This window comes from Burkholderia sp. AU30198 (genome assembly GCF_020419825.1).
Lineage (GTDB): Bacteria > Pseudomonadota > Gammaproteobacteria > Burkholderiales > Burkholderiaceae > Burkholderia.
In genome coordinates, this window is the sequence record NZ_JAIZSA010000004.1 from 337,876 (window position 1) to 395,546 (window position 57,671).

38 protein-coding genes (2 of these 38 only partly in view) are annotated in these 57,671 nt (G+C 68.6%); 7 read left to right on the top strand and 31 right to left on the bottom strand.

All coding sequences use genetic code 11. The annotated features are described in order from the left end of the window. Window positions 1-438, bottom strand: partial view of a M20 aminoacylase family protein gene (locus LGN19_RS12570; RefSeq protein WP_175984877.1) — the 5' end (the start) only. Its footprint begins 726 nt before the window's first position; 438 of the gene's 1,164 nt are visible here — the first part of the coding sequence; the start codon lies at window positions 436-438; its stop codon lies beyond the left edge, outside the window. A gap of 341 nt (window positions 439-779) precedes the next feature. Between LGN19_RS12570 and LGN19_RS12575 the strand changes: the two genes are divergently transcribed. After that, window positions 780-1,850 carry a type IV toxin-antitoxin system AbiEi family antitoxin gene (locus LGN19_RS12575; RefSeq protein ID WP_226215080.1) on the top strand — a complete coding sequence of 357 codons (1,071 nt, stop codon included), beginning with the start codon at window positions 780-782 and terminating at the stop codon, window positions 1,848-1,850. Then, complete coding sequence (locus LGN19_RS12580; RefSeq protein WP_226214961.1) at window positions 1,819-2,724, top strand: nucleotidyl transferase AbiEii/AbiGii toxin family protein; 906 nt, start codon at window positions 1,819-1,821, stop codon at window positions 2,722-2,724. Before LGN19_RS12575 ends, LGN19_RS12580 begins: the two co-directional genes overlap by 32 nt. Window positions 2,725-2,772: 48 nt before the next feature. Here LGN19_RS12580 and LGN19_RS12585 read toward each other — a convergent pair whose 3' ends face one another. The 9 genes from LGN19_RS12585 to LGN19_RS12625 all read right to left on the bottom strand — a co-directional run bounded on the left by LGN19_RS12585 (window position 2,773) and on the right by LGN19_RS12625 (window position 25,020). Next, complete coding sequence (locus LGN19_RS12585; protein ID WP_089456196.1) at window positions 2,773-3,189, bottom strand: PIN domain-containing protein; 417 nt, start codon at window positions 3,187-3,189, stop codon at window positions 2,773-2,775. Further along, window positions 3,186-3,449 (bottom strand): type II toxin-antitoxin system VapB family antitoxin, encoded by a 264-nt coding sequence (vapB, locus tag LGN19_RS12590; RefSeq protein ID WP_226214963.1) that lies wholly within the window; start codon window positions 3,447-3,449, stop codon window positions 3,186-3,188. Before vapB ends, LGN19_RS12585 begins: the two co-directional genes overlap by 4 nt. Window positions 3,450-3,676: 227 nt before the next feature. Further along, on the bottom strand, window positions 3,677-4,693 hold the full coding sequence (locus LGN19_RS12595; protein ID WP_226214965.1) for a GNAT family N-acetyltransferase: 1,017 nt from the start codon (window positions 4,691-4,693) through the stop codon (window positions 3,677-3,679). Beyond that, the gene (locus LGN19_RS12600) at window positions 4,693-5,532 is read right to left on the bottom strand and encodes a formyltransferase family protein (protein WP_226214967.1); all 840 of its coding nucleotides are present in this window, start codon (window positions 5,530-5,532) and stop codon (window positions 4,693-4,695) included. The genes LGN19_RS12595 and LGN19_RS12600 overlap by 1 nt, the downstream gene beginning before the upstream one ends. Before the next feature lie 86 nt (window positions 5,533-5,618). Then, window positions 5,619-7,871, bottom strand: coding sequence for a TonB-dependent siderophore receptor (locus tag LGN19_RS12605; RefSeq protein WP_174961524.1), 2,253 nt, complete (start codon window positions 7,869-7,871; stop codon window positions 5,619-5,621). 22 nt (window positions 7,872-7,893) lie between these two features. After that, the gene (locus LGN19_RS12610; RefSeq protein WP_226214969.1) at window positions 7,894-9,270 is read right to left on the bottom strand and encodes a lysine N(6)-hydroxylase/L-ornithine N(5)-oxygenase family protein; all 1,377 of its coding nucleotides are present in this window, start codon (window positions 9,268-9,270) and stop codon (window positions 7,894-7,896) included. A gap of 32 nt (window positions 9,271-9,302) precedes the next feature. Beyond that, complete coding sequence (locus LGN19_RS12615; protein WP_226214971.1) at window positions 9,303-10,346, bottom strand: GNAT family N-acetyltransferase; 1,044 nt, start codon at window positions 10,344-10,346, stop codon at window positions 9,303-9,305. Beyond that, window positions 10,336-15,348: a non-ribosomal peptide synthetase gene (locus tag LGN19_RS12620; protein WP_226214973.1), complete on the bottom strand. Its 5,013-nt coding sequence runs from the start codon at window positions 15,346-15,348 to the stop codon at window positions 10,336-10,338. Before LGN19_RS12620 ends, LGN19_RS12615 begins: the two co-directional genes overlap by 11 nt. Window positions 15,349-15,357: 9 nt before the next feature. After that, window positions 15,358-25,020: a non-ribosomal peptide synthetase gene (locus LGN19_RS12625; RefSeq protein ID WP_226214974.1), complete on the bottom strand. Its 9,663-nt coding sequence runs from the start codon at window positions 25,018-25,020 to the stop codon at window positions 15,358-15,360. 272 nt (window positions 25,021-25,292) lie between these two features. Here LGN19_RS12625 and LGN19_RS12630 point away from each other — a divergent pair, with 272 nt between their 5' ends. Then, window positions 25,293-27,038 (top strand): cyclic peptide export ABC transporter, encoded by a 1,746-nt coding sequence (locus LGN19_RS12630; RefSeq protein WP_122945324.1) that lies wholly within the window; start codon window positions 25,293-25,295, stop codon window positions 27,036-27,038. Window positions 27,039-27,239: 201 nt separating this feature from the next. On the opposite strand, the gene LGN19_RS12635 is transcribed toward LGN19_RS12630, so the two are convergent. The 7 genes from LGN19_RS12635 to LGN19_RS12665 all read right to left on the bottom strand — a co-directional run bounded on the left by LGN19_RS12635 (window position 27,240) and on the right by LGN19_RS12665 (window position 34,046). Then, on the bottom strand, window positions 27,240-28,274 hold the full coding sequence (locus LGN19_RS12635; protein ID WP_264173019.1) for an ABC transporter substrate-binding protein: 1,035 nt from the start codon (window positions 28,272-28,274) through the stop codon (window positions 27,240-27,242). Continuing rightward, complete coding sequence (gene fhuF / locus LGN19_RS12640; RefSeq protein ID WP_226214976.1) at window positions 28,274-29,077, bottom strand: siderophore-iron reductase FhuF; 804 nt, start codon at window positions 29,075-29,077, stop codon at window positions 28,274-28,276. Before fhuF ends, LGN19_RS12635 begins: the two co-directional genes overlap by 1 nt. After that, window positions 29,074-31,164, bottom strand: coding sequence for a Fe(3+)-hydroxamate ABC transporter permease FhuB (gene fhuB / locus LGN19_RS12645; RefSeq protein WP_226214978.1), 2,091 nt, complete (start codon window positions 31,162-31,164; stop codon window positions 29,074-29,076). The genes fhuF and fhuB overlap by 4 nt, the downstream gene beginning before the upstream one ends. Then, window positions 31,161-32,009 carry an ABC transporter ATP-binding protein gene (locus LGN19_RS12650; protein ID WP_174959789.1) on the bottom strand — a complete coding sequence of 283 codons (849 nt, stop codon included), beginning with the start codon at window positions 32,007-32,009 and terminating at the stop codon, window positions 31,161-31,163. The genes fhuB and LGN19_RS12650 overlap by 4 nt, the downstream gene beginning before the upstream one ends. Next, window positions 32,009-33,016: a TauD/TfdA family dioxygenase gene (locus LGN19_RS12655; RefSeq protein WP_226214986.1), complete on the bottom strand. Its 1,008-nt coding sequence runs from the start codon at window positions 33,014-33,016 to the stop codon at window positions 32,009-32,011. The genes LGN19_RS12650 and LGN19_RS12655 overlap by 1 nt, the downstream gene beginning before the upstream one ends. Window positions 33,017-33,060: 44 nt before the next feature. Then, complete coding sequence (locus tag LGN19_RS12660; RefSeq protein ID WP_174959785.1) at window positions 33,061-33,303, bottom strand: MbtH family protein; 243 nt, start codon at window positions 33,301-33,303, stop codon at window positions 33,061-33,063. 86 nt (window positions 33,304-33,389) lie between these two features. Then, window positions 33,390-34,046, bottom strand: a complete 657-nt coding sequence (locus LGN19_RS12665) for an RNA polymerase factor sigma-70 (protein WP_122945317.1) — start codon at window positions 34,044-34,046, stop codon at window positions 33,390-33,392. A 327-nt stretch (window positions 34,047-34,373) separates the two neighbouring features. Here LGN19_RS12665 and LGN19_RS12670 point away from each other — a divergent pair, with 327 nt between their 5' ends. Together LGN19_RS12670 and LGN19_RS12675 are read left to right on the top strand one after the other, a co-directional pair. Further along, window positions 34,374-34,613 (top strand): hypothetical protein, encoded by a 240-nt coding sequence (locus tag LGN19_RS12670; RefSeq protein ID WP_174959783.1) that lies wholly within the window; start codon window positions 34,374-34,376, stop codon window positions 34,611-34,613. A 46-nt stretch (window positions 34,614-34,659) separates the two neighbouring features. Beyond that, window positions 34,660-34,797 carry an HHHH-motif protein gene (locus tag LGN19_RS12675; RefSeq protein WP_011351930.1) on the top strand — a complete coding sequence of 46 codons (138 nt, stop codon included), beginning with the start codon at window positions 34,660-34,662 and terminating at the stop codon, window positions 34,795-34,797. Between the two features lie 386 nt (window positions 34,798-35,183). Here the strand turns inward: LGN19_RS12675 and LGN19_RS12680 are convergent, their stop codons facing one another. The 7 genes from LGN19_RS12680 to LGN19_RS12710 form a co-directional block, all read right to left on the bottom strand. Further along, the gene (locus tag LGN19_RS12680) at window positions 35,184-36,215 is read right to left on the bottom strand and encodes a fimbrial protein (protein WP_226214988.1); all 1,032 of its coding nucleotides are present in this window, start codon (window positions 36,213-36,215) and stop codon (window positions 35,184-35,186) included. Further along, window positions 36,212-36,958 (bottom strand): molecular chaperone, encoded by a 747-nt coding sequence (locus LGN19_RS12685; RefSeq protein WP_226214990.1) that lies wholly within the window; start codon window positions 36,956-36,958, stop codon window positions 36,212-36,214. The genes LGN19_RS12680 and LGN19_RS12685 overlap by 4 nt, the downstream gene beginning before the upstream one ends. A gap of 16 nt (window positions 36,959-36,974) precedes the next feature. Beyond that, window positions 36,975-39,431, bottom strand: coding sequence for a fimbria/pilus outer membrane usher protein (locus tag LGN19_RS12690; protein ID WP_226214992.1), 2,457 nt, complete (start codon window positions 39,429-39,431; stop codon window positions 36,975-36,977). Between the two features lie 117 nt (window positions 39,432-39,548). Next, window positions 39,549-40,061, bottom strand: a complete 513-nt coding sequence (locus LGN19_RS12695; protein WP_226214994.1) for a fimbrial protein — start codon at window positions 40,059-40,061, stop codon at window positions 39,549-39,551. Between the two features lie 850 nt (window positions 40,062-40,911). Then, on the bottom strand, window positions 40,912-42,369 hold the full coding sequence (locus LGN19_RS12700; RefSeq protein ID WP_226215082.1) for an efflux transporter outer membrane subunit: 1,458 nt from the start codon (window positions 42,367-42,369) through the stop codon (window positions 40,912-40,914). Beyond that, on the bottom strand, window positions 42,369-45,506 hold the full coding sequence (locus tag LGN19_RS12705) for a multidrug efflux RND transporter permease subunit (RefSeq protein ID WP_226214996.1): 3,138 nt from the start codon (window positions 45,504-45,506) through the stop codon (window positions 42,369-42,371). Before LGN19_RS12705 ends, LGN19_RS12700 begins: the two co-directional genes overlap by 1 nt. A 20-nt stretch (window positions 45,507-45,526) precedes the next feature. Beyond that, complete coding sequence (locus LGN19_RS12710; protein WP_226214998.1) at window positions 45,527-46,726, bottom strand: MexX/AxyX family multidrug efflux RND transporter periplasmic adaptor subunit; 1,200 nt, start codon at window positions 46,724-46,726, stop codon at window positions 45,527-45,529. Between the two features lie 150 nt (window positions 46,727-46,876). Here LGN19_RS12710 and LGN19_RS12715 point away from each other — a divergent pair, with 150 nt between their 5' ends. Further along, a complete protein-coding gene (locus LGN19_RS12715; RefSeq protein ID WP_226215000.1) occupies window positions 46,877-47,524 on the top strand; it encodes a TetR family transcriptional regulator in 648 nt (215 codons plus the stop codon). A gap of 338 nt (window positions 47,525-47,862) precedes the next feature. Beyond that, window positions 47,863-49,125: a M23 family metallopeptidase gene (locus LGN19_RS12720; RefSeq protein ID WP_226215001.1), complete on the top strand. Its 1,263-nt coding sequence runs from the start codon at window positions 47,863-47,865 to the stop codon at window positions 49,123-49,125. A gap of 162 nt (window positions 49,126-49,287) precedes the next feature. Here LGN19_RS12720 and LGN19_RS12725 read toward each other — a convergent pair whose 3' ends face one another. The 7 genes from LGN19_RS12725 to LGN19_RS12755 all read right to left on the bottom strand — a co-directional run. Then, a complete protein-coding gene (locus LGN19_RS12725) occupies window positions 49,288-50,013 on the bottom strand; it encodes an amino acid ABC transporter permease (protein WP_174912329.1) in 726 nt (241 codons plus the stop codon). Between the two features lie 2 nt (window positions 50,014-50,015). Next, window positions 50,016-50,738: an amino acid ABC transporter permease gene (locus LGN19_RS12730; protein ID WP_226215002.1), complete on the bottom strand. Its 723-nt coding sequence runs from the start codon at window positions 50,736-50,738 to the stop codon at window positions 50,016-50,018. Between the two features lie 94 nt (window positions 50,739-50,832). Then, window positions 50,833-51,648, bottom strand: a complete 816-nt coding sequence (locus LGN19_RS12735; protein ID WP_043182770.1) for an ABC transporter substrate-binding protein — start codon at window positions 51,646-51,648, stop codon at window positions 50,833-50,835. A gap of 198 nt (window positions 51,649-51,846) precedes the next feature. After that, window positions 51,847-53,769, bottom strand: coding sequence for a rhomboid family intramembrane serine protease (locus LGN19_RS12740; protein WP_226215003.1), 1,923 nt, complete (start codon window positions 53,767-53,769; stop codon window positions 51,847-51,849). 238 nt (window positions 53,770-54,007) lie between these two features. Beyond that, the gene (locus LGN19_RS12745) at window positions 54,008-55,534 is read right to left on the bottom strand and encodes an agmatine/peptidylarginine deiminase (protein ID WP_226215004.1); all 1,527 of its coding nucleotides are present in this window, start codon (window positions 55,532-55,534) and stop codon (window positions 54,008-54,010) included. Window positions 55,535-55,685: 151 nt separating this feature from the next. Beyond that, entirely contained in the window at window positions 55,686-56,798 is a 1,113-nt protein-coding gene (locus LGN19_RS12750; RefSeq protein ID WP_226215005.1) for an agmatine/peptidylarginine deiminase, read from the bottom strand. 76 nt (window positions 56,799-56,874) lie between these two features. Continuing rightward, window positions 56,875-57,671, bottom strand: the 3' portion of a protein-coding gene (locus LGN19_RS12755) for a polyamine ABC transporter substrate-binding protein (RefSeq protein ID WP_226215007.1). Its footprint extends 316 nt past the window's final position; the window shows 797 of its 1,113 coding nt (coding positions 317-1,113); its start codon lies beyond the right edge, outside the window — the gene reads right to left on this strand; the stop codon is at window positions 56,875-56,877.

Here is a 57,671-nt window from a genome sequence, read left to right on the forward strand (position 1 = left end):
GTCGAGCATCTTCTTCGCGCCACCGAGCCCTTCCTCCGCCGGCTGGAAAATCAGGTTCAGCGTGCCCGAGAAGCAGCGCTCGCGCGCGAGATGCTTCGCGGCCGCGAGCAGCATCGCCGTGTGGCCGTCGTGGCCGCACGCATGCATCTTGCCGGCGATCTTGCTCTCGTACGGCAGGCCCGTCGATTCGTGGATCGGCAGCGCGTCCATGTCGGCGCGCAGGCCGAGGCGCTGCGTGCCGTTGCCGACCTTCAGCTGCCCGACGACACCCGTGCCGCCAAGCCCGCGATGCACCGTGTAGCCCCACGACTGCAGCTGTGCCGCGACGAGGTCGCTCGTCGCGAATTCCTCGAAGCCGAGCTCGGGGTGGGCATGGATGCGGTGCCGGATCTCGATCATTTCGTCGGCGAGGCCTGCGGGAATCACGCTGTGCGTCACGGTGTCGTCTCCTGTCCTTTGGGGAATATGCAGGCAAGGATAGTCAGTTCGATGGCAACCTGGAAGACCGAGAGTCGTCGTGGTAGCAACCGATGGTTGCCATGGGGAAATGCGATGCACGACCCGCGCAAGCCGGCCATCCGGACGACTGCCGCACTGGATCCGAACGCGCGAAACTGGGCGCTATCCACCCATTTCCTGCGTATGAGAGCCCGATGACTATCGCTTTAAAGCATGAAATAGCGCATACATATCAAAGACTTGTGAATCCTTGTTCACTTTTTGACGTCCGTACATTTTTTGTGTACGCTGACAAAAAAGTGAACATGCGATTCCCTTCGATGCCCGCGAACACTTCCCTCTCCCTGCCGGAACAGCACGTGCTCGACGAAGCCTGCGCCGCGTTCGAACACGCGACCCGGCGCTTTCGCGCGCGGCCCGTGCGCGTGCCGGCCGCCTACCAGGCGCGCGCCGACGCGATGATCCGCTTCGACGTTGCCGGGCAGGCATTCGAGATGCCGGTCGCGGTGCGGCTGCGCGTCGAATCGCTGGCAGGCGCACTCGCGGCATTGCGCCGCGGCGGCGGCTGCGCGGTGCCCGGCGAGCGCCCGCTGATGCTGGTCGCGCCGCATCTGTCGGCCGAACTGGCCGCCGGCCTGACCGACCAGGGCATCCCGTTTCTCGATACTGCCGGCAACGCATGCCTGATTCAGCCGGAGGCGACCGTGATGATCGCGGGCCGGCCGAAGCCCGCCCGTGCACCGCGCCGGCAGTCGTCGCGCGCGACGACGCCGAAGGGGCTGGCCGTGATGTTCGCGCTCGCGACGCAGCCCGGCCTCGTCGCGCAACCGTATCGGGCGATCGCCGCCGCGTCGGATGTCGCGCTCGGCACCGTCAATCTGGCGATGGACGATCTGATCGCGCGCGGCCTCGTCGGGCAGCGCCGCAACGGCGAGCGCCTGCTTCCCGACTGGCCTCGCTTCGTACAGGAATGGGCCGCGCTGTATCCGAGCCGCTTGCGCGCGAAACTGCCGAGCCGCCGGTTCGCCAGCCTCGCGCCCGACTGGTGGCGCGGCTTCGATTTCGCGGCATTCGATGCGCGGCTCGGCGGCGAGCCGGCGGCCGACCTGCTGACGCACGACCTGAAGCCGGCCGCGATCACCGTCTATACGCACGGCCCCGCATCGAACCGGCTGCTGCTCCAGGGCCGCCTGCGTCCGGACGAGCGCGGCGATGTCGAACTCGTCGAAGCGTTCTGGCCACCGTCTGCCGCGCTCGACTGGCGCGAGCAGGAAGGGCCGGTCGTGCCGCCGCTGTTGATCTACGCGGATCTCGTCTCGTCCGGCGACAGCCGCAATCTCGCCATCGCCGATCGCATCCATGACCGATACCTCGCTCACCCGCCCGCTTGAAGTCGACGCACGCCGGCCGCTGGAGCCGGCGGCGGTCGCGCTGCTGCAGGCCGTCAGCTCGGCCTGCGCACACCTCGACGCGGCGTTCGTGGTCGCCGGCGCTACCGCGCGCGACATCCTGATGTGGCACGTGCAAGGCATCCGGCCGGTGCGCGCGACGCGCGACGTCGACGTTGCGGTATGTGCGGTGAGCTGGCCATTTCATGAACAGCTCATCGAAGCACTCGTCACCACCGGGCAATTCACGCGTGCACCGAAACAGCAGCAGAAACTGCTGTTCGACAGCGGCGCACCGGGTTTTCGCACGGAGCTGGACCTCGTGCCGTTCGGGCCGCTCGAAACGCCGCCGGGCGAGATCGCGTGGCCGCCCGGCGGTGAATTCGTGCTGAACGTACTCGGATTCCAGGAAGCGGTGGACACCGCACAGCCGGTGTCGATCGACGCGCGCACCGTGGTGCCGGTGGCCAGCCTGCCGGCGCTGACGCTGCTGAAGCTGCTCGCCTGGAAGGACCGGCGTGCGCGCCAGAACAGCGACGCGTACGACCTGCTGTTTCTGCTGCGGAATTTTCACGACGCCGGCAATCGCGAACGTATCTGGGATGATGCGCCGGACTTGCTCGAAACCCATGCGTTCCAGCCGGGCATCGCCGCGGCCGCGCTGCTCGCGCGAGATGCGCAGCGGATTGCTTCGCCGCAAACGCGCGACGCGATCCGCGCGCTGCTGTCGGACGCAGCGACTTACGCCGCGCTCGGCCAGGACCTGCTGGCACGCGCGTTCGCGCTGTCACCCGGCGAATTCAGCGACGACGTCGACGGGTATCTCGATGCGTTCCGCACCACCTTTCTCGTCGATCAACCCGCGCCCCGCGTGTGATGCACCGCTGCGGAACCGCAGCGTGCGCGTACGGATACCAGGTCGCGCTCAGGCCGCCCAGTCTTCGAGTGACAACCCGGCGACACGGCCGAACTCGCGGCTGTTGTGCGTGACGAGCACCGCACCGGCCGCGATCGCATGCCCGGCGATCGACGCGTCGTTCGCGCCGATCGGTGTGCCGCGCGCCGCGAGATCGGCACGAATCGCGGCCGTTGCATCGACGGCCGCCGTATCCCACGACAGCACGCCATCCAGCCGCGAAACAAAGGCCGTCACGAGTTCCGCATGCTTTGGCGACGCCTTCCTGCCAACCGCACCGAACCGCATTTCGGCATACGTAATTGCCGAGACGACGATCCGGTGTTGCGCATTGACGCACGATTGCAACCGCGACAGCACCACGGGCGGCCGCTCGCGCATGATGAACGAGCAGATGTTCGTATCGAGCATGTAGAGCGTCGTCACTGGCCGGACTCCGTCGGCGCAGCGCTGTCATCGGACAGATCGAAGCGGCCGGACTCGATGATGGCCGGGCGTTCGGCGAGGAAGTCGGCGTCGGCCAGCGGTTCGCTCGCGAACGAGAGCCACGTGGGCCGCACCGGCCGCAGCAGCAGCGTGTCGCCCTCGCGGCGGATCTCGAGTTCCGTCACCCCCTCGAACTCCATGTCCTTCGGGATGCGGATCGCCTGGTTACGGGCGTTCTTGAAAATGGAAACGGTACGCATGAGCCACTCCATGGGAGTACGATGCGTCCATTCTAGGCATATGCCAGCATATGTCAATGTGGTGGCACGCAAATCGGATGTCGCGCCCCACGCTATTGCGGATGTTTTTGCCATGTCGCGGGCCTGTCGTCGATGAGGAGAGCGATCCATTCTTCACGACGCAGGCCGCGCGGTCCATATCCCGAACGGCCGATGGCGGCGGGCCGCCGCGCCGCGCACCCGCGCCGTCACGGCAACCGGAAAGTGTTGAAGAATGTATCGCGCTCGATCACAGTGAGCGCCGCGCGCTTGTGCGGGAAATCGAATTCCTTCAGCGTGTAGAACCCGAGCCGGTGCATGTACGCGATGTGCCGCACGTGATCGACGCGCGGCTCGCCGACGAGCCGCTGCGTGCGCGGTTCGTCGACGAACATGTAGTGCAGCACCCCGCTCCACCACGCATGCAGCTTGCCGGCGCTCTGGAAGCGCGAGTCGCCGATCAGCAGGTGCAGCCCGCGGTCGTAGTCGTGCGCGTCGTAGAACGGCGCGAGACGGTCCTCCTTCGCCCAGTAGAACTCGAAATAGCCGAACGGCGTGTCGTCGAAATAGCCGATCATCGGGTGCATGTGCGGATCGGCGAGCCGTTCGGCGAGATACGCCGCGTGCTCGTCGCGCGTGCCGCGCTGGTCCCAGAAATGCGCAACGCGATCGAGGTTCATCCAGTCGCTGAACAATTGCGCATGTTCGTCGATATCGACGGTGCGCAGGCTGAATGTCATCCCGACTTGCGGCATGTAGCGCGCATAGATCTCGCCGGCGGGCGACGGCGGCCGCACCGGATGCCGGTGGCCGTTCGTGATGACATGGCGCAACGGCATCCCGCCCGACGCAGGCGCCTTCAGCCACGGCCGCGGGTTCTGCCAGAACGTCGCGCGCGACACGGTGACGCGCAGCGTGTCGCCGGCAACCCGCGCGCCATCGATCACGCCCTCGCGCACCGCGCGCGCGACGTACGACGCCACTGCCGCCGCATCGGCGCCGCCGAGCGGCACCGTGATCGTCGCCGCGTCGTAGCGCGTGTCGGTGTTGAACAGTACGACGAACGCCGCGAGCAGTCGGTCCGGCGAGTCGTCGGGCCGCCACGCGTCGAGCGTGTGCTCGGCGACTGCCATCGCCTGCCCGTGTGCGGCGCCGTCGAGCGCGGCGGCCACTTCACCTTCGACGGCGTCAGCAGTGCCGGCCGGTTTCGTCAGCGTGTCTTCCATCACAGTGCTCCCGCGTCGTGGCGGTCGGCGAGGACGTGCAGCCCCCGCTCGAGCGCCGGAAACAGGCTGCGCTGGAAGTTGTTCCAGCGCAGTTCGAGAATCGTGTCGTCCGGCGCGATCGGCGTGTCGAGCACGTCGCAGATCACCTCGCCGGAATCGATGCCGTTGTCGACGTAGTGAAACGACGCGCCCGTCATCATCACGGGCTCGACGGACGACGTCGCACCGCTCGCCCAGTCGACCCGCTCGCCACGCGCGCCGTGCAGCGCGTCGAGCGTCGCCCACGCGCCGCGCCGCTGGTACGGCGAACCGTCGGCGGTGATGCCCGGGTGGATGTTGGCGATGCGCCGGTGAAAGCGCGCGCCGGGCCGCACGAGTTCGTCGAGGATCACGAGCAGCCCGTCGAGCACGACGACGTCGGCTTCGAGTTCGAGCAGGCGCTCGAGCAGGCGGCGCTCGAACGCCTGCTTGCCCGCAGCGCGCTCGCGTGCGTCGCGCGGCAGCCGCCGGTACGTCGACGGGATCGAGCAGAACAGTTCGTCGACCGGCCGGCCCTGCACCGCCAACCCGTCCGGCAGGATCCACGGGCGGCCCGGCGTGCGGGCGAAGCCGTAGTCGGCGACTTTCGCGCGGTCGGCCGGCGAACCTTCGTCGTCGTCGACGATCACGCCCTTGAGCGTGTAACGCTCGCCGAGCGGCGAGCCGTTCAGCCGTTCGACGAGAAATTCGAGCGGCGCCTTCATGTAGCGCGTGCCGCCCTGATAAGCGACCGGCTGCCCGGCACGATCGGCCGCGCCGTTGCGCAGCGACTGGATGTAGACGAGATTTTTCTTCGGCATGGATGCGTCGTGGAAAAGCGGACGAAGGCGCCGCGGCCGGCCCGCACCGGCCACGGAGGCCGGCCGGCGGGCCGCGGCGCGCATCGTCACCAGTTGTATTTCGCAGTCGCGATCACCGTGCGGTCGGTACCGAAAATGCAGACGTTCATCGACTGGCAACCGCTGATGTAATGGCGGTTGAAGAGGTTCGTCCCGTTCACGGCGAAGCGCCAGTTACGCGTGTCGTAGTGCAGGCCCGCGTCGAACAGCGTGACGCTCGATACCGTCAGCGAGTTGTCGGCCGCACCGGCCGATGCGCTCTGGTAGCGAATGCCGCCGCCGAGGCCGAAGCCCGCGAGCGGCCCCGTGTACCACGTCCAGTCGGTCCACAGCGACGCGATCTGGCGCGGACGCGGAACGTCGACCGGCCAGTTGTTCAGCGACACGTCGTTGGCCTTCACGTTCTTCACGTCCTGATACACGTACGAGGCGATCACCGACAGGTTGCGCGTGACCTTGCCGGTCGCGCTCAACTCGATCCCGCGCGATCGCACTTCGCCGGTCTGCACCGACTTCGTGCCGGTATTGTCCTGGCTCGGCAGCGCCGGCGTGATCACGTTGGTCTGGTTGATCTGGTAGATCGCCGCGTTCAGCATCAGGTTCTTGCCGGGCGGCTGCCAGCGCAGGCCGGCCTCGATCTGCTTGCCGCGCGTCGGTTGCGCCAGCCCGCCGCCAAGCAGGTTCACGCCGATCAGCGGGTTGAACGACGTTGCGTAGCTGACGTACGGCGACAGCCCGTAATCGCCCTGGTACGTGAGGCCGACGCGGCCGGTGAACGCCGTGACGTCCGCCTTCGTCGACGTGCCTGCCGCGCGATCGTCCTGGCGCATGTTGACCCAGTCTTCGCGGCCGCCGAGCGTCAGCGTCCAGCGGTTCCACTTGATCTGGTCCTGCGCGTACAGGCCGAACGTGTTCATCGTCGTGTACGTGTTCGTGGGATACGTGGTGTTCGGATCGGAGAACACGGCCGACGTGACCGGCGTGTACACGGGGTTGTACAGGTTCAACGTCGGCGCGGCGGCCAGCCATTCGCTGTCGGTCGTGGTCTGCCGGTTGTACTGGAAGCCGAGCAGCAGCGTGTGCTGCAGCGGGCCCGTCGCGAAGCGGCCCTCGACGTTGTTGTCGATGTCGAAGCGGCTGTAGTTCATCTGGAACACGCCGGCCCACCGGTTGACGGTGGTCAGCGTATCGTCGGAGAAGCCGTTGCCCCACACCGAACCGTTGTCGAGCGACAGGTGCATCAGGCGGGTGTTCTGGCGGAACGTCCACATCGGCGTCAGGTTCTGCTCGAACTGATAGCCGACCGACCACTGCTTCTTGCGGTAGTAGTTGAAGTTCCCGTCGCCCTCGTAGATGTCCTTGTTGATCTGGCCGTTCGGGTTCGGCAGCACCGTGCCCTGCGCGGGCAGGAAGTTCGACGAGATGTCGCCCCAGTCCTGCAGATAGGTGGCCGACAGCGTCAGCGACGTATCCGCGTTCGGGCGCCAGCGGAACGACGGCGCGAGCGCGACGCGCTGGTCGTTGTTCGGGCCGATCACCGCGTTGCCGTCGCGGGCGACGCCGACGAACCGGTACGCGTACTTGCCGTCCGGATCAAGCTTGTCGCCGACGTCGATCATGAACTGCTTGCGCGCGTAGTTGCCGATCTGCACGCCGGCCTCGCGCACGCGCTCGCCGTCGGCGAGCTTGGTCTGCACGTCGATGATCGCGCCCGGGTCGCCCGCGCCGTACAGCACCGAGGTCGGCCCGCGCAGCACGCTGATGCTGTCGATCATGTAGGGATCGACGCGCCAGCTCGACAGGTTCAGCGTGTTCGGCACCTGCAGCCCGTTCACGTACGCGGTCGGCGTGAAGCCGCGCAGCGCCGAGTACCAGTCCGAACGGTTATCCGAGCCGTACGACGAGAAACCCGGCACGTAGCGCAGCGCCGCGTTCACGTCGGTCGCGCCCGTCATCTCGATCTGCTGCGCGGTGACGATGTTGATCGTCTGCGGAATCTCGTTGATCGGCGTATCGGTCTTGGTGCCGGTCCGGCTGCGCTTCGCGACGAGCCCGACCGTGCCGTCCCCTGCCGAGGCCGCGTTGACGTTGATCGTCGGCAGCGTGCCGGCCGCCGCACTGGCCGACCCACCGTTCTGCGCACTGCTGGCCGACGCCGCTGCGCCCGCGTTCACGGCCGGCGCCGTCTGGGCATACGCATGCCCTGCCGCCGCACCGAACGCCACGCTCGCCGCGGCTGCGATCGCACGCAAACGCGTGCCTGTTGCCCACTCCATCTTTCTCTGCTCCACTTTTTTCATGCGGTCTCCGACCGCGCCTTTGTCAAAGAGCGAAAGCCATCCGGCTTGCACTCACCCCGTTTTCCTGTCGTTTTTCATGCGGTGCCCGGGCCGTGCCTTCGTCATGGGCGGCTGCGATCCCGTCTTCGAGCGACGCGCAGATTTCGTCCGCGCGGCGCGCCAGCACCGACAGCAGCGTGTCGGACAGGCCGTGGCTGTCTTCGCAGCAGCCTTGCAGGTAGATGCGCGGCGCGAAGTGCTCGGGCGTCGCGAGCAGGTAGTCGCGCGCGACGTCGCCGCGTGCCAGCGCATCGCCCAGGTGCGGCGCGAGCCCTTCGAGCAGCGCCGAATGCGTGTCGCGGCGGTAGCCGGTTGCGAGCACCAGCGCGTCGAAGCGCTCGACGCGCGTGGCGCCGCTCATCCGGTCGCGCAGCGTCAGCTCGATGCGGCCGTCGGCGCCGCGCACCGCGGCCTCGATCGCGCTGTTCGCGAGCAGCGCATGACGCGGCGTCCCGTCGATGCGTTGCAGGTACAGCATTTCGTAGATCTGTTCGATCAGCGGCCGGTCGACCACCGCGTAGTTCGTGTCGCGATAGCGCTCGAGCAGCGCGCGGCGCGCGTCGTGCGGCTGCGCATAGACGACATCGGTGAACTCCGGGCTGAAGATCTCGTTGACGAACGGGCTGTCGTCCGCCGGCTTCAGTGCGCCTGCGCGCATCACGAGGCTCGCGTCGACATGCGGGAAGCGGCGCGCGAGATCGATGAACACCTCGGCCGCGCTCTGCCCCGCGCCGATCACCGCGACGCGGCGGCGCTCGCCGTCCGGCGATGCGACGAGCCGGTCGATGTCGGTCAGATATGACGACGAGTGGATCACGCGGTCGCGGCCGAGCGCGGCGAACGCGTCCGGAATCGCCGGCGTGCCGCCGACGCCGACCGACAGCGCGCGCGTGACGCGCTGGCGCTCGTGGCCCGCGGCGTCGCGCGACACCACCCGCAGCGCGTCGATCTTCGCGCCATCGCCACGCACGGGCTCGATCGCGAGGACGGTCTCGCTGTAATGGGCGCGATCGTCGAACGCCTCGGCCACCCAGCTCAGGTAGTCGTGGAACTCGACGCGGGTCGGATAGAAGTTCTTCAGGTTGACGAATTCGTTCAGCCGGCCGCGTTCGAACAGGTAGTTGATGAACGTGTAGGGGCTTTTCGGATCGCGCATCGTGACGAGATCCTTCAGAAACGAGATCTGCATCCGGCAGTCGTCGAGCAGCATCCCGCGATGCCAGCCGAATTCAGGCTGGCGCTCGACGAAGCAATGGGCAAACGTCCGCGCGCCGCTGCGCTCCGCGAGGCGCACGGCCAGCGCCAGATTCGACGGCCCGAAGCCGACGCCGATCAGGTCGAATACGGTTTCTCTCTGCATGTCTCAGCTCCCTTGTCGGTGAATCCGGCGCGTCAGACGTGACGGCCGGAGAAGAACGTCTCGCGCAGCGCGCGCATCCACAGCGGCTGCGCGTCGGCCAGCGCGAGACGGCGCTGCCGCGCGAAGCCATGCCGCGCAAGATGGTCGGCAACCCGTGCATGGCCGGCCGGAACGGCACAGCCGACCGCTTCGGTACGCGGGTCGTCGAGAAACAGGTAATGAACGACGGACGGCAGCCAGCCGGCCACGCAATGCGGGCCGCGCCAGCGCGATTCGCCGACCAGCATCCGCAGTCCGCGGTCGTAGTCGCGTGCCGCGACGTGCGGCGCGAGCGCGTCTTCCTTCAGCCAGTACGCTTCGAAATACGCGAATGGCTCGCCGTCGAAGCAGCCGACGAGCGGCGTCACGTGCGGATCGGCATCGGGCGCGGCACCTTGCACGCCGTCCGGGCCGGCTTGCACGGGTTGCGCGCCCGGCCAGCCGTCGCGCACGCGCGGTTCGTCGAACCAGCGCGCGAGCCGCCCGGGGTCCTCCGCCGGCTGCCAGCCGCGCAGCGTGAAGCGCACGCCGAGCGCCGGCAGGTCGCGCGCGTAGACCTCGCCGCGCGGCGCGGGCGGCCGGCGCGGATGGCGGCGGCCGTCGGTGAGCATCGGCAACGTCGCGCATGGCAGATGCGGGCCGACGAGCCACAGATCGGCCTGCTGCGCCCAGCCCTCGCGCATGCAGCGGCCGCCGTCGGCGAGCACGCCGCTCGCGCGCAGCGCATCGAGCGCGACCGCCGGCCACGCGGCCGGGTCGAGCCGGATCGCCGCGTGACGCGCGCTGTCCGAAAACGCCGCGGCCAGCGCGGCCAGCAGCGCACGCCGCTGGTCGGCCGGCGCCGCGCGATGGTTGTATGCAACGAGGCGCAGCGCGCCGTCGTCGCCGAGTTGGGCGCGCAGCAACTGCGCGCCGATGCCGTCGCCCTGCGCGACGCGGATCTCCGCGCCGTCGCGCACGGCGAACAGGCCGTCCGCGAATGCAAGGCGGTAGGTATCGAGCATCGTGAATCCGTCCGGACGCACTTCAGCCAGCATGGCGCGCCTCCTGTCCCGTTTCCGTGAGCGCATCGAGCCGCGCGCCGAGCGCCGCGAGCGTCGGCGACGCGAATATGTCGGCAACCGTCAGTGCGTGACCGGCACGACCGGCCGCGTCGACGAAACGCACGACGTCGAACGAGGTCGCGCCGGCTTCGAACAGATCGGCATCGGGTTCGGGCGCGGCCGTCGAGAACGTGTCCGACCACAGCGCCGCGAGCACGGCAACCGCATGCGGTGCGCGCGGCGTATGAGCGTGTGCGTTGTCTTCCACCCGCGCGATGCTCGACGCTTGCGCAACGGCATGCGTATCGGGCACGCCGAGCGCCGCTTCCGACGCGCCGGCGAAACGCGCGACTTCGTCGTGATAGAGATCGACGAGCGCATCGACGAAACCGCGCTCGAGCAGTTCGTCCGCATACGAGAACGCGGCACTCACGCGGCCGTCCGGATGCTCGACGACGTCCAGCTCCAGCGTGAACACGACGCGATGGCGCACGTCGTCGAATCCGGCCAGCGACAGGCCGGCCCAGTCGCGCGCCGCGGCACCGGCCGGGCGCAGGTAGTTGAACATCACCTGGAACAGCGGATTGGCCTGCGCGGCACGCGGCACGCGCAGCGCCGCGACGACGTCCGCGAACGGCACGTCGGCGTGCGCGTAGGCCGCGAGCGCCGTGTCGCGCACTTGTGCGAGCAGGTCCGCACGACGCGCGGCCGGGTCGATCCGCGTGCGCACGACGACCGAATTGATGAAGAGGCCGAGTGCGTCGCGGGCCGCGTCGCCCGTCAGCTCGCGCGTCGACGCGAGCACGCCGACCGGCTGGTCGGCAGCGCCCGTCGCGCGGAACAGTGCGGCGTTGAGCGCCGCGTGCAGCAGCATCGGCAGCGTCGCGTGCGCGGCCGACACCGTGTCGCGTGCGGCGCGGATCAACGAGCCGTCGAATTCGAACGCGATGCGGGCCGCGCGCCATTGCGGCACGGCCGGCGCGTCCGCGCGCTGCGGCAGCACGCGCGCCGGCAGATCGGCCAGCGCATCGCGCCAGTAGGCCACGCGGGCCGGATGGCACGGCGCGGGCAGCACGAGTGGCACGACCAGTTGGGCGACCGGTTGGGCGACCGGTTGGATGGCCGCTTCGGCCGGCACGGCGGCGCCCTGCACGCGAGCGACATAGCGCGCACGAACCGCGTCGAGCCACAACTCGATCGATTCGCCATCCGACACGATGTGATGAATCGTCACCGACAGCACGTGGTCTTCTGCGCCGAGCCGCAATACGCGGGCGCGCCACAGCGGCGCATCGGCAGCAAGGTCGAACGGCGCAAGCGCATCCTCGTCGGTCAATGCGGCGGCGCGAGCCAGCACATCGGTTCGGGCCGACAGGTCGATCAGCGGCAGTTCGACCGCAACGTCTGCGTCGATCCGCTGGCCCGGCAGCGCGCCGTCACGCGCAACGAGCCGCGCGCGCAGCGCCGGATGCACGGCCGCGACATCCGAGAACGCCGCACGCAGCGCATCGAGGTCGAGCGGACCGTGCACACGCAGCGCGACCGGAATGTTGTATGCGGCGCTGCCCGGCTGCGCGCGCCACAGAAACCACAGGCCGAGCTGCGCCGGCGACAGCGGCCACACGCCGTGTGCGTCCGGTTTGGCCACCGCGACGCCCGGTGCCGCGCCACCGGCATGCGCGGCACGCGGCGCATCGGCCACCTGGCGCGCGTACTGCGCGAGCACCGGCGCTTCGAACAGCGCGCGCACCGGCACGTCGCGGCCGAGCCGCTCGGCCACGCGCGTCGCAACGCGCACCGCGGCGAGCGAATGACCGCCGAGATCGAAGAAGTGATCGCCACGGCCCACGCGCTCGAGATTCAGCACATCGCACCAGATCGCCGCGAGCGCGGCTTCATCGCCGTCGTGCGGCGCTTCGTACGCGCGTTCGACCCGCACCGGCGCGGGCAGCCGTGCGCGGTCGACCTTGCTGTTCGCGTTGCGCGGCAGCGCGTCGAGCACGATCAGCTGTGCGGGCACCATGTAGTCGGGCAGCGTGCGGCGCAGGTGCGCGTCGAGCGTCGCCGCTTCGACCGGCTGTGCGGCCGCCCGTGCGTCGGCGGTCAGCTCGACATAGGCGACGAGCTGCGCGAGCGCGCCCTGCCCGTGCACGACCGCGCATGCTTCACGCACCGCGTCGTGCGCGGCGAGCTGCGCCTCGATCTCGCCGAGTTCGATGCGCAGCCCGCGCAGCTTCACCTGGTGGTCGACGCGGCCGATGAAGTCGAACACGCCGTCCGCGCGACGCCGCACGAGGTCACCGGCGCGGTACAGCCGCGCGCCGGGCGCGCCGTATGGATCGGGCACGAAGCGCTCGGCCGTCAGCGCCGGGCGGTCGAGATAACCGCGCGCGACGCCGATCCCCTCGCCGCCCAGGTACAGCTCGCCGATCACGCCGACCGGCAGCGGATGCAGCCGCTCGTCGAGCACATGCGCGGTGCGTGCGCCGACCAGCGTGCCGATCGGCAGGTACGCGGCGTCGCCGAGCTTCGCGAGATCGTCGCCGGGCCGGAACATCCACAGCGTCGGCGTGATGACCGTTTCGGTCGGGCCGTAGCCGTTGACCACGCGCACGTTCGGCAGCGCGCGGCGCAGCATCGCGAACGCCTCGCGCGACGTCGCCTCGCCGCCGACGGTCAGCGAACGCAGCGTCGGCGGCGCGCCGTGCGCGAGCGCCCATTCGGCGAGCTGCGCGGCGCAGCCGGGCGGCACGTAGGTCATCGTCACGCCGTCGCGGACCATCATCGCGCAGGTCTGCGCGGGCGGCCACAGCACGTCGGCCGTCACCGACACGGCCGCGCCCGACATGTATTGCGAAAACCAGCCTTCATGCGCGCCGTCGAAGTTGACCGACTGGAACAGCAGGAACACGTCGTTTTCGCCCGCGCCATAGCGCTCGGCGATCGCCGCGCAATGCAGCGCGAACGACGCATGATCGACGATCACGCCCTTCGGCTTGCCGGTCGAGCCCGACGTGTAGATCGCATAGGCCGCATGGCCCGGCAGCACGTCCGGCAGCACGACGTGCGCGGCTGCGTCGAGTGCGTCGACTTCATCGGCGCGCCACACTCGCAGGTCCGGCAGTTCGGGCAGTGACGCAGCGCTCGCGCCGTCGGTCAGCACGTGCGCAATGTTCGCGTCGCCGACGATCTGTGCGAGCCGTTCGCGCGGATGCGCCGGATCGAGCGGCACGAACGCGGCGCCCGACTTCAGCACCGCGATCAGCGCGACGAGCAGGTCGACCGAGCGCTGCAGTGCGACGCCGACGCGCATTTCCGGCCGGACACCGGCCGCCACGAGATGGCGTGCCAGGCGCGCCGCGCGCGCGTCGACTTCGCCGCGCGTCAGCGCGCGGTCGATATCGGCCACGCCACGTGCGTCGGGCCGTGCTTGCGCATGCGCGGCGATGCGGGCATGCACGGGCACGAACGCTTCGCCTTCGGTCGCACCCGCCGGTGCGTTCCATGCAAAGAGTTGCGCGCGCTCAGCGGCGGGCAGCCAGTCGAGATCGCCGACCGGCATGTCGGGGCGCGCGAGCGCATCGGCGAGCAGCGTGACGAAGCGCGCGGCCAGCCGCGCGATCGCGTCCGCATCGAACAGGTCGAGCGCGTAGAGGAATGCGGCGTCGAACGTGCCGTCCGGCGTCGCTTCGACCGAAAGTGTCAGGTCGAATTTCGCGGACGGCGTGCCCGACGGCAGCAACGCGGCCGACGCCGCGCCGAGCGCCGGCAGCGCACGACGTTCGCCATACGCGGCCATCACCTGGAACAGCGGATGATGGCTCGCGCTGCGCGGTACGCCGAGCGCGTCGACCACCTGCTCGAACGGTACGTCCTGATGCATCTGCGCGTCGACCAGCGCGCGCTGCGTGCGCGCGACCAGCGACGAGAAATCGCCGTGCGCGGGCACGTCGACGTCGATCGCCAGCGTATTGACGAAGAAGCCGATCAGGCCGGCGACTTCCGCGCGTTCGCGGTTCGCGGCCGGCACGCCGACGCAGATCCGTGCGTCGCCGGTCGCGCGTGCCAGCAGCGCATCGAGTGCGGCCAGCAGCACCGCGAACGGCGTGGCGCCCGAAGCGGCCGCGAATGCGCGCAGTTGCGCACCGATGCGCGCGTCGAGCGAAAACACATGGCGTGCGCCGCGCGCACTGCGCCGCGCCGGACGCGCGGTCGCGCCCGGCAGCGTCAGCACGCCACGTTGCGGATCGAGCCGTTCGCGCCAGAACCCGAGCTGGCGATCGCGTTCGCCGGCATCGAGCCAGCGGCGCTGCCACAACGCGTAGTCGGCGTACTGGATCGGCAGCGGCGCGAGCGGCACCGGCCGGTCCGACGCATACGCGCGATAGAACGCTGCGAGTTCCTCGAGCATCACGCCCGACGACCAGCCGTCCGACACGATGTGATGCACGGTCACCGCGAGCCAGTGATGGGTCGCATCGAAGCGCACCAGATGCGCGCGGACGAGCGGCGCCGCGCCGAGATCGAACGGTTCGGCTTCATCGGCCGTCGCGACGGCTTCCGCGCGCGTCGTGCGCTGCGTGCCCGGTAGCGCTTCGAGATCGGTTTCGCGCCACGGGCAGCGCAACGGCGGATGAATCGTTTGCACGACGCCGTCCGGCGCTTCGTCGAACGTCGTGCGCAGCACCTCGTGGCGCGCGATCAGCGCGTCGCACGCCAGTCGCAGCGCATGCGCGTCGAGCGGGCCCGTCAGCGCCAGGCGCTCGGTGATGTGATACGCGTCGGGCGCATCGATCAGCCGCGCGTGCAGCCACAGCCGCGTCTGGGCGAACGACGCCGGCACGCGGTCGCTGCGCGGTGTGCGCGGCGGGATCGGCAACACGCGGAAGTCGATGCCGGCTGCGCCGAGCTTGTCGATGAAGACCGCGCGCTGCGCGTCGGGCAGTTGCGCGAAACGCGTCGCGAGCGCGAGCCAGTCGGGTTGAACCTTCGTCATCCGTCGTCCTTATTGGGTTTCCAGTTCGCCGAGCAGCGCATCGATCGCGCTCGCCGCATCGGTCGCGCCGCGTGCCGCGCAGGCCGTGTCGATCGCTTCCGCGCAGCGCGCCAGCGTGCGCGTGTCGAACAGCGTGCGCAGCGGCAACGCGAGCCCCCAGTGCAGGTTCGCCTGCGCATGGGCCTGCGTCGCGAGCAGCGAATGGCCGCCGAGCAGGAAGAAGTCGCCGTCACGGCCGATCGCGTCCACGTGCAGTACGCGTTGCCAGATCTCGGCGAGCGCGCGTTCCGTATCCGTCGCGAGTTCGACTTCGGCTGCCGCTTCGCGTACCGGCGCGGGCAACGCATGGCGGTCGCACTTGCCGTTCGGCGTCACGGGCAATGCATCGAGTTCGATCAGTTGCGACGGCACCATGTAGGCCGGCAATTGCGCGCGCAGCCCGTCGAGCAGCGCTGTACGGTCGAGCGCGCCCGCGTCGCCGCGTGCGACATAGCCGATCAGTTGCGCGTCGCGCACGATCACAACCGCGTCGTTCACGCCAGGCGCCGCCCGCAGCAGCGCCTCGATTTCGCCCGGTTCGATCCGCTGGCCGCGCAGCTTCACCTGCGTGTCGACGCGGCCGAGGTAGTCGAGCGCACCGTCCGCGCGCCGGCGCGCGAGGTCGCCCGTGCGGTACATGCGCGCGCCCGGCACGAACGGATCGGGCACGAAGCGCTCGGCGGTCAGCGCCGGACGGCCGAGATAGCCGCGCGCGAGGCCCGCGCCCGCGAGATACAGTTCGCCGGTCGCGCCGGCCGGCACCGGCTGCCATGCCGCATCGAGCACGTGCAGTTGCAGGTTCGCGATCGGATGGCCGATCGGCACCGCGGCCGCCTGCGCGTCGTCGGGGCCGCAGGTCCAGTGCGACACGTCGATCGCAGCCTCGGTCGGTCCGTACAGGTTCACGAGCGTCGCGTTCGGCAGCAGTCGCGTCATCTTCGCGACGAGTTCGGGCGCGAGCGCCTCGCCGCTCGCGACGATCAGGCGCACGCTGTCGCACTGCGCGGCGGCCGAGAAATCGTCGAGATACGCGGCGAACGCGGCGAGCATCGACGGCACGAAGTGCAGCACCGTCACGCCGTGCGCATGGATCGCGGCCGCGAGACGCGCCGGATCGCGATGGTCGCCGGGCGCGGCGATCGCGAGCTTCGCGCCGATCGCCAGCGGCCACACGAATTCCCACACGGAGACGTCGAAACCGAACGGCGTCTTGTGCAGCACGACGTCATCGCGCGTCAGCCGGTATGCGTGCTGCATCCACGCGATCCGGTTCGCGAGTGCGCCGTGCGTGTTGCCCGCGCCCTTCGGCTTGCCAGTCGAACCGGACGTGTAGATCAGGTACGCGAGTTGGGCGTCGTCGATCGTGGCGGCCGCGGCGGCGGCGTCGCTTTCGGTTTCATCGGCGAGCAGGTCCGCCACCGTCAGCAACTGCGTCGCGGCGCCATCGCCCAGCGCGGCCTCGACCTGCTCGCGCAGGTGAGCCTGCGTGATCGCGACGGCCGGCCGCGCGTCGCGCAGCAGGTAGGCGATGCGCTCGGCCGGATAGTCGGGATCGACCGGCAAGTAGGCCGCACCGGCCTTCAGCACACCGACCAGCGCCATCACCATGTCGAACGAACGCTCGACGCACAGCGCGACCGGCGTGTCGGGCTGCACGCCGCGCCGGCGTAACGCGGCCGCGATCCGCGACGTGCTGATATCGAGTTCGCGATAGGTTGCGCGATGCACACCGCCGTGAATGTCCGCGTATTCGAGCGCGATTGCGTCGGGCGTCGCCCGCGCCGCATCGGCGAATTGAAGGTGCAGCGGCTGTCGTTGCGACGCCGGCCACTCGCGCGCGGTGTCTTGCGCCAGTGCCAGAACATCGCGGGTCGCGTCGTCCGCAATCGACAGCGTGCCGATCAGCGCGTCAGGCGTGCGGGCCAGTGCATCGAGTGCGCACGCGAATGCGCGGTGCCAGGTTGCAACCTGCCGCACATCGACGCGCGCGGTGTCGTAGCCGTAATCGATCGTCAGCTCGGCGCCGCTCTCGATCACGAGCGTCAACGCAAAATCAGTCGCTTCGATGCTGCGCACGCCGCTCAACGCGAGCGCGCGCGGATCCGCGTCGCGCGCCGTGTCGTCGACCGGGTAGTTCTCGAACACGACCAGCGTGTCGAACAACGCACCGCCCGCCCCACGCGCCCAGCGCTGGATGTCGGCGAGCGGCGTATGCGCGTGCTCGGCGGCGGCCGCGTTGTCGCGTTGCAGCGTCTGCAGCCAGTCGGCCGCACGCTGCTGCGGCGCCGGTGCGGTGATGACCGGCAGCGTGTTGATGAAGAGACCGAGCACCGCGTCGACGTCCGCAAGCGCGTCGGGACGGCCCGCGACGGTCGCGCCGAACGCGACCGCCGGCTGGTGCGTCATCCGCTGCAGTGCGAGCGCCCAGGCGCCCTGCACCAGCGTGTTGACGGTCAGCTTCAGTGCACGCGCGGTCTGCGCGACACGCGTCATCGTGTCGGCGTCGAGCGTCGCGCGCCACGTGATCATCTCGGCATCCGCCCGGTCGGCCGTGCGTTCCGCGATCAGCGTCGGTGCGTCGAGCCGTGCGACGCGTGCCGTCCAGAAGCGTTCGTCGGCGTCGCGGTCGCGCGTGCCGAGCCATGCAATGAAGTCGCGATAGCGCAGTGCCGGGCGGCTCGCGAACGGCGATACGGCGTCCGGGTCGCGATAGTCGCGCAGCACGTCCGCGAGCAGGCGCGCGGTGCTCCAGCCGTCGAGCAACACGTGGTGGCGCGTCCAGACGACACGCCATGCGTCGTCGGTCACGCGGATCAGCGTGAGTCGCATCAGCGGCGGCTCGCGCCAGTCGAAACCGCGTGCGCGGTCGGCCGCGAGCCATGCGTCGAAATCGACGTCGAGCGTGTCGCCGCGGGTGCGCCAGTCGAGCTGTTCGACCGGCATTCGCGCATGGCGATGCACGCACTGCAGCGGCGCGGCTTCGTCCGGCATCACGCTCGTGCGCAGGATGTCGTGGCGCGCGATCGACGCTTCGAATGCGGCGGCGAGACGATCGGCGTCGAGCGCGGTCGCGGTCGCGACGAGCTGGTTCACGTAGCTGGCATGACCGGGCGCGAACAGCGCATGGAACAGGATGCCCTGCTGCATCGGCGACAACGGATACACGTCGTCGATCGTGCGCCAGTCGAGCGGCGTGCGCTCGATCGCGGCCTGCGTGAGACCGGCGGCCTGCGCGAGCGGGAAATCGCCCGGCGTCGCGCCACCGCCGCGATGTGCCACACGCGCCGCGCACGCGTCGACGAGTTCGCGCAGCGCCGCCGCGAAGCGTTCGGCGAATGCGTCGATCGTCGCGCACTCGAATTGCGGTGCGCCGTAGACCCAATGCACTTTCAACGTGCGTGCGCCGTCGCGATCCGTGTCGAGGTATGCGTGGATCGCGAGCGTATTGCCGAGCGGCCCCTGCGGGTCGCGCTCGACGCCGGTGCCGCCGAAGCGCGGCACGAGCGTCGCATCGCGCGGTGCGTCGAACTGGCCGAGATAGTTGAACGTGACGCGCGGGCGCGGCACGGCGGCCAGCGCCGCGCGCGTTGCCGCATCGCCGTCGTGTGCGAGCACGCCGAAGCCGAGCCCCTTGTGCGGCACCGCGCGCAGCGTGTCCTTGACCGCGCACAGCGTGTCGCGTGCCGTGGCCGCGACCGGCAGCGTCACCGGGTAATGGCTCGTCAGCCAGCCGATCGTCCGGCTGGCATCGGCGTCGTCGAACAGCGCCTCGCGGCCATGCCCTTCGAGTTCGACCCGACACGATGCGGCACCGCTCACGCCGGCCAGTGCCAGCGCGAGCGCCGCGCCCAGCAGTTCGATCGTCTGCGTGCGATAGGCGGCATGCGCATCGGTCAACGCCGCGCGAGTCAATGCCGCGTCGATCGTCTGCACGACGACGGCCGCATCGGCGTTCGTCGCCGTTGCGCCGGGATGGTCGGGCGCGACGTCGTCGCCCTGCGCCATGCCGGCCCAGTAAGCGGCTTCGCCCGCGAACGGCGTTGCCGGCTCCGTCGCCGCACGCGCGAGTCGCGACGCCCAGGCATCCGCGCGCAGGCCCGGCTGCGACAGCCGGATCGGCGTGCGCTCGCATGCGGCGCGGTAGGCCGTATCCAGGTCGTCGAGCAGGATGCGCCACGACACGCCGTCGACGATCGCATGGTGAATCGCGAGATAGAGCTGCGTCGAACCGTCCGGCAAACGGGCCGCGCATGCGCACGCAAGCGGCCCGCGGCCGAGGTCGAGACGGCGCTGCAACGCGTCGAAGCGCGCGAGCGCGTCGGCTTCGTCGCGGGCGGCGACTTCGACGAACGGCAGCGCGTCGTACGGTTTTGCGGCGTCGCTCGCGTGCCACGTGCCGTCCGCACCGCGCGCAAAGCGCTGGCGGAATGCGTCGTGATGCGTCAGCAGTGCGTCGAACGCGCGTGCGAATGCGTCGGCATCGAGCGGACCGCGCACGTCGAATGCAACGGACTGGTTCCAGTGGCCCGGATGCGGGATATCGAGCGCGAAGAAGCGCTGCTGTGCGGGCGTCAGGACCTGCGCCGTCACCGGCGCGCGGGCAGCGACCGCAGCTGTGACCGCAGGCTGCGCGGCAGTCACGTCCTCCGTCTTCGCGATGCGTGCGAGTTCGGCCACCGTCGGGCCATCGAACAGTTGCTTCGGCGTGAAGCGCACGCCACGCTTGCGCGCACGGGCGATCACCTGCAGCACGAGGATCGAATCGCCGCCGAGTTCGAAGAAGTTGTCGTCGCGGCCGACCTTCGGCGCCTTCAATACGGCCTGCCAGACTTCTGCGAGCACCGTTTCGACCGGGCCCTGCGGTGCATCGCCGGATGCAGTCGCGACCGGCGCGGCCGCCAGTTCGCGCAACGCGGCGCGATCGATCTTGCCGTTCGCGGTGACCGGCAGGCGCGCGAGCGCGACGAACTGCGCGGGCACCATGTAGTCGGGCAGCTTCGCGGCAAGCGCCGCGCGCATGGCAGCTTCGTCGAATGCCGCACCGTCGCGCATCACGACGAACGTCGCGAGCCGCAGGCGGCCGTCGTGTTCGATCGCGAGCGTTTCGGCCTGCGCAACCGGGCCGGCTGCACGCACGGCCGCACTCACCTCGCCCGGTTCGACGCGATAGCCACGAATCTTCACCTGATCGTCGATCCGGCCGAGGAACGCGAGGCGGCCGTCCGCACGCAACCGCACGCGGTCGCCCGTGCGATATAGCCGCGCGCCGGGCGTGAACGGATCGGGTATGAAGCGCTCGGCGGTCTGCGCCGGGCGCCCGAGGTAGCCGCGCGCGACGCCCGGCCCACCCAGATACAGCTCGCCCGTCGCACCGGCCGGCACGCACGCGCCGAACGCGTCGAGCACCAGCGCGCGCGCATTCGGCAGCGGCAGGCCGAGCGGCACGCCGCTCGCGGGATCGCGCGCATCGGCGCCGATCGACGCCGTGTCGCAGGCGATCGCGCCGACCGTCGCTTCGGTCGGCCCGTAGTGGTTGATCACGCGGCAGGCCGGCGCAAGCGCGGCCACGCGCGCGACGAGCGCCCACGTGAGCGTTTCGCCGCCCGTCACGAGCGCATGGCGCGGCAGCACGTCCGCCGGCACACGTGCATCGAGCAGCGCCTGCATGTGGCTCGGCACGATCTTCAGCACGCCGACGTCGCGACGGCGCATCTCATCGGCGAACAGGTCGGGATCGAACGCGCACGCGGCGGGCAACAGGTGCAGCGTGCGGCCCGCGCACAGCGCGCCGAACAGCGTCGTGTGGCCGAGATCGGCCGCGACGGTCGACACCATCGCGAACGACGCGTCCGGTGCGAACGCGAGTTCGTCGAGCATCCCCTGCACATAGTCGGCCAGCGCGCCGTGCGACACGACGACGCCCTTCGGCGTGCCGGTCGAGCCAGACGTATAGATCAGGTACGCGCCCTGTTCCGGATGCGGCGCGATGCGCACGCCGGCCGCATGCGCGAGCGTTGCGTCCTGCGCAAGCGTATCGACGTCGAGCGGCTGTGCGTCAATGCCGGCCGGCCACGCGGCCGTGTCAGCGACGAGCGCCCAGCGCGCACCACAGTCGGCTGCTGCCGCGGCGAGTCGCGCGGCGGGCTGGGCGGGATCGAGCAGCACGGCGAGCGCACCAGCCTTCAGCGCACCGAGCAGGCCGACGACGAAGCGCGCCGAGCGTTCGATACAGACGATGACGGACGCTTCGGCGGCCACGCCGCGCTGGGTCAGCGCGCGTGCGATGCGGTTCGATGCGTCGTCGAGTTCGGCGAACGTCAGCGACGCCGACGCATCGTCGAGCGCGACGCGATGCGGATAGACGGCCGCCTGTCGCACGAACGCAGCGACGATGTCCGCATGTTCGACGCACAGCGCTCGGCCGTCGCGCGGCTGGCGGGCAGCGGCCGACGTATCGCAGGGCAATACGGCCGTCGTTTGATGCGGATCGCGCGCGGCCGCACCGACGAGCGCCGCATAGCTGTCGAGCCATGCGCGCGCGGTGTCGGCGTCGATGCAGTCGGTCGCATACGCCGCGATCAGTTCGATGCCGCTCGCATCGTCGGTGAAATCCACTGCGAAGTCGAAGCGCGCGGCGAGATCCGGCCCCGGCGTTGCAACGGCCGTCGCGCCCGGCAGCGCGCTGTCGTGCCGCGCGTCGAACTGTTGCGCGAATTTCACGCGCAGCCATTCGTCGCCGCGCTTGACCGGCGGTTTCACCGCATCGACGACGCGCTCGAACGGCACATCCTGGTGCGCGACCGCATCGAGCGCCGCCATACGCGCCGCGTCGACGAGCGTGCGGAACGGCAGCGTCGGCGCCACACGCACGCGCAGCGCGACCGTATTCAGGAACAGCCCGAGCAGCGCACGCGTTTCGGGGCGCTGGCGATGCGCGACCGGCACCGCGACGACGATATCCGTTGTACCGGTCAGGCGCGACAGCCATGCGTCGAGCGCAGCCAGCAGCACCGTGAAGACGGTCGCCTGCGCGTCGCGCGCGAGTTGCCGCACGTCGGCCGCGACCGCGTCGGGCAGCCGCACCGACACGCGTGCGCCTTGCAGCGTGCGTACCGCCCCCGGCTGACGATCGACCGGCAGTGCGAGCGGGCCCGGCACGTCGCGCAATGCGCTGCGCCAGTAGTCGAGCTGACGTTCGCCCTCGCCGCCGGCCAGCATGTCGCGCTGCCAGTCCGCGTAGTCGGCGTACTGGATCGGCAGGTTGGGCAGCGACGGTTCGCGGCCCTCGGCATACGCGCGGTATGCGGCCGACAATTCGTCGAACGCACAGCGCGAACTCCAGCCGTCGGTGATCGCGTGATGCGCGGTCAGCAGCAGGCGGTGACGGTCGTCGGCAAGTGCGACCAGCGTCGCGCGCAGCAGCGGGCCGCGCGCGAGGTCGAACGGTTCGGCCGCATCGCGTTCGGCGAGACGTGCGGCTTGTACGTCACGTGCGGCGGGCGGCGGGTCGCGCAGGTCGATGTCGACGATCGACACCGGCAGGTGCGCATGAATCCGCTGCGTCACGACACCGTCGTCGTTGTCGACGAGCGTCGTGCGCCACGCTTCGTGCCGCTCGATCACGTGATCGAGCGCGCGCTGCAGCGCAGTGCGATCGAGCACACCGTCGATCGTCCAGTGCGCGGCGATGTGATATGCGGCGCTCGCGTCACGCGTTTGCGCGAGCACCCAGAAACGTTGTTGCGCGAGCGATGCGGCACGGTCGAGATGCGGCACTCCCGCTGCAACCGCATCGAAAGTCGCACGACGCGCGGCAATAGCGGCCAGCGGCTCGCCAGTTTCGCGCTCCGAACGATCGATTGTTTCGGCCAGTTCGAAGAGCGCCGGATCGGCGAACAGCATATCGAGCCGCAGGTTCACGCGTACAGCAGCACGGATCGCAGCCTGCAACTGCATCGCGGCGAGCGAATCGGCGCCCAGCGCGAAGAAACGGTCATCGCGCGACGGCGTGACGTCGAGGCCGAGCAGCGTCTGCCAGAGGCCGGCGAGTTGCTGTTCGGTCGGCGTGCGCGGTGCGTCTCCACTCCCTTGCGCGGCGTCGCGCGCGGCGGAAATCTTCTCGCGCAGCGCGGCACGGTCGATCTTGCCGTTCAACGTATATGGCAGCGCATCGCAACGCACGAACCGGTGCGGCTGCCATGCGGCCGGCAATTGTGCGGCCACGTGTGCTTTCAGCGCCGCATCGTCGGCTGCCGCGCGCAGCGCGACACACGCGATCAGCCGCGTCGGCCCGTTGCCGGTTTCGGCGACCACGGCGGCGTCGGCCACGGCCGGATGCGAACGCAGGCATGCGGCGATTTCAGCCGGCTCCACACGCACGCCGCGCACCTGAACCTGATCGTCGAGGCGGCCGAGATAGTCGAATGCACCGTCGTCGCGCAGCCGTGCGAGGTCGCCCGTGCGGTAGACGCGCGCACCGGGTTCGCCGCCGGCATCGGGAATGAAGCGTTCGGCCGTCAGCGCCGGGCGGCCGTGATAGCCGCGCGCGACGCACACGCCGCCCAGCAGAAGTTCGCCCACGCCATCGGCTTCGCCGCCGTCGATACGCGCGACGCGCGGGCCGATCACGCGGCCGATCGGCAACGACGCATACGCATCGTCGGCGGCCAGTACCGGTGTTTCGCCCGGCTCGACCGGCCACAGCATCGGCGAGATCACGGCCTCGGTCGGCCCGTAGCCGTTGATCAGGCGTACCGACGGGAAGGTGCGGCGCACGAATTCGAATGCCTGCTGCGGCAGCGCTTCGCCACCGAACGCGAGCACGCGCAGGGCCGGCGGTACGCCGGCTCGTGCGGCCACCGCCGCGAATTCGCGCAAGTACGCCGGAGGGAACGCAGCCACGTTGACCGCTTCACTCACCATCAGCGCATGCGCGGCATCCGGTGCGAACGGCTGCGGCGGCGCCACGACGATGCTCGCGCCGGTTGCGAGCGGCGCCAACCAGCATTCGTGCGCGGCGTCGAAATTGACCGATGCGAAATGCAGCAGGCGGTCGCCGGCCTCGATCGGCAGCGCGGCCGCGAGCGCGTCGCAGTGCGCGGCGAGCGGCCCGTGTTCGACGACGACCGCCTTCGGCGTGCCGGTCGAACCGGACGTATAGATCATGTAGGCGGCCGAACGCGGGTGGACGGTCACCGCTTCGTCATCTGCGGCGATCGCGTGCCCGTCTGCCGCTTCCGCTGCCACGTCGAACGCGTGTTCGAACGGCTTGCCGAGCGCCGCGCGGCCGGCCGCGTCAACGATCCCGTGCCGCAACTGCGCATCCTGGACGATCCAGTCGAGGCGCGCGGCCGGATGGCGCGGATCGAGCGGCACGAATACCCCGCCCGCCTTCAGCACGGCCAGCAGCGCGACGAACAGTTCGCACGAGCGATCGACGCACACGCCCACCCGCACTTCCGCGCCGACGCCGGCCGCGCGCAGTTGCCGGGCCAGCCGCGACGCCCGCGCGTCGAGCGCACCGCGCGACAGGCGCAAGCCATTCTGGAAAGGGATCGCGATGGCGGGTGCGTCGGGCGCGATGCGCGCCAGTTCGCGGATTCGGTGATGCAGCGCAGTCGGGAAACTCGTCATGTGCGTGAAGTCCTTCGGTCCGGCCGCTTCGGCCAAGTCTCGGGGCCGCTTGGGGCGGCTTCACTGGTGTGACGAACGGCGCGGCCGATTTTTTACCGTTTTGTACTCAAAGCCCCGGTGAACGCATTTTTTTGACGTGCGGCTAAATATTTGCGCGGCCCGTTCGTCTATCAGGGAGGAAAGCCGGAACGGGGCCCCGCCTCGCCCGCTGCTTTCGCGTCAGTTTTGCCGTTTCCGCGTTTTCGCTTGCCTTCCCTTTACCGACGTTGCCGATGACAGCCGCCCACGAGCCTTCTTCCCCGCCGTCCCTCGATGCTTCCCCCGGCCGCCCCGCGGCGCGCCTGATCCTTGCGCTGTTGCGCGAAAGCCGCGTGTCGCTCGCGCTGGCACTTACCGCGTGCGTGCTGAACGGCGTCGCGAGCGTGCTGCTCGTCGCGACGCTGAACCGCGCGCTCTCGCAGCCGGGCGCGGCCGATGCGTCGCTCGCGTGGCGCTTCGCGCTGTGCGCGGTGATCGCGCTCGTGACGCGGATCGTGTCCGGCACGCTGTTCGCGCGCCTGTCGCAAGACACGATGGCGCGGCTGCGCGTGCATCTCGCGCGGCGCGTCGGCGCGGCCGAGCTGCGCGACATCGAGCGGATCGGCGCGGCGCCCGTGCAGTCGGTGCTGACCGATGACGCGACCAACGTGTCGATGCTGTTCTTCGCGCTGCCGAACCTGGTCATGCACGGTTCGATCGTGTTCGGCTGCCTCGGCTATCTCGCGTGGCTGTCGTGGCCGGTGTGCCTGCTGGCGCTGGCTGCGATCGTCGCCGGCTCGCTCGGCTATCACACCGGCGACCGCCGCGCGATCGCGTCGCTCGAAGCGGCCGGCCAGGCGCAGGACCGCCTGTTCGGCTATCTCGGCTCGCTGTTTTCCGGCGCGAAGGAACTGAAGCTGCACGATGAACGCGCACGCCAGTTCGTCGACGGGCAGCTCGGCGCCGCGATCGGCGAAGTGCGCGACCACCGCCGCCGCGCGTTCAGCGCGTATGCGGTCGGTGTCGGCTGGATCATCTTCCTGTTCTATGCGTTCCTCGGCGTCGCGTCGTTCTGGCCGCAACTCGGCGTGCATGCCGATCCGGCCGCGGCCGCCGGCTACGTCGTCGTGTTCCTGTTCATGCTCGTGCCGCTCGACGGGCTGCTGAACAACCTGCCGACCGTCAACGCGGCACGCGTGTCGCTCACGCGGATCGAAGGCGTGATGGCCGAATTCGGCGCGCTGCGCACGGTGCCGCCCGCGTCCGACGCGCCCGACGTACCGCCGGCCGGCGCCGTCACGCTGCGCGGCGTCACGCATGCGTACTTCCATGAACGCGACGAACGGATGTTCAGCATCGGGCCGATCGACCTGACGATCCAGCCGGGCGAGCTGGTGTTCATCGTCGGCGGCAACGGCAGCGGCAAGACGACGCTCGCGAAGGTGCTGACGGGGCTCTACGAACCCGAGGAAGGCACGATCGAGGTCGACGGCCGCACGATCGGCTGGCGCGAGCGCGCCGCGTACCGGCAGCGCTTCAGCGCGGTGTTCAACGATTTCCACCTGTTCGATGCGCTGCTCGGCATCGTCGATCCCGACGATCCATCCCGCGCGCAGGCCGATGCACGTGCGAACGCGCTCGTCGCGAAGCTCGCGCTCGATCACAAGGTGAAGGTGGTCGACGGCGCGTTCTCGACCCGCGCGCTGTCGACCGGGCAGCGCAAGCGGCTCGCGCTCGTCGTCGCGTACCTGGAGGACCGGCCGTTCTACCTGTTCGACGAATGGGCGGCCGATCAGGATCCGTCGTTCAAGGCGGTGTTCTACGAGCAACTGCTGCCCGAACTGCGCGCGCGCGGCAAGGCCGTGATCGTGATCACGCACGACGACCGCTACTTCGATCTGGCCGACCGTTTGCTGAAGCTCGACAACGGGCGCATCGTCAGCGACACGACGCCGGCGCGGTCGCGCGCGCAGGATGGCGTCGATGCGCTGAGCGCGTAACACGGCAGTCGATGGAAACAATCGCCGACGCGCTGCAATCGCAGTGCGTCGGCGATTTTCGTTTCAGCAGGCAATGTTTCGGGCACATGGCGCGATCGTGGAACGGCCCGGGCCGTTCACCGCGCGTCAGACCGACCGCACCGCCCTGCCCGTCGAGAGCACAGTCGAAGGCATGTCATCCGCCGATCGGCCGCCGCTTGCTCAACGCGTGGCCGGCAGCTTCAGCATCGTATCGGCCATCACGTCTGCCAGTTTCAGCGCCGACATCGGCCCGCCGAATCCCCAGATATTGCGTTCGATGAGCGCGATCCGGTGTTCCCGCATTGCGGGCACGAAGCGCCACACCGGCGAATCGAGTTTCTCGGACAGCGGCACGTCCATTCCCGATGCAGTCACGAACATCACGGCCAGGTCGCGCTGCCTGAGCAAGTCGGCCGACGTCACGTACAGCGTGCCTTCCCGCGTCGGCTTCGTCGGCCACGAATCGAGCCCGAGCGCCCGCGCGAGGCCCGCCGACGTGCTGTTGCCCGTATAGGCCCAGTAGCGGTCGGGCAAGCCGAGGTCCTGCAGCAGCGCGACACGCTCGCCTTTTCTGCCAGCGGCCGCGAGCCGCGCCGCATTGCGCGCGATGCCCGCATCGAGTTGCGCATCGACCGCCTGCGCACGCGCGTCGCGCCCCGTCACCGCCCCGATCGTCCGGAAGATCTGCCGCATCCAGTCGAGCTGCGTGACCGGCACACCACCGTCCGACACGTTCGGACTGAACTGGAACAGGATCGTCGGCGCGATCCGGTCGAGCGCATCGAAAATCGGCGCATGCCGGAAACCGACGCCGATGATCAGGTCGGGCTTGACCGCCGCGATCGCTTCGAGCCCCGGCTCCTGGCGCGAACCGATGTCGGTCACGTTCGCGAGCCGCTCGCTTTGATAGCCGAGCCAGCCCGGATAGAACGCCGTATCGGCCATCCCGACCGGCACGATGTCGAGCGCGATCACGCTTTCCGCGAACATGAAGTCGAGCGCGACCACGCGTTGGGGGCGCACCGGCATCGTCGCGCTCGCCTGCGAGACGACGGGATTGCCGGCCAGCGACACCGCGCCCGGCGGCCGCCCGCCCTGCGCGCGATGGGCATCGAGGGGCGCGGCAACGGCGCCGGATGATGCGGAAAACGCGCCGCAGCACGCGGCACCGAGCGCCGCGAGTGCGCCGAGCGCATGCCGGCGGCCGGCATCCATCACCGGATCGCGTCCTGCTCGGCCAGCGCCGCGTCGTCCATCGTCAGTAGCAGGGGGCAGCTTCCACACAGTTGCGTTTCTCCAGGAATTTCATAGCGCAGGCAGCACACGCGGCGCGCGCGAAACGGCGTCGGCAGCAGCGCCGAGCGCGGCACGGCATCGCGCACGGGTACGCGCAGCGGATTCGGTTCGCCGTGCACGCAGCTCGAACCGAACAGCCAGTCCGCATCGCGGACGGGATCGGTGGCGCATGGCAGCGAACGATACGTATCGAGCAGGTAGTCGAGCAGGTTGCCCGCGTTGCTCCACAGCACGCGTGGCGTGACGCGGCCCATCGCCGCGAGCAGGTCGATCACCGCGCCGAGATGCGCGACGAGTCCCGCATAGCGAGGCGCGGGGTCGTCGCACGGTGCGCCGAGCGCATCGTGCAGGAAGTACAGCGCGGCGGGCATCCCGTCGTCGAGCGCGACGAACGTGCGCTCGGGCGTCATGTCGAGCGGCCGGCCGAGCGTCAGCGCGGCGACGACGCCGGCCGGCGCCGCGCGGCCGAAATAGTATTTGCTCCATTGCGACATCAGCGCGCGCGCATGCTGCACCGGATCGCCGCCGTAGTGACCGACCATCGCGTCGAGGATCGCGTTGCGGTGATCGGGCAGCGTGCTGACGGGTACGACGATCCGGCCCGGCGCATCGTGAGCATCGTCCGGCATGCCGAGCCAGACGACGTCGAGGTGTTCGGCGAACGGTTCGGGCGCGAACGCCGAGAAGCGCGTGGCGCGCGCGCCGTCGAGCGACGGCGTCATCGCCCTGCGCGCCGGGCGCGGCGCCCCTCGAGGATCAGCAGCCCGAGCAGGTACGGTGCGCCGATCAGCGCGGTCAGCACGCCGGCCGGCACTTCGCGCGGCGCGACGACCGTCCGCGCTGCGAGATCCGCCACGCCGAGGATCAGCGCGCCGCACGCAGCCGCGAGCCACAGCCGCGTACGATGCCGGCGTGCGCCGAGCATCGTCGCGACGTGCGGCGCCATCAACCCGATGAAGCCGACCGGCCCGACCGCCGCGACGGCCGCGCACGCGGCGAGCGTCGCGATCGTCAGCGCGAGCGGCCGCAGCGCGGCCACCGGCAGGCCGAGCGCGGCCGCCTGGTCGTCGCCGAGCGCGAGCATGTCGAGCGGTTTCGCGAGCCACGCGAACACGGGCACCGCGAGCACGCACCACGGCAGCAGCATCGACACCTCGCCCCAGCTCCGGCCATAGGTGCCGCCGACGAGCCACACGACGAAGCGCGCAGGCTGCACGCTTTCCTGCGTGATCAGCCATTGCGCGAGCGTGCTCCACAGCGCGCCGATCACGATGCCCGTCAGCGCCACCGCGAGCGGCGCATAGCGATGCCGGTGATTCAGCGCGAGCGTGATCGCAAGCGACAGGCCGCCGCCGATCAGCGCGGCGGCCGCGAGCGTCACGTGGCCCATCAGCGGCCACGTCGACAACGCGAACAGCGTGACGAGCCCCGCACCCTGCGTGACGCCGAGCACTTCGGGGCCCGCGAGCGGATTGCGCACGACGCTCTGCATCGCGACGCCGCTCACCGCCAGCAACGCGCCGGCGAGCAACGCGCACAACAGGCGCGGCATGCGCAGGTCGATCAGCATCCGCGCGAGCGCATCGTGACCGGACAGCGCCGCGGACCAGCGCGCGATCGACAGCCACTCGGGGCCGGCCGACACGCCGACCAACACGACCAGCGCGCCTGCCACGACGAACAGCACGGTGCGCAGCGGCCAGCCGAGCCGTTCGAGCCAGCCGACGAGCCGCGTCGAGCCGCCGCCCGCCGTGCGTTCGGCATCCGCGTGCAGCACGCCCGACCACGCGGCACCGCGCCGGATCATCGCCAGCATCAGCGGCGTGCCGACCAGCGCGATCGCGACGCCGGTCGACAGCGTGGCATCGAGACCCGACGCAAGCACCGCGCTGTCGGTAACGAGCACGAGCGCCCCGCCCGCGAGCGCCGACAGCGGCACCAGCACGCCGAGCCGCGCCGCGCGCGCGCCGCGCACCTGGCGCAGCAGGTTCGGCGCGACGAGGCCGACATACGACAGCGGGCCCGCGATACTGACGGCCACGCTCGTGAACGCGACCGCGACTATCGTCGCGGCGAACCGCGTCGCGTCGACGCGCACGCCGGCCGCGGCTGCCGCATCGTCGCCGAGCGTGAGCGGATTCAGCGGCCGGATCACGAACGGCAACGCGATGAGCGGCACAACGAGCCAGCGCGCGGCGAGCGCGAGGCCCGTCGCGCCCGGCTGATAGAGGCTGCCGTTGGTCCACAGCGCGGCACCCGCGATGTTCTGCTCGAAGAACGCGAGCACGAGCGTCGACAGCGCGGCGAACAGCAGCATGCACACGCTGCCGGCGAGCACGAGGCGCAACGGCGTCGCGCGCCAGCCGCCGGCCGCGACGATCGCGCAGGCGGCCGCGGCCAGCCCGCACGCGAACAGCAGCGGCACCGATGCAACACCGGCCAGCGCCGGCACGAGCATCGCCGCGAGCAGGCCGAGCTGGGCGCCACCCGTCACGCCGAGCAGGTCGGGCGACGCGAGCGGATTGCGCGTGAGCGACTGGAACAGTGCACCCGCGATGCCGAGGCAGCCACCCGCGACGAGCGCCGCCGCGACACGCGGCAGGTTGAGGTCGAACAGGAACACGTGCGCGAGCGCGGCGGCATCGCTGCCGGGCACCGCGTCCCACCACACGCGCAGATCGGGGGCGACGCGCAGCGCCGCGAGTGCCGCGATCAGCGCGACCAGGCCAATCGCGATCGTACCGGCCCGGCCCGCTGCCGAGTTCTTCCCCGCCGCCGCGAGGCGCTTGCGCGTCGCGAGCGTGGTCATACGGCCAGATCCCGGTCGAAGACGCCGGCCGCCTGCGGCGCGCCGTCGGTCGACGGCCCGTAGGCCGGCACGCACATCGGTGCGCCCGTCTGCGGATGCGCGAGCTTCAGCATCTCGACGCCGAACGCCGCACGCAGCCGCGCCGGTTCGAGCATCGCATCGGGCGAGCCCTGCGCGACGAGGCGGCCCGCGCGCATCAGCACGATCTCGTCGCTGTACGCGGCCGCCTGGTTCAGGTCGTGCAGCACCCACACGATCGTCAGCCCGCGCGCGCGGTTCAGCGCCCGCAGCGCATCGAGGATGTCGAGCTGGTGATGGATGTCGAGATAGGTCGTCGGTTCGTCGAGCAGCACGATCGGCGCCTGCTGCGCGAGCGCCATCGCGATCCATGCGCGCTGACGCTCGCCGCCGGACAAAGCGCCAACGTCGCGGCTCGCGTCGTCGGCGAGGCCGCTCGTCTCGAGCGCCTCGTCGATCGCCGCATGGTCGGCCCGCGACAGGCCGCGCAGGAAGCCGCCGTACGCGTAGCGCCCGTACGCGACGAGCTCGCGCACCGTGAGGCCCGACGGAATCTGGTTGAACTGCGCGAGCATCGTCAGCTCGCGCGCGAGCGCGCGACGGCGAAACGACGCGAGCGGCTGGCCGTTGACTTCGACATGGCCGGCACGCGCGGGCTGCAGGCCCGCGAGCGTGCGCAGCAGCGTGCTCTTGCCGCAGCCGTTCGGTCCGCACAGCGCGGTTACGCGGCCGGCCGCGATCGACAGGTCCAGCCCGTCGATCACGACATGGTCGCGATACCCTACCGACAGCCCGCGCGCGGCAAGCGCGGCGGTACTACGCGTCATCAATCCTCCGTTCGGTCACGCGGGACCGTGTAACTCTGCGCCATCGCGACGACGACCTTGCGCGGCCCCTCGAACGGGTCGCGCGCATGCGCGGTCAGCATGTTGTCGAGCATCAGCACGTCGCCCGTGCGCCACGGGAACACGATGCGCTGCTGGTCGAGCACGCCGCGGATCTCCGCGAGCGCGTCCGCTTCGAGCGGTTCGCCGTCGCCGTAATACACGTTGCGCGGCACGTTCTCGAGCCCGACCGCGTCGACGAGCGCTTCCTGCATGTCGTCGTCGAGCGCCGACAGGTGAAACAGGTTCGCCTGGTTGAACCACACGCGGTCGCCGGTACGCGGATGGCGCGCGACGGCCTGGCAGCGTTCGCGGGTGCGCAGCAACAACTCGCCGTCGTCGTCGGTGCGCCATGTGCATTCGATGCCGCGCGCCGCGCACATCCGTTCGACCTCGGCCGGCTCGTCGGTGCCGAACGACTGCTGCCACGGCAAGTCGAGCCCCTGCCCGAAATTGCGCACGTACAGCAGCTCGCGCTTCTCGAAACGCGCGACCAGCGCCGGATCGAGCGCGCGGTACACAGCGCGGCTGTCCGCGATCGGCGTCGCCCCGCCCTTCGGCGCCGCGAGCGCGCAGTGGAACCAGATCCGCAGCGGCCATTCGCGCGTGTACGACTGCTCGTTGTGCAGCGGAATCGCGCGGTGCGGCGGGTATTCGGTCGACGTGTAGACCGCGCCTTCGACCTGGCTGCGCGGCGTCGATGCGTATTCATAGCCGATCAGCGGATCGCCGAACGACGCCGCGAACTGCTGGAACGCGTCGATCGACGGCACGTGAAAACCCGTGAACAGCACGCCACCCGCCCGTTCGAGCGTGTCGGCCGCGATCTCGCGCGCGAGCGGCGCAACGTCGTCGATCGACATCCCGTCGCTGCCGCGCGGCGACACGACGGTGGGCAGCCCCGGCTCGATACGCAGGTCGTCGAGCGTCGGCAACGTAAGCAGGGTCATGCAACGTCCTCTTCAGGTGGCGCGCCGGATCGCGGCGCAGCGGGTCACGACGCGCGCGATGGGCGCTCGCCGTCCATCGCGCGGCGCAGGCTTGCGGGGCGCATGTCGGTCCAGACGGTCTCGATGTGCGCGAGACAGTCGGCTTTCGGGCCGCTCACGCCGACCTCGCGCCAGCCGGCCGGCACGGGCCGGAACGTCGGCCAGATCGAATACTGTTCTTCGTCGTTGATGACGACCGTATAGACGAGATCGTCGGTGTCGGCGGAAGGCGTCGTGGCTTGCGTCATGATCGGAAATCGCTGAGGCGGTTGAAGGTGGCGAAGCGGCGGTGTCGGCCGCTCCTGTCTGATAGACGTCTGGCCGGCGCGGTTTTTTACCGGCGCCGTGCGCGGCCGCCCAGGAACACCGGGCACGCGACGCCGCGATGGCACGCGTCCAGGCATTCCGCGCAGTGGCGCTCCGCGTCGCGCACCATGAAATGCACGAGCGTCTGCGACACGTTCAGCGCGCGCGCCGCGGTCTGCAGCGTCTCCTCGCGCAGCCGCACCATCTCGAAGGCCGCGCGGCTGCGTGCCGGCAGGTCGTCGAGTGCGGCCCACACGCGCCGCAGCGTGTCGCGCGTCAGCAGCACGGCTTCCGGCGTCGGCTCGGGCGACGGCACGTCGAAGCCGTCGTCCTCTTCCGTGTGATAGACGTTCTCGAGGCTTTGCCGGCGGCATGCGTCGATCGACGCATTGCGCACCATCCGCGTCACGTAAGCGACCGGCTGGCGCACCGCGTCCTGGTTCGGGAATTCGACGAGCTTCACGAACACGTCGTGTACGACATCCTCGGCGCGGCTCGCGCAGCCGACGAAGCCGCGCGCGACGTTGACGAGCATCGCGCGATGCGAGATCAGCACGTCGAGCAACGCACCCTGCGCACGGGGCTCCGCGGTACGGCACGCACGTAGCGGCCGATCGGTATCACGGCCGAGGAACGGGTTCGCCGCTGCCGCCGCCGGTCGGTCGAGCACTTCCGCCATCGCCATCGATCTGCTCCGTCAAATTCCGAGATAGCGCAATTTAACGTAAACGCAAATCATTCTCAATACGATTACGAGATGACCCTTTCGACTGTCAGGATTTGTCTGAATAATCGCCGGAATCGTTGCCGGGACAGACGGGACGTGTGCCACGGGTCCCGGCACGCGGCCACTGACGCGTCTGTTCGGCGCACACGGCTGCCGCTTGCGCCGACACGATCTTTCACGGTTCTGACGAAACGCCTGCGCCTGTCATGCGCGGTAGCAACTTATTACCACGTGAAATTTTGAGGGCTCGTACGATCGACATGCCGTTTTTCAAGGGAGAACAACATGAAATCCATCGTGTTATCCGCTGTCATGGTTGGTGCGCTGTCGAGCGTGATGCTCACCGGTTGTGTCGCCTATCCAGGACCGGCCGAAGTCACGATCGGCTGGCATGGCGATCGCTACTGGGACGGCAATCGCTACTGGGAGCGCCGCGACTGGGAGGCTCAGCATCCCGTCGGGCATGACGACCGCCGCGACGATCGCCGGGATGACCATCGCGACGATCAGCGGCCGCAGTGGTAATGCACTGCCGCTCCCGTGCCCCGCTATTCAATGACAGGATCACTACATGAAGACGCTACTCAAAACCCTGACCGTCGCGGCGCTCGCCGCCGCCGTGCTCGTGCCGGCCATCGCCGAAGCGCATCCGCACCGGGTGTGCCACTTCGACCATCACCATCACAAGATGTGCCGCTGGGTGCGGTAAACGAAACAAGGCGCCGGGGGAACCGGCGCCTGTTTTTCAGGCTGCGTCGACGCTACGTGCGTTGAACCGCTCGCAGTTCGGTCGGCCCGATATGCACCTGCCAGAACAGCGGCCGGTAATCGTTGTCGAGTTACGCCTGCCCGGTCATGAGGCTCCCGTCCGGACCGATTGCCCGTGTCGTATCCAGTTGTTGCCCGCCGCGCGAGACACCCGCGGCATCGAGCAGCGTAGGCAGGCCTCGCATGCCGCCCGACGGTGTCCAGATGAAGGTGCGCACGATACCGCGTGCACCGTTCCCCGCTTGCCCCACGGCGACGAGCCGGCCATGCTCCACTCGCTACCTCGCTACCTCGCTACCTCGCCGCCCCGTGCGAGCGCATCCGAGTTCAATAGATGAACAACCGGATCGTCGCCGTTGCGTTGAACCGCCCGATCTTTGGCGGTCCGAACGACTTCAGCACCGCGTCCATCAATACGCTCTGGTTCATCACGTTCGACGGGAATTGCGCCAGCGTGAACTGTTCATTGAATGGAATCGCCTTGCCCTTGCTGTCTTCGATGCCGATACCGAAATTGCTGTCCTGCGCGGGCACCAGCAGGCCGTTCTGCACCGGCGAGCTCGTTTCGAAGTACCCGTCGACCTTGACCGTGACGTTGCATTTCTTGGTCAGCGACAACGAGAACCGTTTGCGCGGCACGGCCGGCAGGAAGCCGTTGCGAACCGCCTGCACCGAGCCGAAATCGACGACGCCCGGTTCCGGCGTCACCAGCACGTCGACAAAGCACGGTGTCGGCTTGAGATTGCGCATGCCACTCAGGCGGTACTGGAAGCTCGGGTTGATCTCGTTCAACCCCTTCGCGCCGTCGAACTGGAATACCGTGTAGATGTCGCTCGGTGGCTGCGTCCAGGAGCCGCGCTTGCGGACGACGACCTGATAGGAAATGTTGATCGAAATCTTCGGGCAGAGCCCCCATTTCAACTCATCGTCGGTGCATGCCGGCACCGTCTTGTGCGTCGGCACGCCCGTGCCAGGCTGGCTCCCCGCACCGAAATGGTCCTGGCCTTCGTACCGGATGCCGATTTCGAGCCCCCAGGCGGCCGGGGTCTGCTTGTTCGGATTCGCGTAGAACGAGATCGGATCGTCGATGTCGATGTTGCCCCGGCCGCCGAGATCCTTGAAGCAATAACCCGTCGTCGTGCGCACCGGCGACACCCAGATCACGTAGCCGTCGGGCGCGTCGGTCGGATAGGAGGCGACCCCGCCGATCGATTCGGTCATCGACGTCGCACCGCTGCTGGTCACGCAGCGCACGGCAAACGCCGGCTGCACGGCGGCAACCAGCACCATGAAGATCGCCCAGCGCAGCCACGACGCCATCTTCCGCACGCGTCGGTCCGCTCGTGCACGCTCGCTCATTTCTTCACGCTCGTGCAAGCACCCGCCTCGCACGCATACTCGACGGCCACCTGCCCGCCGAAATCGTCGATATGCGTGACGAACAGCGTCGACGGCATCGCGGCCTTGAACGGCACGTCGGCCGTGCTCATCGGGCTCACCATCACCGGCTCCAGCGGCACAGGCGTCTTCTGTGCGCCCGACGTCACGTCGACCACCGTCACGTGGTACGGCGTCGGGTTGTCGAACACCAGCTTGTGCGCGGCCGCGTCCACACGCAGCGTCATCGGCAGCGTCCAGTCCTCGTCGCGCACCGGCTGCACGGCCTTCGGCCGGTAGAACAGCTTCATCTGCGTATGCAGCGCGATCTGCAGCGAGTTCGGCGTATCGCTCTTCGGCGGTACTTCGCGGATGTTCAGGTAGAACACCGTTTCGCGATCGGCCGGCAGCTCGGCACCCGGCAGCCTCGCGATCCGCAGCACGTTGCGCTCGTTCGCCTCGACGCGTTGCAGCGGCGGCACGACCATCAGCGGCGACGTGATCTTGTTGTGCTTCGCGTCCTCGAGCCACGACTGCACGAGATACGGATAGGTCGTGCTCTTGTTGGTGATCGTGACGATCGCGGCCTGTTCGCCTTCGTTGAAGATCACGCGCGTGCGGTCCGGCACGATCGCTGCCTGTGCGGCACCCGCGAGCAGCGTGCCGGCGGTTGCGAGCACGCACGCGGCGCGCCGCGGAAAGGAAAGGGAGAAGGAATGGTTCATCGCTGGATCCGTGGAATCATCGTTCGACCCGCGCGGCCGCTGCATGCGACTCGCCGCCGGGCGTCTGGCACGTCACCGGGATCGGCGTGCCTTCGAGTTGGAGCTGGTTCGGCAGTGCGTCGACCGTACAGAGCGTGCGTTCGCCCGCCCGCACCGCGAGCGTGGATTTCGGCTGAACCTGGGTCAGGAACGCCGCGCCGCTCTCGCCGACGATGCCGAGCTCCTTGCCGTTCGCCGCGTCCTGCACGGATGCGCCGAACGGCAGCGGCTTGCCGGCCGCATCGGTCAGCGTCAGGTACAGGTTGCTGCCACGCGCGGCGGCGAACTTCGCGTAGCCGATCGCGCCGTCGGTCAGCACCATGCGCTGGATCGGGTTCGTCACCTGCACTTCGAGCGGCAACTTTTCGACGTTGACGGTCGCGTCGTACACGTTGTACGGCGAGATGCCGTCGAGCACCGCATAGCCGCGCGAATCGGTATGCGTGAGCGAGCCGGACAGCGGCACGTCAGGCACGCCGTCGGTCGACACCAGCAGACGCGTATCGCCCGCATTGCCGTTCGCGTGCGCGGAGATGCCGTACTGCGTCGCGACGAACGACCCGTCGACTTGCAACGACGCGGCCGCATACGAGTTGGCCAGTGTCGACGCCTGCGCAGTGAGCTGGTAGGCCGACGTGCGTTGCCGGAAGCTCGCGTTCGCCGATGCGCGGCCATCGGTCGCGCCGGTGTTGATCTGGTAGGTGCGGCCGTCCGAGCCGTCGTAGATGTAGCCCGCGTTCACGCTCGTGCTGCCGCTGCCCGTCGTCACGTTCGACGTGACGGTGTGGTTGACGCCGATCGGCAACGTCGCGGTGATCGAAAACTGGTTGCCGCTCGCGCCCGCGCTCTGCGTGCGGAATGCCGACACGTTCACGCTCAGGTTACGCAGCGCGCCGACCGAGAACGAACGCGTCAGCGTGACGCCGACACGCTGCTCGGACGCGCGCGCCCAGTAGGTCGTCTGGTCGTACGAGAAATAGGTCGACGTATTGCCGAAGCGCTTCGACATCGATGCCGAATAGCGCTGCTTGCTGTTGGCGAGACCGTACGAAGTCGGGTCGCCCGTGAACTGCGCGAAGTTCGTGTACTCGCGCTCCGAAAAACGGTAGCCGAAGAAGCGCACATCGGCGTCGAGCGTGTCGAAGTGCTTCGAATAGTTGACGCGGTACGAGTTGCCGTTGCGTGTCGCGCCGTTCCACCACAGGCGCGCCCGCGCATGCGTGACGTCGGCCGACAGCGCGCCGAACGGTCCGAAATCGCGGCCGAGGCCCAGCGCGATCGACGTATAGCCCGACGCGGCAATGAAACCGCCGTACACGGTGAAGTCCAGCGGCAGGCCGTATGCCGCCTCGCCGAAGCCGAAGAACGGCGTGATGCCGGCACCGCCGAACTGGCGCGGCTTGCCGAGCGCGACCTTGTAGCGCAATTGTCCGGTACGCGCGAGGAACGGCACGGCGGCCGTCGTCACCTGGAAGCGCTGCACGCTGCCGTCCTCTTCCTCGACCGCGACGTCGAGCGTGCCCTGCACGCTCGTGTTGATGTTCTGCAGCGCGAAGGCGCCCGGCGACACGCGCGTCACGTACAGCACGCGGCCCGCCTGCGACACCGTCACGGTCGCGTTGGTGCGCGCGACGCCCGAGATCAGCGGCGCATAGCCGCGCATCGACGGCGGCAGCATGCGGTCGTCGCTGCGGATCGACGCGCCCGTCAGGGCGAACGTGTCGAAAATGTCGGAGCTCAGGTAATCGTCACCGAACGTCGCCGTCGACTGGATCGACGGCAGCGCGCGAAATGCATAAAGCCGGCTGAAGCGGAACGTGCGATCCGCGTATGCCGTGTTGCCCACGTTCGACTGCGCCTGGTAGTCGCCGCGAAAGCGCCACGCGTCCCAGTTCGCGCCGATCGTCCCGTAGGCCTGGATCGAATTGGTCTGTCCGCCTGTCGCGCCGAAATTGCGGTTCGTATTCGCGATCACGCGATAGTCGAGCATCGCGCCGGGAATCCCTTCGGACCAGTTCTCCGGCGGCAGGTAGGTCGAATCGCTGAACTCGAGCGCGGCCTGCGGAATCGTGATCTTGAGCTGCCCGTCGCTCTTCAGGTAGCGCACCGTCGCCCCTTCGATGGCCGTCAGGTCGACGCAGCTTCCGCCCTGGAAGCGCGGCAGATCCTTCGCGAGCGACGGCTTCAGGCCGAACCGGGCGACGAGTTCCGGACGCAGGCAGGGCTTGCCCGCACCGGACGCGTCGACGGCCACGAACTCGATCGCCTGCAGCCCGAGGAACAGGTCGTTGACCTGCACGTCGAGCATGTACTCGCCCGGCAGCGTGAAGTCGGCCTGCGAGAACTGCGACAGGTCGACGTTGTTCGTTCCATCGATGTCGAGAAACGACGAATTGAATTCCGTCGCATGGCTCTGGCTGCCGACAACCAGCACGGAGACGCAAAGGAAGGAATGTCTGATTCGCACGCGGCGCTACCGGAAGTCCGAGGAGAAGAGAACGGGGAGGAAAGAAGAAGGAGGAAGGGATGCCCCCTCCTCCGATACCGATGCTTACGGGTAGCGGACCGTGAAGTTCGCGACGGCGTCGGCGGTACCCGGCGTGACGTCGGCGGCAGTCGATTCGTACCGGGCCGTGAAGCGCACCGTGTTCGTGCCGTTTTGCAGCATGGTCGGCGCTTTCTGCTCGACGCCGTTGTCGAGGTATTCGCCCGACGCGGCCTGCAGGCGGATACCGACGTTGGTGGCCGAACCGACCGTGGCGATCAGCTTCGGCTGGTCGGCGCTCGACGTACCCGTGAACGTGAAGAGTGCGCTCTTGGACACGCTGGTGTCGCAATCGGTCAGAACGATGTCGAACTTGACTGCGTCGGACTTGTCGCCGACCTTCTTGAACGTATGGGTCGGCACTTTGCCGAGGCGCACGGTCTGGTTGTCCGACTGCGAATCGATGCCGCATGCGCCCGCGACGATCTCGCCCGTGAAGTTGATCGTGCCGGTGCCCGCTGCGAAGGCCGAGCTCGACAGGGCCGCGAGTGCGACAGCGGTCAGGAGGGATTTTTTCATGACGTTTCCGGTAAGGAGTGCAAATGGAATAGATGACGTGGCGGACACAAACGGCAGCGTGTGGGTGGCTTCCGTCCGTCACGAGGCGGCATTATCGAGATAATCATGAAAGTTTTCTGTAAATCATTGTCAAATCCATCTGACAATGTCCGATTTACCCCTCTAAATTCACACTCTTTCCCATCAATTTTCAATCCATTTATTTTTATCCGCAGTCCTTCTTTATTCTTCGGAAGCAATTGAAGATTAAAGACATTTCCGGCCGACAACCGACACTGCCCCGCTCTTCCTTTCTGGCATTGGTTCCGGCAAGACCCCTCCGGAAAAAGACAAAACATTGTCCGGCGCCGCCATCGTTGTCAGACGACAACGCCAATATCAAATCATTTTCAACAAACAGGAAATTAACCAGCGATTTAATCAAGCCAATTTTTTCGCGCAAACGATTGCGACATAAATACAAACGTTTTACTGCGACACTTTGCCGCCCTCATTATTTCCAATACATGGATTAATCCGGGCGTCAATTCCGGATCGGAAAGCGCATGCCGGCGCGCCGCCGAAGCCCGGCATCCGGGCCGCATCGCAGGAGCAAAAAAAGGAAAAATGAACCGCACACGTTTGCGCGGGAGTGCGACACGAGCGGTCGCCGGACGCGGGCTGCTCCGGAACGCGCGCGTGCGCGTGGCCGCAGGACGAAAAACGTCCTGGCCGGCCTGTCGGTGGGGAAAAACGGCGGGGAAAGATAGCGCGAGAACCGCGATATCGGTCGAAACAAGCGGCGGCGGCACGTCGCATCGTACCGCCGCCGTTGTGCCGCCTGGCGCGCTGCCGCGTCAGGCGACGGGCATTACGCGGACGCCGCGGCCTCCGCCGATACCGGCGACCAGCCGCCGCCGAGCGCGCGGTACAGCGTGATCGCATTCGCGAGCCTGAGCTGCTTGAGCCGGATGAGCTCCTGCCCCGACTCGTACGTGCTGCGCTGCGCGTCGAGCAGTTCGAGATACGTCGCGACACCGCCCGCGTAGCGGCGCTCCGCGAGCTTCAGCCGCGCGCCGTCGGCCGCATACACGTCCTGCTGCGCGGCGAGCTGGCGATCGATCCAGTCGCGCGCGGCGAATGCGTCGGCCACTTCGCGGAACGCGGTCTGCACCGTCTTCTCGTATTCGGCCACCGCGATGTGCTTGCGCGCGTTCGCGACGTCGAGGTTCGCGCGATTGCGGCCGCCCGCGAAGATCGGCAGCGTGATGCGTGGCGCGAACGTCCACACACCCGTGCCGCCGGTGAACAGGCTCGAGAATGCGTCGCTGACCGAGCCGTAGTCGGTCGTCAGCGTGATGCGCGGGAAGAACGCCGCGCGCGCGGCGCCGATCTGTGCGTTGGCGGCCTTGAGCCGCGCCTCCGCCTGCCGGATGTCCGGCCGCCGCTCGAGCAGCGCACTCGGTGCGCCGGGCGCCACGGGCGCGATCGACAGCGTGTCGAGCGCGGTCGTGTCGCCGGGCACGTTGCGCGCGAAATCGCCCGCGAGCAACTGCAGCGCCCGCACGGACTGCGCATGCTCGCGCTCCAGTGCGGCCTGCGACGCGCGCGCGGAGGCCACCAGCATCTCGGCCGAGCGCAGCTCGATCGCGTCGCTCGTGCCGGCCGCATAGCGGCGCTGCGTGAGTGCGGCCATGTTTTCGCGCGCGTCCAGCGTACGTCGCGCCAGCGCGAGCTGCTCGTGCAGCGAACGCTCCGAGACGTACGCGCCCGCCACGTCGGCGATCACGCCGATGCGAACCGTGCGTTGCGCGTTGGCCGTCGCGAAATATTCGGCGAGCGCCGCGTCGGACAGGCTGCGCACGCGGCCGAACAGGTCGAGCTCGTACGCACTGATGCCGACGCCCGCCCGATACAGCCCGCTGATCGCGCTTTCGCGCACGACCGGATCGTACTGGCGCGCACGGTCATAGCCCAGATTCGCATCGACCGACGGCATCAGGTCCGCGCGCTGCACGCCGTACAGCGCGCGCGCTTCCTCGAGCCGGCCGGCCGCGACCCGCAGGTCGCGGTTGTTCGCGAGTGCCGCGTCGATCCACGCCTGCAGCGCGGCGTCGGTGAAGTACGTGTGCCAGTCGTCGAGCAGCGCGGCATCGGCGGGCGACCCCTCGGCCGCCGGTGCGGCACTGCCGTCGACCGGCGCATAGGTAGCCGGCACGGGCGCCGCCGGCCGCTCGTAACGCGGCGCGAGCGTGCAGCCGGCCAGCGCAAGCGCGGCGGCCAGCGCAACCTGAACCCGCAGCGCGGCGCGTGCATTCAGCGCAAACATCATTGAGAACCCTCCATCGTCGCCGGCTGTGCGCCGCCGCGCCGGCGCGGGCCGACGTCGAACAAGCGGCCGACGATCACGAAAAACAGCGGGACGAGGAACACCGCGAGCACGGTCGCCGTGATCACGCCGCCCAGCACGCCGGTGCCGATCGCCATCTGCGCGCCGGACGCCGCGCCCGACGCGAACGCGAGCGGCAGCACGCCGACGCCGAACGCGAGCGACGTCATCACGATCGGCCGCAGCCGCAGGCGCGCGGCCTCGAGTGCCGCATCGACGAGCGACATGCGCTGCGCGACCAGGTCCTTCGCGACTTCGACGATCAGGATCGCGTTCTTCGCAGACAGCCCGATCGTCGCGATCAGCCCCACCTTGAAGTAGATGTCGTTCGGCATCATCCGCAGCGTGACGCCGAGCACCGCGCCGATCACGCCGAGCGGCACGACCAGCATCACCGCGAACGGAATCGACCAGCTCTCGTAGAGCGCCGCGAGCGCGAGGAACACGACGAGCACCGACAGCGCGAACAGCATCGGCGCCTGCGCACCCGACAGCCGCTCCTCGAACGACTGCCCCGACCATGAGAAGCCCGTGCCGGCCGGCAGCTTCCCGGCGAGCCGCTCGATCGCGGCCATCGCCTCGCCGCTGCTGTGGCCTTCCGCTGCCGAGCCGTTGATCGTGAACGACGGAAAGCCGTTGTAGCGCGTGAGCTGCGGCGGCCCGAGCGTCCAATGCAGCGTCGTGAACGCCGCGAGCGGCACCATCTCGCCGCGCGCATTGCGCACGCGCAGCTTCTTCACGTCGTCCGGATCGAGCCGGTGCAGCCCGTCGGCCTGCACGATCACGCGCCGCACCTGCGTGCCGTGCATGAAGTCGCCGATATAGTCGGAGCCGAACATCACCGCGAGCGTCGTGTTGATCTCGTCCATCGACACGCCGAGCGCGGACGCCTTCGCACGATCGATGTCGAGCTTCAGCTGCGGTGCGTCCTGCGTGCCGGCGAACATCAGGTCGGTCAGCGCCGGATCCTTGTGGCCCGTCGCGAGCAACTGCTCGCGAGCGGCGCTGAAGGTCGCGTAGTCGAGCCCGCCGCGGTTCTGCAGCCGGAAGTCGAAGCCGCTCGTCGAGCCAAGATCGGGCAGCGCCGGCGAGTTCATCGCGAACACCGTCGTGTTCGGCGTGCCCGCGAAGCGCTCGTTGATGCGCGCGACGATCGCCTGCACGTGCGCGTCTTCGCTCTTGCGCTCCTTCCAGTTCTTCAGCGTGACGAAGATCATCCCGCCGTTCGGCCCTTCGCCGTACAGGTTGAAGCCGCCGAGCGCATACGTGAACGCGGTCGGCTCGTCGCGGCGGATGGTCGACTCGACTTCCCGCACGCTCTGCATCGTTTCCGCGAGCGGCGTGCCTTGTGGTCGGATCACCATCACCATGAAATTGCCCTGGTCCTCATCCGGCAGGAACGCGGTCGGCAGCTGCGTGAGCATCAGCGCCGCAGCGCCGGTCAGCGCGCCGTACACGACGAGCCAGCGCACCGGCTTCTTCAGCATCGCGCCGACGCGCGTCGCATAGCGCTGCGTCGAGTTTGCGACGAAGCGGTTGAACCAGCCGAAGAAGCCGCGCTTCTCGTGATGGTCGCCGGACACGGGCTTGAGCAGCGTCGCGCACAGCGCGGGCGTCAACGACAGCGCGAGGAAGGCCGAGAAACCGATCGACACCGCGAGCGACAGCGAGAACTGCCGGTAGATGTTGCCCACCGCGCCGCCGAAGAACGCCATCGGCACGAACACCGACGTCAGCACCACGGTGATCCCGACGATCGCGCCGCTGATCTGCTTCATCGCCTTGACGGTCGCGTCATAGGGCGCGAGCCCCTCCTCGACCATCAGCCGCTCGACGTTCTCGACCACGACGATCGCGTCGTCGACGAGGATGCCGATCGCGAGCACCATCCCGAACATCGTCAGCACGTTGATCGAGAAGCCCGCCGCATACATCACGCCGAACGTGCCCGCGAGCGCGACCGGCACGACGAGTGTCGGGATCAGCGTCGCACGCAGGTTCTGCATGAACAGGTACATCACGAGGAACACCAGCACGCCGGCCTCGATCAGCGTCGTGACGACCTTGTTCATCGACACGCGCACGAACGACGACGTCTCGAACGGGATCTGGTACTTCACGCCCGGCGGGAAATACGCGGACAGCTCGTCCATCGTCGCGCGCACGCGCTTCTCGGTGGAGACCGCGTTCGAGCCCGGCGCGAGCTTGATGCCCATCCCGGTCGCGACCTTGCCGTTCACGTACGACGGGTAGTTGTAGTCGTTGCCGCCGAACTCGATGCGTGCGACGTCGCGCAAGTACAGCGCGGAGCCGTCGGCCTGCGTGCGCAGTGCGATCGCGCCGAAATCGGCCGGCGTCTTCAGCGGCGCATCGGCGAACACGGTCGCCGCGATCGGCGCGTTCGCCGGCACCGCGGTGCGACCGATGTCGCCGATCGTCACGCGCGCGTTGTGCGCGCGCACGGCCGATGCAATATCCGACGCGGTGAGGCCGTGGCCGGCCATCTTCACCGGGTCGGGCCAGATCCGCATCGCGTACTCGGTGCCCCAAACCTGCACCTTGCCGACGCCCTCGACGCGACGCAGCGCCTGCACGACGTTTGCCGACGCATATTCGCCGAGCTGCACGGCGGTCATCCGCCCGTCGTCGGACGTCAGCGACACCACGAGCTGGATATTGTCGGCGGCCTTCTCGACCTGGATGCCGTCGCGCCGCACGGGTTCGGGCAGCCGCGCCTCGACCGTCTTCAGCCGGTTCTGCACTTCGACGGCCGCGAGATCGGCGTTCACGCCCTGCTTGAACGTCAGGTACAGCGACGCCATCCCGGCGCTGCTGGTGGCCGACGTGTACATCAGCCCCGGTGCGCCGTTCATTTCGCGCTCGATCAGCGCGGTCACCGATTCCTCGACGACCTGCGCGGACGCGCCCGGGTACGTCGCATAAATGCTGACGACGGGCGGTGCGATGTCCGGGTATTGCGCCACAGGCAGCGCGCGAATCGCGAATGCGCCGCCCAGCATGATGAAGATTGCGATCACCCACGCGAAGACGGGGCGATCGATGAAGAAACGTGCCATGGTGGTGTGGTGTTAACCAGTCAGGTTTGACGGGCGGCCGCCTGCGAAGCGGCCGCTGCCGGCGCCGCCTTCGACGGCGGCGCCTGCTCGACGGGCTTGACGGCCGTATCGGGCGCGAACTGCGCGGCGTTGTCGACGATCACGCGCTCGCCGCCCGCGAGGCCGCGCGTGATGCGCCAGTCATGGCCGGTCATCTGGTCGGCCACGACCTCGACGTCCTTGACCTTGCCGTTCGTGCCGACGACCCGCACCGATGTGCGGTCGGTCGTGCGCAGCAGCGCATCGCGCGGCACGAGGATCGCCCGCTGGTCGACGGCCGTGTCTAGCGCGATCCGCACATACGCGCCCGGCAGCAACTCGCGCTCCGGATTCGGGAACAGCGCGCGCATCGCAACGGTGTCGGTAGTCGGATCGACCGCGAGATCGCTGAACAGCAGCTTGCCCTTCAGCGGATACGCGGTGCCGTCGGCGCGCAGCAGCGTCACCGCGATGTCGTGCTGCGCGATGCCCGTCGCGCGCCCGCTCTTCACCGCGCGGCGCAGCGCGTCGACGTCGGCGGCCGGCTGCGAGAAGTTCACGTAGATCGGATCGAGCTGCTCGACGGTCGTAAGCGGCGTCGCCTGGTCCTGGCCGACGAGCGCGCCTTCGGTCACGAGCGCGCGCCGTGCGCGGCCCGCGATCGGCGCGGTGACGGTCGCATAGTCGAGCTGCAACTGCGCCCGTGCGAGCTCCGCCTTCGCGGACGCAACGTCGGCCTTCGCCTGCGTGTCGGCGGCAACGGCCTCGGTGTGGTCGCGCTCGCTCACCGCGCGGTCGCGCACGAGGTCGTCGTAACGGCGGCGCTTGTCGCTCGCCGCGAGCGCGGCGGCCTGCGCCTTCGCGAGCGCACCCTGCGCGCCATCGCGCGCGGCCTTCAGCGGCGCGGGATCGATGCGGAACAGCACCGCGCCCTGCTTCACTTCCTGGCCTTCCTCATAGGTGCGCGCAGTCACGATGCCCGCGACCCGCGCGCGCACTTCCGCCTGCCGGTAGGCGTCGAGCCGGCCCGGCAATTCGACGGTCATCGGCACGGCCGTCGGCTGCACCGTCACGACCGTTGCCTGTTTCGCGGTCTCCGGCGCGGTGTCCTTGTCGCCCTTTCCACATCCGGCCAGGGCCAGCACGGCCGCCAGCGCGAACGGCGCCAGCCGGTGGCGCAACAGGGAGCGATTGTTATTCATGGTTGACCTCGGATCGATCGCCGCCGATAAAATGCGGCAGCTCAGGGTGGCCGATTATAATCAGTCATGACTGATTAAATACACGCCCCGTCAATCTGACCGCCATACTGTCTCAATAAAACGACAGCGAATTGTAAGGAACCTCAGGACATGGCCCGCAAGACCCGCGAAGAATCGCTTGCCATCAAGCATCGGATCCTCGACGCCGCCGAGCTCGTGCTGCTCGAGAAAGGCGTGGCGCAAACCGCGATGGCGGATCTCGCCGAGGCCGCCGGGATGTCACGCGGCGCCGTCTACGGCCACTACCGCAACAAGATGGAAGTGTGTCTCGCGCTGTGCGACCGCGCGTTCGCGCGCACGTCGGAAGGCTTCGACGCGGGCGAAGGGCTGCCGCCGCTCGCCACGCTGCGCCGCGCCGCGTCGCACTATCTGCAGGAATGCGGCGAGCCGGGCCCGATGCAGCGCGTGCTGGTGATCCTCTATACGAAGTGCGAGCAGAGCGAGGAAAACGGCGCGCTGCAGCGGCGCCGCATGCTGCTCGAATTGCAGATGCTGCGGATCACGAAGGCGCTGCTGCGCCGCGCGATCGCGGCCGACGAAATCGCCGCCGATCTCGATGTGCACCTGGCCGCCGTCTATCTCGTGTCGCTGCTCGAAGGCGTGTTCGCGTCGATGATCTGGACCAACCGGCTGCGCGGCAACCTGTGGAACGACGCCGAGGCCATGCTCGACGCCGGCTTCGACGCCGTGCGCACGTCCGCCGCGTTGCGCAATCGCACGCACAAATTGCCGGACTGACTGAAATTGTCGTAATAAATGCTGATTTAACCCGATTTACCGCACTGCGAAACGAATGAGCTGACCCTCTTTAAAATTTTTAACGTTTAGCGGAACATCGGTAGACTGACGCTGTCATCTTTCTTTAGCGTCTTCGTGATAACCGGGTTCGACCCGGTATGCACGCCGCCGTTCGAAGCGGGCCCGCCCCGCGCGTTGGGTCGAACGGAAACGACACAGGCCCCTGGCGGGGCCTGTTTTGTTGCACGCCCGCCGCCCGCCCCGTCGCTGCCCGACGGCTGTGCCGCCGGTGGCCCCTGCCCACACCCCTTTGAACCGCTTTCCTGGATGTGGACACCTTGGTCAAGTCTGCCGCTACCCCTGATGCTTTCGCGCCCGGCCGCGCGCAGCGCATTGCGCGCGCGCTCGTGCCGGCCGCCGTGCTCGGCGCCCTCGCCGCCCTCGGCCTCGCCGCGCTGCCCGCCGTGTCGCAACTGCCGGGCGCCGTCGACTCGGGCACGGCCGCGCTGCCGCAGCGCGTGCTCTCCGACACGCCGTTTCCCACCGCGCAGCATTTCGTGACGAGCGAGCTCGCCCGCACGATCGGCGAGCGCAACGATGCCGGCGAACGCCACGACCGCAGCCAGCAGCCGGGCCTGTTCGCCCCGCTCAGCGCACACCGCAACGACATGCTCGGCTATACGAGCCTGTTCCAGTTCGCGGCCCCTGAAAACCAGCACGGCATGCGCGCGGGCAACATCGAGCTCACGCTGTCCGATACGCTGAACCGTCTCGACGTGCCGCCCGAGGTGCGCATCCAGCTCGGCGATCTCGTCAGCGGCAAGGTCGCGATGCGTGCGAGCGCGCAGCGCGGCGACTACTACCGCGTCGCGTTCGATACGAACGACGGCACGCCGCGCCTCACCGCGCTCGAACTGCGCGTTGCCGGCCGCACGTTCGGCGCGATCTGGTTCCGCGCGCCGGGCGCCGACCACGGCGCGTACTACGCGCTCGACGGCTCGCCGCTCGAAGCTGCGGCCTTCACGATGCCGGTCAAGTGGACGCGCATCAGCTCGTTCTTCGGCGAGCGCATCCATCCGCTGTCGCAGGCGATGGCGTTCCACACGGGCGTCGATCTCGCCGCGCCGACCGGTACGCCCGTCGACGCGGCAGCCGACGGCGTCGTGTCGTTCGTCGGCACCGATCCGGGCGGCTACGGCCACTACGTGATCGTCGATCACGCCGATGGTTACTCGACCTACTACGCGCACCTGTCCGCGTTCGCGCACGGCCTCAAGACGGGTGAGACCGTGAAGCAGGGCCAGCGCATCGGCTCGGTCGGGATGACCGGCGCCGCGACGGGCCCGCACCTGCACTTCGAGGTGCGCGTCGCGAACAATCCGGTCGATCCGCTCGTCACGCTCGCAAGTGCGCAGACGGCGCTGTCCGACATGCAGCTCACCGCGTTCCGCCAGGAAGCCGCGCAATGGCGCTTCCGCCTCGCGTCGATCAATACGGCACCGTTCGCGTTCGCGCAGAACGACGGGCCGCTGTGGGGTGATTTCGCGACCGATTCATCGACACTGCGCGCGGTCTTCAATACGCATTACTCGGCGTCGTGATGCGCGTGCCGCTTGCCGTCGCTTGATGAGCAGCGGCGCGCGGCCGGCTCTCTACCATCCTTGCCCCGACTGCCCGCCGGGCCTGACCTGCCCGGCGTGCTGTCCGCTGCGCAAATTCACCGACACTGCCTCTTCGGCCATTCGAAACGACGCAGCATCGCGTCACCGCGCAGGTTCCGTGTACTCGGCCGCCGCATGCGCAGCGCGTTCCGCGCGCGGGCGCCGCGACAGCAGCCAGCGTGCCGCGCCGTCGAGCGACGTGCACAGCACCAGATAGATCAGCGCGACGAACAGGAAGATCGGCGCCGGGTACACCATCAGCCGGTTGTTCACTTGCGTCGCGACGAACGACAGCTCCGGCACGCCGACGATATAGGCGAGCGACGTGTCCTTCACGAGCGCGACCCACTGGTTGACGAATGACGGCGTCATGATCCGGATCGCCTGCGGCAGCAGCACGTAGCGCACCGTCTGCCAGCGCGTGAGCCCGAGCGACAGCCCGGCCTGCCATTGCCCGTCGCCGGCCGCGACGATGCCCGCATGCACCGCGTGCGCGAGATACGCGCCGCCGATCAGCGCGAGCGCGCACACGACCGTCGCGAGCCCCGGCACGTCCATGTGCAGCAGCATCGGCATCAGGAAGTAGGTCCAGAAAATCAGCATCAGCACCGGAATCGCGCGGAAGAAGCCGATGAACGCAAGCAGCAGCACGCGCGCCGGGCCGCGCGCGAGCGCCATCGCAACGCCGAGCGCGATGCCGAGCACGGCCGATGCGACGGCCGACGCGATCGCGAGCAGCAGCGACAGCGCGGCCCCACCGAGCGGCCCTTCCGGGAACGCGCCGACGAGCAGGTACGGCAGATTGGCGAGCAGCAGCGAAAAATCCATCGTCAGCGCCCCGCTCCCAGCCGGTCGCGCCATTGCGTCGCCGCATACGCGCCCGCTTCGATCGCGGCCACTGCCGCGACGTACAGCACGGTCGCCACGCCGAATGCGGCGAACGTCTTGAACGTCTCGGTCTCGACCTGGCGCGACGCATACGACAGCTCGGCCACGCCGATCGCCATCGTGAGCGACGAGTTCTTCACGAGATTCATGTATTGGCCGAACAGCGGCGGCAACGCGATCCGCACGGCCTGCGGCAGCACCACGTAGCGCAGCGACTGCATCGGCGTGAGGCCGAGCGCGGCCGCCGCATCGTGCTGTGCGCGCCGCACGCCGCGCAGGCCGGCTTCACACTCCTCGGCCACGAACGCGGCCGTATACGTGCTCAGCCCGACCCAGCCCGCAACGAATTCGAACGACGGCCACGCGAGCGTGAACGGGCCGATGCTCAACGCATGGCGCGCGTTCAGCCACGCGATCCATGTGTCGGGCAGCAGCGACGCGACACCGAAGTACCAGAACAGCAACTGCACGAGCAGCGGCGTGTTGCGGAACGTGACGACGTACGCGGCCGCCACCGTGCGCGGCACCGCGCCGCGCGCATGCCGCATCACCGCGAGCAGCAGCCCGCCGGCGGTCGCGGCGACGGCCGACGCGGCCGCGAGGCCAAGCGTCAGCAGGAAGCCCTGCCAGAGCCAGGACAGATATTTGGGAGCCAACCCGAGCATGCTGTGTTGCGGGCGCGAAGCGCGCGATCGGAAGAAAACGGAAAGCGCCGCGAGGCCGAGGGTCCGGCCGAGCGCGGCGCGCGTGCGATGCGGATCAGGTCTTGTCGCCGATCCGGAAGATGCGCGTGAGCGGCGTCTTCGTCGTCGGCCCGAACCATGCGTCGTAGATCTGCACGGCGCGGCCGTTCGCCTCGAGCCCCTTCAGCGTGTCGTTGACGAAGCCGAGCAGGCGCGTCTCGCCCTTCGGCACGCCAACGCCCATGTAGTCGTTCGAGATCGTGAACGCCGGGATCTCGTAGTTCTGCTTGTCGGGCACGTTCGCGAGCAACCCGATCAGCTTCGGGCCGTCCTGCGTGATCGCCTGCACGTTGCCGGCGCGCAGCGCGGCAAACGCGAACGGCGTGTCGTCATACGCGACGATCGTCGCCTTCGGGAATTTCTCGCGCAGCGTGATCTCGTTGGTCGTGCCCTTGTCGGCACCGACGCGCAGCGCGTTCAGCTGGTCGGCGGATTTCAGCACGCCCTTCTTCGCGAGAAACTGCTGGCCCGACGAAAAATACGGAATGCTGAAGTCGACCTGCTTCGCGCGCTCGTCGGTGATCGTGAAGTTCGCGAGCACCAGGTCGACCTTGCCGGACGTCAGGAACGGAATGCGGTTCGCGGGGTTGGTCGGCTGGAGCTGCAGCTTCACGCCGAGCTTGTCGGCGAGTGCCTTCGCGTAGTCGACGTCGAGGCCGACGATGTGATTGCTTTTGCCGTCGACATAGCCGAACGGCGGGTTGCTGTCGAACGTTGCGACGCGCAGCACGCCGGCCTTTTTGATGTCGTCGAGACGGTCCGCATGCGCGACGGTGCCTGCGGTAATGAGCGCAGCCCCGACGAGCCACGTAGCGAGAGTGTGGATTTTCACGAGCACGACCTGATTTGTTATGAAGGCCGCCGCGGATCACGCGGCGGCCCGGTTCGAAGAACATCGCGACGGAGTGTGTCGTCGCGAAGCCGCTAACGTATCAGCGCATGCGGCAAATCCGAACCAACAAATGGTGCTTTGCTCAGCGGGTTTCGTGATGAGGGGCGGCATGCGCCCCGCACGCACCAGCGCTCGATGTCATTCGCTGCCGCTGTCCTCGGCAGCGTCCGCGGACGCTGCACACAGGAACTCGCCGTCGCCGCCGTCCTGCAGATAGTCGAGCGAGCGGTCCATGCTCAGGAACGACAGCGTGCCCGATCCGCCCAGCGCGAACAGCGCCCGGTGATCCGGCGCGAAGATCACCTGCGACACGCCGCCCGCAACCGGAAACTCGCCGACGGTGCGGCGCGTAGCGGCCTTGATCACGCGCATCGGCTTGTCGTCATAGCCGCCCACGGCGATCAGCGAACCATCGCCGCTGCCGTCGAAGCTGTGCATTGACGTCTGGCAGACCGGATAACGGTCGCGTACGGCAAGGCTCGACATATCCCGCCACTGAATCGTCGACGCGTTGTAGACCCAGACACCCGCGCCCTTCGCGCCCGGCTGCGCCTGGATGAAATCCGAATCGACCGGATAGGTCTGCACCGGCGCGTTCGTCGCCGTATCGAATGCAACGATCGCGCTCTTCTGCATCGCATACGCATACAGCCGCCGGCCGTCAGGCGACAGCCACATCGACAGCGCGCGGCCGAACTCGACGCCCGAGGCGTCATGCTCGCCGAGCGGCAGCGTCGCGATGACCTGCGGCCAGTGCGCGAGACTGACGACGGAAATCGTGTCGTCGAGGCTGTTCAGCACGTACAACCTGTCGTTCGACGCGGATGCGACGATCGCGCGCGGGAATCGTCCGAGCGTCACGCCGTCGACGATCGCGCCGCTGTTCAGGTCGATGCGCACGAGGCCGTTCTCGCGCATCGACGCGACATACGCGTAGCGTTCGTCGGGGCTCACGTACAGGCCGCTCGCGCCGCGGCCGCGGCACATGTTGCCCGGGCAGCCGTCGAGTCCTGTCGCGAACGGCTCGCCTTCGATCGTGCGAACGACTGCATGCCGCTCGGCGTCGACGACGACGAGCGTGTTCCGGTCGATGTCGGTCACGTACAGGCGTTTGCCCGACGCACCCAGCACCATCGCGTACGGCCACTTGCCGACCGGCACGACGGTGCCTGCCGCCTGCTCGGCCGACACGGGCGTCGGGCGGTGCTGCTCGTCGTCGCGAATCTGCTCGGCAATCGCGGCCGCCTGCTGTTTCGCCTGCCGCTGCGCGGCGTCGCGCGCGATCTCGCGATTGGTCGCGACGCGCCAGCCTTGCAGTTCCTCGCTGCCCGCCCGCTGCGCGGCGAACACCATCGCCGCGCTGCCGAGCACCGCGAGTACGAGCGGTACGGCGACGCGCGTCGAGCGCCCGGCCCCGTACATCAGCCAACCGGCGACGAACCCGGTGACCACGCCGCCGAGATGCGCTGCCTGGTCGATGCCGGAGATGAAAAAGCCCGACGCCAGGTTGATCGCGATCACCTGCCCGACCGCACCGAGGTTGATGGCAACCGGCGCATCGCGGCCGCCGTCGCGCCCGCGTCGCAGCGCGAATGCCGCGGCCGCGCCGGCCAGTCCCATCAGCGCGCCCGACGCGCCGACACTCACGACCGGCCGGATCCCGCTGGCCTCCAGCGCGACACCGAACGCGAAACTGGCGCTACCGACTTCGTGATAGCCATGCCACAGCGCGCTCAGCAGCGAGCCGCCGAGCGCGGACAGCAGGTACGCGACGCCGAACCGGAGCGTTCCGCCGGTGCGTTCGAGCACCGTGCCGAGCACGATCAGCATGTACATGTTCAGCAAAAGATGCGTCCAGCCGCCGTGCAGAAACGCGCTTGTCAGCAGCCGCCACGGCTGCCCGGTGAGCGTATACGGCGCGAAGTTCGCGCCCCAGTCGAGCAGCAGCGGGTTCGACAGCTCGCCATACGATGCCTGGCGCCAGATCAGCACGAAAATTGCGGTATTGACGACGGCCAGCAGAATCGTCAGCCACGGCCACGAAGTTTTTTGTTCTCTCATCGGGATCTTGGTATGGGTTGTCGCGCGTGAGCAGCGCGAGCGCCATTATATTTCGCGTCCCGCAAGAAACGAGCGTGTGACGGAGCCGGTCGGCGAACCTGGAATAAAAAGACGCCCGCTGCAAGCAGCGGGCGCGAATCCCAGTCAAGGAGGTGTCACACGAACTACGGGCCCAGATTAAGGAATTCGCCCGTCATGGACAACGAATCGATTTCAATATCGATATGACGGGACACGCTCACGCCGGCACCTCGCGGGTCGAGCAATGGATCCCGCCACCGCCCGACGCGATGCCGAGAATGTCGACCTGCACGATCGCCCGGTTCCCTGCATATGGCCGGATCGCGGCGACCGCGGCAGCATCGGCCGCCGCGTCGTTGAACTTCGGCATGACGATCGCACCGTTGCAGGTGTAGAAATTGATGTAGCCGGCCGCGAAATTCGTCAACTGCCGGTCGTTCAGGCCCGTGCCGGCCGACGTGCCGAAATTGATCGGCGGCACCAGCTCGACGATCTGCAGCGGCCGGCCGTTCGCGTCAGTCTGGCCCGCGAGCCGCTGCCGGTTGGCGTCGGTCAGCGCACGTTCGCCGGTCGAATTAGATGCGTCGTAACAGCACGCAACCACGCCCGGCGCGAGAAAGCGTGCGTAGAAGTCGACGTGCCCGTTCGTAATGTCGGTCTCGCCGGCCGGGGTTGCCGCGCCGCCGGCACCGCCCACGCCGCTGCCGCTGGGATAGGTCGCCGTGCCCGGCAGCCAGATGATCTTCCGCACGCCGAGCGTGCGCTGCAGTTCGGCGAGCACGGTGTCTTTCGCCGTCGGCAGCAGCGTCGCATTCGCGATCACGCCGTTCGGGATGTCGAACAGTTGCGGATTCCGGTTCACGTGCAGCACCGACGACTCGGTGAGGATCGCCGTCGCGTCGCCGTCGAATTCGATCGCGCCGCCTTCGAGCGTCAACGTGCTGCGAGTCAGGCTTGCGTCTTTCGTCTGCGCCATCCAGCCCGCCACTGTGCTGTCGCGACCGAACGGCTGGAAGAACTTGCCAGCCTTCGACCGGTTGCTCGCGGCCGCGACCGCCGGCGGGACCGTCGCGCCCGGGCTCATGCCGACGCCGTCGGTGTTCGCGTTGCCCCAGCCGTTGAAATTGAAACCGATCGCATTCAGTGCATTGTTGTTCGTCGCATCCCTGACGAACAGGCATCCCGTGTCGCGCACCCAGAAATCGTTGAAGCCGTCGGTGAGCGGCACGAGATTGATTCCGCCAGCTCCCGCGGCGCGTGCCGCATAGCGCGCATGCAGATCGGGGTTCGCGACGCTCGCGGTCGCGAGCAGCGCGCGGGCCGAGTCGAGATCGGCCGGCAGCACCAGCATGTCGACCGGTTCGGTTGCGCCGATCGCCTTCGCGACGTCCATCAGGTCGGCCCGCACGCGGTCGATGCCGGCATCCGTGCTTTGCGGCGTGACGGGCAACCAGATGCCGTCCGCGCCGGACGCGAACGCCATGTAGGTCGACGCGTGCGGCGCATCTTCGGCCGGCAGCCGATAGGCGACCTGCCGCGTCGACGGCGTCGTGCCGGTTGTCGTGCCTGGCGGCGTGGAAACCGCGCCGGATGCACCGTCGCCACCACCACCGCATGCAGCCAGACTGCCCAGCAGCGGCAGGCCGAGAAACGCGGCCGAATACCGGATAAAGCCGCGCCGGCCGGTATCCGGCGTGTGCTGCATACGCGTGCCTGCGCTCGCGTGGGTACGTCGTTTCGTCATGTTTCAACTCCATTGCGCGGTCGGCGCGCACGCGTACGCGCCGGCTTCCGTCCCGCAAGACGGATTCCGCATTGTTTTCAGTAGTCCGGAACGATCCGCTGCCTGCTACGGTCGTGCGGGCACGGTCACGCGTGCCGGCCCGCGGCCGCGTTCAGGCCGGTTGCTGTTGCGTGGTGCAGTGGATGCCGCCACCGCCCGCGGCGATGCCGTCGATGTTCAGCTGAATGACCTCGCGCCCCGGAAACAGGTCGACGAGCGTATCGCGCGTATTGCGGTCGGCACGGCTGTCACCGAATTGCGGTGCGATCACCGCGCGGTTGCACACGTAGAAGTTGATGTAGCCGGCGGCAAATTCCTCGTTCTCGTATTGATGCCGGACGGTCTTCGGCCCCGGCAGCACGACGACTTTCAACGGGCGGCCCTTCGCATCGGTGGATTTCCGCAGGATCTCCAGATGCTGCCGCGTCACCGCGTGATCGTACGACGACGGATCGGTATCGAGCCCGGCCACCACCACGCCCGGGCTGGTAAAGCGCGCGTAGAAGTCGGTATGCCCGTCGGTGATGTCCTTGCCCGCGATACCCGGCAGCCAGATGATCTTCGTCAGCCCGAGCAGCCGGCTCAGCTCCGCCTCGCACTGCGCCTGACTGACGCTCGGATTGCGGTTCCGATTGAGCACGCAGCTGCGCGTGATGATCGCCGTGCCTTCGCCGTCCACCTCGATGCCGCCGCCCTCGAGCACCAGCCGCGTGTCGAGCAGCCGCGCACCGGCGCGCTCCGCCACGAACGGCGCGACTTCCGCATCCTGGTCGTGCTCCTGCTTGTTGCCCCAGCCGTTGAAATTGAAGCTCACGCCGCCGAGCTGGCCCGACGCGTTCTTCACGAACACGGGCCCCGTGTCGCGCATCCACAGATCGTCGACCGGGTGCTGGACGAGCTCGACCGACGAACCGCACAGCCGCGACGCGGTCGCATAGTCCTGCTCGCGCACCAGCATCTTGAGCGGCTCGTGCGCGGCGATCGCCTTCGCGATCGCGGCCAGGTTCGCGCGCGCCACGGGCAACAGCCGCGCGCCCCAGATGTCCTCGCTCGGGCCGAATGCCATCCAGGTCGCCGTATGCGGCGCGCCCTCGTCCGGCATGTGCCACGTTGCGCCCTGCTGCGCGTGCGCGGCGCGGCCGAGCAACCCGCCCAGCGCGCCGGCGGCCAGCGCCGCCCCCGATACGGACAGGCCGCGTTTCAACAGTTGACGTCTCGTTGTCATGGCATTCCTCTTTCGCTTGCTGGTTGCTTCGTTTGCTTCAGTGGTTTCAATCGTTCGGTGACTTCGTGATGCGCGGTCACGGTCGTGCCGTCTTGAAGCCGAGCCAGGTTCGTCCTTCCAGACGCATCACGGCCGGCGATTCGGCGATCGGCGTGAACAGCGTACGCCGCGTCGCCTCGTCCGGATAAATGCCCGGATCGCGCACCAGTGCAGGATCCATCAGCGTCAGCGCGCCCTGGTTCGCGTTCGCGTAGCGCGTCGAATTCGAGATCTTCGCGATCACGTCCGGACGCAGGATGTAGTTGATGAACGCATGCGCGTTGTCCGGGTGCTTCGCGGACGCCGGAATGACCATCGCGTCGAACCACATCAGCGTGCCGATCCGCGGAATGTCGTACGCGACGTCGCGTTTCGGATCGAGCGCCTTCGCCTTCTGCGCGGCGAGGTTGATCGCGCCGGAGAAGCCGACCGTCACGCACAGCTCGCCGTCGATCAGCTCGTTGGCATCGGACGAATTGACGAACTCGCGGATGAACGGCCGGATCTTCATCAGCATCGCCTGCGCGGCCGCATAGTCCTGCGCGGACGGATGCATCGGATCGCGGCCGATATAGCGCAGCGCCAGCGGCAGCACGGTGCTCGCGGAATCCTGCAGGCCGAGCCCGCACTTCGCGGCGACGCGCGCCGCGATCTCCGGCTTGAACAGCAGGTCGAGGCTGTCGGCCGGCATGTCCTTGCCGAGAATCGCGCGCACCTTCGCACGATCGTAGCCGACGCCCACGGTGCCCCACATGTACGGCACGCCGTATTCGTTGCCCGGATCGGATTGCGCCATCTGCTTCAGCAGCGACGGATCGAGATACTTCAGGTTCG

What these genes read in the sequence shown, in the direction of transcription:
- LGN19_RS12575 (WP_226215080.1), top strand. Translation starts at nt 780, where the DNA reads ATGCCCGCGAACACTTCCCTCTCCCTGCCGGAACAGCACGTGCTCGAC.
- LGN19_RS12580 (WP_226214961.1), top strand. Translation starts at nt 1,819, where the DNA reads ATGACCGATACCTCGCTCACCCGCCCGCTTGAAGTCGACGCACGCCGG.
- vapB (WP_226214963.1), bottom strand. Translation starts at nt 3,449, where the DNA reads ATGCGTACCGTTTCCATTTTCAAGAACGCCCGTAACCAGGCGATCCGC.
- LGN19_RS12595 (WP_226214965.1), bottom strand. Translation starts at nt 4,693, where the DNA reads ATGGAAGACACGCTGACGAAACCGGCCGGCACTGCTGACGCCGTCGAA.
- LGN19_RS12600 (WP_226214967.1), bottom strand. Translation starts at nt 5,532, where the DNA reads ATGCCGAAGAAAAATCTCGTCTACATCCAGTCGCTGCGCAACGGCGCG.
- LGN19_RS12605 (WP_174961524.1), bottom strand. Translation starts at nt 7,871, where the DNA reads ATGAAAAAAGTGGAGCAGAGAAAGATGGAGTGGGCAACAGGCACGCGT.
- LGN19_RS12610 (WP_226214969.1), bottom strand. Translation starts at nt 9,270, where the DNA reads ATGCAGAGAGAAACCGTATTCGACCTGATCGGCGTCGGCTTCGGGCCG.
- LGN19_RS12615 (WP_226214971.1), bottom strand. Translation starts at nt 10,346, where the DNA reads ATGCTGGCTGAAGTGCGTCCGGACGGATTCACGATGCTCGATACCTAC.
- LGN19_RS12620 (WP_226214973.1), bottom strand. Translation starts at nt 15,348, where the DNA reads ATGACGAAGGTTCAACCCGACTGGCTCGCGCTCGCGACGCGTTTCGCG.
- LGN19_RS12625 (WP_226214974.1), bottom strand. Translation starts at nt 25,020, where the DNA reads ATGACGAGTTTCCCGACTGCGCTGCATCACCGAATCCGCGAACTGGCG.
- LGN19_RS12630 (WP_122945324.1), top strand. Translation starts at nt 25,293, where the DNA reads ATGACAGCCGCCCACGAGCCTTCTTCCCCGCCGTCCCTCGATGCTTCC.
- LGN19_RS12635 (WP_264173019.1), bottom strand. Translation starts at nt 28,274, where the DNA reads ATGGATGCCGGCCGCCGGCATGCGCTCGGCGCACTCGCGGCGCTCGGT.
- fhuF (WP_226214976.1), bottom strand. Translation starts at nt 29,077, where the DNA reads ATGACGCCGTCGCTCGACGGCGCGCGCGCCACGCGCTTCTCGGCGTTC.
- fhuB (WP_226214978.1), bottom strand. Translation starts at nt 31,164, where the DNA reads ATGACCACGCTCGCGACGCGCAAGCGCCTCGCGGCGGCGGGGAAGAAC.
- LGN19_RS12650 (WP_174959789.1), bottom strand. Translation starts at nt 32,009, where the DNA reads ATGACGCGTAGTACCGCCGCGCTTGCCGCGCGCGGGCTGTCGGTAGGG.
- LGN19_RS12655 (WP_226214986.1), bottom strand. Translation starts at nt 33,016, where the DNA reads ATGACCCTGCTTACGTTGCCGACGCTCGACGACCTGCGTATCGAGCCG.
- LGN19_RS12660 (WP_174959785.1), bottom strand. Translation starts at nt 33,303, where the DNA reads ATGACGCAAGCCACGACGCCTTCCGCCGACACCGACGATCTCGTCTAT.
- LGN19_RS12665 (WP_122945317.1), bottom strand. Translation starts at nt 34,046, where the DNA reads ATGGCGATGGCGGAAGTGCTCGACCGACCGGCGGCGGCAGCGGCGAAC.
- LGN19_RS12670 (WP_174959783.1), top strand. Translation starts at nt 34,374, where the DNA reads ATGAAATCCATCGTGTTATCCGCTGTCATGGTTGGTGCGCTGTCGAGC.
- LGN19_RS12675 (WP_011351930.1), top strand. Translation starts at nt 34,660, where the DNA reads ATGAAGACGCTACTCAAAACCCTGACCGTCGCGGCGCTCGCCGCCGCC.
- LGN19_RS12680 (WP_226214988.1), bottom strand. Translation starts at nt 36,215, where the DNA reads ATGAGCGAGCGTGCACGAGCGGACCGACGCGTGCGGAAGATGGCGTCG.
- LGN19_RS12685 (WP_226214990.1), bottom strand. Translation starts at nt 36,958, where the DNA reads ATGAACCATTCCTTCTCCCTTTCCTTTCCGCGGCGCGCCGCGTGCGTG.
- LGN19_RS12695 (WP_226214994.1), bottom strand. Translation starts at nt 40,061, where the DNA reads ATGAAAAAATCCCTCCTGACCGCTGTCGCACTCGCGGCCCTGTCGAGC.
- LGN19_RS12700 (WP_226215082.1), bottom strand. Translation starts at nt 42,369, where the DNA reads ATGTTTGCGCTGAATGCACGCGCCGCGCTGCGGGTTCAGGTTGCGCTG.
- LGN19_RS12705 (WP_226214996.1), bottom strand. Translation starts at nt 45,506, where the DNA reads ATGGCACGTTTCTTCATCGATCGCCCCGTCTTCGCGTGGGTGATCGCA.
- LGN19_RS12710 (WP_226214998.1), bottom strand. Translation starts at nt 46,726, where the DNA reads ATGAATAACAATCGCTCCCTGTTGCGCCACCGGCTGGCGCCGTTCGCG.
- LGN19_RS12715 (WP_226215000.1), top strand. Translation starts at nt 46,877, where the DNA reads ATGGCCCGCAAGACCCGCGAAGAATCGCTTGCCATCAAGCATCGGATC.
- LGN19_RS12725 (WP_174912329.1), bottom strand. Translation starts at nt 50,013, where the DNA reads ATGGATTTTTCGCTGCTGCTCGCCAATCTGCCGTACCTGCTCGTCGGC.
- LGN19_RS12730 (WP_226215002.1), bottom strand. Translation starts at nt 50,738, where the DNA reads ATGCTCGGGTTGGCTCCCAAATATCTGTCCTGGCTCTGGCAGGGCTTC.
- LGN19_RS12740 (WP_226215003.1), bottom strand. Translation starts at nt 53,769, where the DNA reads ATGAGAGAACAAAAAACTTCGTGGCCGTGGCTGACGATTCTGCTGGCC.
- LGN19_RS12745 (WP_226215004.1), bottom strand. Translation starts at nt 55,534, where the DNA reads ATGACGAAACGACGTACCCACGCGAGCGCAGGCACGCGTATGCAGCAC.
- LGN19_RS12750 (WP_226215005.1), bottom strand. Translation starts at nt 56,798, where the DNA reads ATGACAACGAGACGTCAACTGTTGAAACGCGGCCTGTCCGTATCGGGG.